The organism is Kordiimonas lipolytica, assembly GCF_001550065.1.
Map to the genome: position 1 here is coordinate 1 of NZ_LRUB01000029.1, position 57,671 is coordinate 57,671.

Genomic DNA, 57,671 nt, shown 5'->3' on the forward strand with positions numbered 1-57,671 from the left:
GTGGCAACACAGACGCGCGCGCGCCCATCCCGCATCGCCTGCAGGGCGTGGCTGCGTTCGTTCTGACTCAGTTCACCCGACAAGGCCACAACCGAAAAGCCACGGTTATTGAGGCGGCTCGTCATATGGTTCACTTCAGCACGCGTGCTGCAAAAGATGATGGTGTTCGGCGCTTCGAAATAACGGATCACATTGATGATGCCGTTTTCTTTGTCATTGGGTGCCAGCATCAGGGCGCGATATTCGATGTCCTGGTGCTGCTTCGTATCGCTTTTGGTTTCAATGCGGATGGCATCGCGCTGATAGCGTTTGGCAAGCCCCATAATCGATTTCGGCACGGTCGCAGAGAACAAAAGCGTCCGGCGGTGATCCGGCGCTGTATCCAGCATATATTCCAGATCATCCCGAAAACCGAGATCAAGCATTTCGTCAGCTTCATCAAGAACAACAGCACGCAGCGCTGTCATATCAAGCGAGCCCCGTTCAATATGGTCGCGCAACCGGCCGGGTGTGCCAACCACAATGTGCGCGCCCCGGTCCAGACTGCGGCGCTCCGTGCGCATATCCATCCCGCCAACACAGGTGGCAATGGTTGCCCCAGCCAGTTCATAGAGCCATTCAAGCTCGCGCTTCACTTGAAGGGCAAGCTCACGCGTGGGCGCGATCACGAGCGCCAGTGGCGCGTGTGCCTGGGTGAGCTTTTCAGCCCCCTCAAGAATATCGGGCGCAAGGGCAAGGCCGAAAGCAACTGTTTTGCCAGACCCCGTTTGTGCAGAAACGAGAGCGTCAGCGCCAACAAGGCCCGGGGCCAGCATTTCTTTCTGCACGGGTGTGAGAGAAGTATAGCCGCGTTTTGTTAACGCCTGGCCAAGCGCCGGAACGACACCATCAAATTCTGTCATTGTTTTCTTTCGGAAACGGGTTTTAAGCGCAAAACTGCCAGCTAACCGCCTTAACCAGCTCATCGCATTAGGAAGACCGCAGGGATACTGCCAAGCGTGCGCCAAAACAAGCTCAATTTTGCCTGCCTATTGTAGACCGAGTTCAGGCGAAGCACCATGAAAAGCTGCGCCCTATGACTAAGATGTTTCATTACCTATGAAATTTTTCGATTGATGTAGAATAAAGGCACGAAACCGCAAGGGTGGAAAAGCAGCCAGTCCATGACAACGGGTTGAATGTCGGCTATCGGCCAGAAGCGGACGTGAGGAAGCCACATTATCTTGTCGTAAGAATAGTCACTTTCTGACCCAAAGAAGACGTGTGATGTCGGCTTTTCGCTATAAACCGAGTACCAACAAAACTAATCATTGCGCTCAAAAACCTTGCTTCCATCGATATAGACCTGCAGCGTAGTGGTTTCATGGATGCGGTTGCTCTGCACTTTATAGGGGTTCTGGCCCACCAGGATCATGTCGGCCTTCATCCCAAGGTCGAGGATGCCAACCTCATCGGCATCACCCATCGCCCGAGCGCCATTTTGGGTCATGATCTTCATGGCCTCTTCGATGCTAATGGCCTGCCCTGTGTTCAGCGGTTCTCCTGTGCCCGGTGTGCGCCTGGTCACCATCGTCTCAATCGCCAGCCAAGGGTTAACGGACGGCACCACGGACCAGTCCGATCCAGCGATCACGTTGGCGCCGCTCATCAGCGCGTCGCGAATGGGAACAAAGCGATCCATCCGGCCCCAGCCAACCGCCTTGGCGACATCAGCTGTGATGGGTGTCGGGTACCAGATGTAGGGAGAAAACTCCCACGTCACGCCCGCCTGTTTGGCTTTTGCGAAATCTTCTGGTGCCACGAAACTGGCGTGCGCCACCGTATGGGCGGGACCGCCATCGCCATTTTCCTGTCGAGCGTGCGCCACCACCTCTATGGCGGCCCGCACGGCTGCGTCCCCCGTTGCATGGAATTTGACATGCAGTCCCTCCCGGTCAAAGCGAGTTACAACATCCCGGAGCATGTCTGACGGCACAAAAAGGATGCCTTTTGTTGCCGCTTCGTCGTGGCTTGCGCGCACATAGGGCTCCAGCATCGCGCCTGTGTGGCTTTCCGTTGGCACACCGTCGAGGAACATTTTCACGCAGTCCAGCTTCAACCGGCCTTTGGCATAGTGGAAGCGGTCACGGATCAAGGCTTCGGTTGCCGTGCGGGAAAATTCGGGCGCAGGGTTCCAGACGATACAGCCGCGCACGCGCTGCTTGATGGCGCCCGATGCTGCAAGGTCAGACAGGGCCTGGATATCGCCGTAGCGTGTGGACGCGTTGGTGAAAGACGTGATGCCGTACGAAAGCATGGTCTGGCTTGCGTATTCAATAGCCTGCCGCTTGGCTTCAAGACTTGGCGGCGGCATATGGCGGATCACCAGGTCAACCGCAGTTTCACGAAATACACCTGTCGGCTCGCCGTTTTCATCGCGTTCGATCACACCGCCCGAAACTTCCGGCGTATCGCGGCCAATACCTGCCTGTTTCAGGGCGGCCGAGTTGACCCAGATGCTGTGGTGCGCCTCGTCATTCAGGACAACCGGATTGTCAGGCGACACGTCATCAAGATATTTGCGGTGCATCTCGCCCTGCGCAAAAGCGCCCGCGACCCAGTTTCCGCCTTCGATCCAGTCGCCAGCATTTGACCGCGCCACACAGTTCCGCACAATTTCCGTCACGGCCCCAAGGCCCGCCGAAGATGGCAACGAACAGGAAAACAGTTTCTCCATGCCGGCGAACTGGGCGTGCACATGCATGTCGTAAAGGCCGGGCAGCATCGTTTTGCCCGCAAGGTCGATCACTTGCGTATCCGGCCCGGTGAAGGCATCCACATCCTGACCCAGAGCGACAATAACGCCTTCCCGAACGGCGAGCGCCGACGTCCAGCCGGTTGCTGTCTTGATCTCGCCATTCAGGAACACCGTATCGGCCTTCACCGCCTGGCGGGCTTCATACATGTCAGGATCCACGACCGCAGACTGTGCCCAACCTAGCTGACTGGCCGCCAGAGGTGCCAGTGCCAGGGCAAGGCCGAAAAAGGTCTTAAGATAGCGTCTAGGTCTGATATCCGTGGTCATAACCAGCCTTCCTTTGCCCGTAGCGGTGCACCTGTGGTCTAGAATTTATATACTTTCAGAAGAACGGTCAAAAGCCCGCGTATTTTTGACCCTCCGGCCAGGTCGGTGGCAAGACGGTCCAATGTGTCATAGAAACCCAGGGCGGGTAACGCCTCATTGACCCGCGCAACCTGCGCAGGCTTGAGGCCATGCCTGACCTTGCCCTTGGTGGCATCCACCCAGTCCGCCTTCCTGACGGCATTCACCACGTCAGCATTCGGCCCCTTGTAGGCGGATATCTTGTGGTGCCAATGGATGATGGCCCGCAAAAGCCCCTCATCAAGACCCCAGCCGTGTTCTGCATTGGCTGCCAGCGCCGCCTGTTCTGAAGGCTCAAGATACGCCAGCGCATTGTCAGTCCAGAGGCCAATATCATGATACACAAGGGTAACCTCAACGGCCTTCTTGTGGGTTTCATCCCCTTGCAGAAAATGGAGGCTATAGGTCAGCACGCGGTAGATATGATTTCGGTAACCCGGAAGGTCGTCGCCGATTACAGGAGCAAGCTCCTGCAGCAGCGCCTCCACCACTTCAGACTCCGTGATAATCTGCAATTCTCCGGTCATGCCAGCCCCTGTATCTTGAGAATGTCTTCGCCGCAGACTAGCTGCACCAGCCATCTGATGACTTTGCAGACGCGGCCAAACTGGTACGATCAACGCCCTAAGGCGAAAATTGACCGGAAATGCCATGATCTCCGGGCCAGTATCGACGACGTTTGGAAACGTAAAACAACCGGAGCCCGCGAATGTCCCTTTTTCGAGCCAGATCGGATTTCGATCCTGATCGCACATCGTCTATTACAGCTGCGGTCCTCCTCAGCATATCCGCCAACATCTCCTTCATTATCCAGCCGGGGCTGGTTGGCGGTTTCGTTGAAGTGCTTGGCCTGAGCGAAGAGGCTGCGGGACAACTGGCGGCCATGGAAATGTTTGGTGTTGCGAGCGCCACCATTGTACTCGCGATTGCCAGCCTTCGGGTGAACTGGCGTACGAGCCTCGCGCTTTTTGCCCTGATCGCTGTAGTGGGGAACTATTTTTCCGCCAATGCGGACGGGATGGAACAGCTGTCACAAGCGCGGTTCGTCGCTGGGTTCGGGCACGGAGGGCTGATTTCGCTCAGTTTCTCTGCCATTGGCCTGACGACAAGAACAGACAGGAACCTGGGCATCTATCTGACCGTGCTTTTGTCCTATGGTGCACTAGGCCTCTTGTTCATGCCGTACCTATTGGACAGTATCGGCATCAACGGCTTGTTCATCGCGTTCGGCGTTGCAGCCCTGATGGCCCTGTTCGCCCTGCCCTTCATGCCGTCAGGCCCCAAGAAGGCAGAGGAAATTGAAGTACCAAGCGGGCCCATGCGCTGGAAGCTTTTGCTTCCCACGCTATTGGGTTTTCTGGCCTACAATATCAGCCAGGGTATCGCCTGGGCCTATCTGTTCCTGATCGGGCTTTCTGGCGGCCTTGAAGAACAGGCCGTGGCCAATGCCATGTTCATCTCGCAGGTATTTGGCGTAGTGGGTGCCATCCTCGCCGTTGTTATTTCCGCCAAGGTGTTTGGCCGCTTTGGGCCGATCACCCTGGGCGTGCTGGGTGGGGCGGCCTTTATCGCGCTCCTGATGCCTGGCGTTACCTTCGTGACTTACCTGGTGGCCGTCTGCGGCTTTAACCTGGCCTGGAACAAGGTGCTTCCCTTCATTCTGGCCGCCATTGCTGATTTCGACGTGCGCGGACGCGTGATGAGTTTTGCGCTGGCGATCCAGATGGGCGGGCTTGCCATCGGCCCCTATATCGCATCGCGTGTAGTCGGCGATGGCAACTTTTTCGCAGTCGAGCTTGCGAGCGTGCTGTTCTTTATTGTCGGGTATGTGCTTCTGATCATCCCCATCATGGCGCACCAGAAAGTTCTGCGCGTCCATCACACATCAGCAGAAGCGTAGGAAAATGGGATCGGTGCCAGCCTATGCGCTGGCACCGTAAACGGATTTGAGTTCCAGGAATTCTTCAAGGCCGTATCGGCCCCATTCCCGCCCATTGCCGGACATCTTGTAGCCACCGAACGGTGCGGCGCTATCAAGCCCTGCACCATTGATGTGGACCATACCGGACCTCAGTTCATTCGCGACAGCGACAGCCTCTTCCCGGTTTTCCGCCCATACGGCACCAGAGAGGCCATAATCTGAATCGTTGGCAATCTCGATCGCCTCTTCCTTACTGTCGTAGCCCATCAAGGCAGCAACAGGCCCGAAGATTTCTTCGCGGAAGATTGTCATATCCCGGCGCACATCACCAAACAGGGTTGGAGCTACGAAATAGCCCCGGTCAAGCCCTGCCGGGCGGTCAGGGCCGCCCGTGAGGCATGTAGCCCCTTCCCTGATGCCCGCTTCGATCATGCTGACAACCCGGCCATACTGGGTTTTGTTGGCGACGGGTCCAAGGTCGACATCCTCATCGGGGTTGCCCACCTTCAGCGCCTCTGCAGCTTTCACCGCAATCGTCACCGCTTCTTCATATCGGTCATTGGGAACGAGAATGCGGGTTCTGGCGTTGCAGGACTGGCCGCTGTTGTCCATCACGCCCTGAACGCATTTGGTAACGGCCGTTTCAAGGTCTGCGCTGGGCAAGATGATGGCCGCGGACTTGCCGCCCAGTTCCAGCGACACCCGCTTGATGGAAGGTGCTGCTGCCTGGGAAATGGCGACGCCCGCGCGGGTAGAGCCCGTGAAGGAAACCATATCCACGTCCCGGTGGCTGGTGAGCGGGGCACCAACCCCGACACCATCCCCATGCACCAGGTTGAACACGCCCTTCGGCACACCAACTTCATGCATGACTTCGGCAAGGATCACCGCGTCAAACGGCGCGAGCTCGCTAGGTTTCAGCACCATGGTGCAGCCGGCGGCCAACGCCGGTGCCACCTTGGTCGCGATCTGGTTAAGCGGCCAGTTCCAAGGCGTGATCAGGGCACAAACCCCAATAGGCTCATGCCTGACCGTCGTGGTACCAAGCTTTTCTGAAAAAGCGAAGCTATCCAGCTCCCTGATGACCTGACCGAAATGCTGGGGCCCGGAAGGCGCCTGCGCGCCCTTGGCCAAGGCCATCGGCGCACCCATCGCCTGCGATATGCCGTAAGCGATCTCATCATTGCGCTCGATCAGCTTGGCGTTGATGGCCTCAAGCAGCTCCCGGCGTTCTGCCACACTTGTGCGCGCGAAAGCCGGGAACGCGGCTTTGGCGGCCGCGACTGCCCGGTCCACATCCGCTGCTGTGCCGAATGCAATCTCCGCCACCGATTCCTCGGTGGCGGGGTTGATCACCGCGTGGGTTTCACACCCCCCGGGCTGGTACCAGGCACCATCAACATAGAAGCGGGTGGCGTCAGGCAGCTGCATTGGGTCAATCCTCCAGCTTGGATTTGTAGAATTTGGCGCCCTGGCCACCAGCTGCGCGCTTGCCGCGGTGCTCCCAGTCGCCACCCATGGCTGTGGAAATCACCTCTTCCGATTCCGTTGGCTGGGCGCCAACATCATCGCGGATTGGCGCCGGGCCTTCAACAATGCGGTTCGTCAGCTTGCCAAGGCCTTCGACTTCCACTTCAACCACATCACCGGGCTGGACCGGGCGGCTGTTCGCGGGCGTGCCGGACAAGAGGACATCGCCCGGTTCCAGCGTAATGGTACGCGCGATATCGGCCACCAGATAGTGCATGTCCCATTCCATGTTGTCGGTATTGTCTTCCTGAACCACCTTGCCGTTCACGATGGTACGGATCACCTTGTTCTTGAAATCCCACCCTTCCACAAGGCCGGGGCCCAAGGGGCAAAGCGTGTCAGAGCCTTTGACCCGCAGCATGGAGCCGGCATCCGTATCGCGGAAGTCATGAAGGCCATAGTCGTTCGCGACGGTATAGCCCGCGATATAGTCACCGGCTTCATCGGGCGAGATATTCTTGCAGTGCTTGCCAATGACAATAGCGATCTCACCTTCATAGTTCAGGTATTTGCAACGCTTCGGCCGCACGATGTCGCCCTTGTGGGTATTGAGGGCCGTCAGCGGCTTGTGGAAATAGGTTGGCGAGCTGCCAAGCTTGGTCATGAACTCATCTACCCGGCTATGGTAATTCAGGTGCACACAGATAATCTTGCTGGGGGCAACAGGCGGCAGATGAACGGCCTCGTCCACATGCACTTTCCTGCCATCCTTGGCCACCAGCCAGTCGCCGTCACGCGTTGTCAGAATCGGGTAACCGTCCAGCAGAATTTTGCGATACTCAGTTGTCATTTTCTTCACCTTGGTCGGGACAGAGATAAAAATTCAAGCTTACCTTAAGTCGATCCTGTTCCCACTTTCTTGGCTAATGAGGACAAAAACAGTCCCCCCAGTAGCCAGCCCCCGGAAGTTCAGGGATAGTTGCAGTCGAAGTTTCAGTTCCAAATACAAGGGAATGCACATGACTGGTTTTTACTATCCCCGGACACAGTCCGGCAAATCGGCGATCCTGCCCCCGGTGCCATGGCACTATTCCGGTGAGTTGATCACCCTGGAATATCGCACACACCCGGAAGCTGTTGCAGCCCTTCTGCCGGAAGGGTTCGAGCTAGCCGACGACGATCCGGGCGCTGTTGCTGCCATCTGGGCAGACTGGCAAAGTTGCTCAGACGATTTCAATGAAATCCTTGACCCCGTGCGGTGCCAATACAAGGAAATGTTCATCGTGATCCGGTGCAAGTACAAGGGCAAGCATTATTCCCGCTGCGCCTTTATCTGGGTTGATAAGGACTTTGCCATCCTGCGCGGCCAGCACCAGGGCTACCCCAAGAAGCTGGGCTCCATTCACATGAGCCGCCCGGTTACCCTTGGCAAAGCAGGCCCGCGCCTTGAAGCTGGTGGCAAATTCGGCGTAACGCTGGCGGCTTATGACCGGCGGCTGGCGGAAGGTGTCTTCACCATTACGGAAGAAGCCGAAAAGCCAGGCTTCGTCAATGGCCTGCCGATGGCGCACAATCGCTGGTATCCGGCGATTGAGACCAATGGCACCGACAGCCTTTCCGAAGTGGTGACCATGTCCGGCTTTGACGGCGAGATGGGGCGTTGCTTCATGGGCGATTTCGACTTGACGTATTTCCCGTCACCGGTCGAGGAACTGGTTGACCTGCCAATAGTTGAGAAGATCGCCGGCTATTGGCACGAAGTGGGCGTTTCCTGGAAGGCCGGCACCACTCTTTCCCGCAAGACACTGCCTGACTTTCGGTGATAACTAACCCCAGCATCTGTCATGCCCATGTCTATTTTGATGTGGGCATGACGCACGTTGCCACAAACGTTTGCCGCAGGGCAGCCGAAAAGTTTTCGCTTCAGATGGGGCGGGTTCATCAAAAGCCAGTCGGCCCGCATTCAAAGCCCAGCTGCCAACTGATCATTCCCCTCCCCAAACTTGAAACAGTCCTTCCCTGGCTGGACCATCACCGGCAGGGTCTGTCCGTCCTCATCCATTCGGTAACCGGCGATGACCTGGCCGACCATACGGACGGCTGTTTCTGGCTGGGCACGCCGCACCCTCTAAAGCTCAACATCTTCCAGTGAAAAAGCAAATGGGCGGAGAGCCATGTTTGGCGCTCCGCCCAATCATTTCGGGCCGCTAGGAAGGGGAGGAAGTGAAAGCCCGAAACTAGCTTGTAGACCCTTCCAGGATCTGCAGCGTCTTGAGATCCGAATGGAATTCAAGCGCATAATGCCCGCCTTCGCGCCCAAGGCCGCTCTGGCCAATGCCGCCGAAGGGCGCCGTCAGATCACGCACCAGGAAGGTGTTCACCCACACGGTACCGCCCCGGACCGCACGGCCAACGCGCTCGGCACGCTCGCGCGAGCCGGTGTAGATAATGCCTGAAAGGCCGTAGACGGTGGAGTTCGCCAGCGCCACGCCCTCTTCTTCGGTTTTGAACGTCTGGAACGTGAGGACGGGACCAAAGATCTCGCTTTGAACGACCTCAGACTGGTTGCTTTTCGGCTTGATCAACGTGGGCTCGACCCACAGGCCGCCTTCCTTGTAGAGCTTGCCGCCACGGACGATATCATCGCCATTGGCGCGTGCGCGGTCGATAAAGCCCAGCACACGGTCCACATGCACAGGGTGGATCATCGCCGACATTGTGGTGTCCGCATCGCGGCTGTCGCCCATCACGTGCTGGTCGGCATATTTGTGGAACAGGGCTTCGAACTCCGCCGCCACGCTTTCTTCCACGATGATGCGCGTGCCCGCCATGCAGACCTGCCCGCTATCGTCAAACTGGCCCGCTGCTCTCTTCGCCGCTGCATCGATATCCGCATCCGCGAACACCAGAAGGCAGGATTTCCCGCCAAGCTCAGCAGTAAAGGGCACGATGTTTTCCGCCGCTGCCCTACCAATCACACGGGCGGTCGGCACCGAACCGGTGAAGGAAATCCGCTTCACTCGAGGGTCGTTGACCAGATGGTTGCCCAGTTCGCTCCCCAATCCCTGAACGATGTTGAACACGCCGGGCGGGAACCCGGCCTTATCGATCAGGTCAGCGAGAACGCTGGCCGACAGGGGCGACCATTCGGCAGGCTTCAGGATCACCGTGTTACCGGCTGCAAGCGCTGGCGCACACTTCCAGGTCGACAGCATGAAAGGCGCATTCCACGGCGTGATGATCACGGCCGGTCCTGCAGGCATCCGGATCACCCTGTTGTGGGTTCCCTTGCTATCCCAAACACGTTCTTCGTGCTCAACCGCCAGGTCTGCATAGTTTCGGAAATTCAAGGCGCCACGCGGAACGAGCCGCAGTTCAAGGCTTTCCTGCAGCATGGCCATATCAAGGCATTCGACCGTCGCGATGTCTTTCTTATGCTCGTCAATCAGGTCCGCCAGCCGGTGCATATAGGCGGCGCGTTCCTTGGGCGAAAGTGCTGCCCAGGCAGGGAATGCCGCCTCGGCCGCCGCCACGGCCTGCTCAGCGGTGTCCGCGTCCCCGCGTGAGATGTTGCCAAGCAGCATCGACCAGTCCATCGGGCTTCGCGTCTCAAAGGTCGTGGGCGACGACACGCGTTCCCCGCCGATATAATGATCGGGCGATACGGATACATGGCCAACGGTAAATCTGTCTCTCATCGTATGGTTCCTCGTCGCCTAGATATAGTGGCCGTAATAATCGAACTGGCCCGCGGCATCCTTGCCGTCCAGTTCCTTCACTTCCGCTTCCTTGATCGCAATATAGTTGTCGATCATCAGCTGGCTGATAGCAGCTGTGAGGGTCGTATCATTCTTGAGCGCATCAAGGGCGTCGGTCAGGTTTGTCGGCACATGGCGCTCCGTGTTGACGCTCTCAAGCCCATCACCGGTTTCGGCAGGCGGCAGGTCATACCCTTTTTCAACCCCGAGAAGAGCTGCGTTCAGGACCGCCGCCACCGCAAAATACGGGCTTGCCGCACAGTCGCCCACCCGGTGTTCGATGCGAGCGGCCTTGCCCGTTTCGGCTGACACACGCACCGCGACACCCCTGTGGTCATAGCCCCAGTTCGCCCAATAGCCGCTCAAGCTTGCGGGGGTCAGGCGCTCATAGGAATTCACAATCGGCGCCAGAATACCACACATGCTCTCATGATGGTGTATGAGGCCGGCAATACAGCCCTTCACCAGATCAGACAAGTTGTCCTTGTCTGTGCCGCCCGCGAAAGCATTTTCGCCCTTCTCATTGAGGAAGCTGATGTTGACATGCAGGCCGCTGCCCGCAAGGCCTGGTATCGGCTTGGGCAGGAAACTCAAGAGGTAGCCCTTCTTGTACATCAGCTCCCGCGCCATGGTTCGGAACAGGAAGAAGTTGTCGCACGCCGCAAGCGCATCGGTGTACCCGAGCGTCATCTCGAACTGCGGGCTGTCATATTCGGCATTGAAGGATTCCACATTCAGGCCGATGGACTGTGCCACCGCCCAGACCTCATCCGTCAAACCGGCCGGGTCTGTGAAGGGGCCGGTGCCATAAACAAAGGCGCCCGGCGTGTCATACGGAACCCAGCCACCGTCTTCACCGCGCTGGAAGATAAAGGCTTCACCTTCAAGGCCGATCATGGGCGTCAAGCCACGCGCCTGCCACTTGGCAATGACATTCTTGAGCGCGGTGCGACCACAAAGCCCGCTCGGGCCGTTTGCGTCACGGATGTCCGCCAAGGCAATCTTCGTGTTGGGCTCCCACCCATCGCGCAGCGACTTCGGATCAAAGACGCCTTCAATATCCGGCAGCCCCCCTTCAACGCCTGCCCCAGGTGCTGCGATCAGATCACGCGAATAAGTCACGGCATAGGCACCAGCGCAGAAGCGGGCATGCCCGCCTTCAGCAAAAGCACTTGGCAAATATTTACCGCGCGCCAGGTTCAGTTGGTCTGAAAACAGAACCCTTACACGGCTCATGGCATCAGGCGTATTCATGTTGAACCCCTTTTTGATTTAGACGGCAGTCATGCGAACAGGCAGGCGCTTCAGGCCCAGAATAAAGTTTGACCGCAGATAGTCGTGGTTCTTGGTTTGCTCGATGGTCGCAACCCGGCGCGCCAGTTCCTCAAGAACGATCCGCACCTCAAGCTTCGCCAGCCACATACCAAGGCACACGTGCGGGCCGCCCTGCCCGAACGACACAAAGCGGTTCGGCTTGCGCTCAAGATTAAGCGTGAAGGGTTCATCAAAAGCCTCTGGGTCGCGGTTGCCAGACGCAAACCAAAGGACGATCTTGTCGCCTTCCTTGATCTGCTTGCCTTCATATTCGAAATCCTTGGTGGCCGTCCGGCGGAAGTGCGTGGTCGGCGACGCCCAGCGGATCATCTCATCGGCTGCGGAAATCATGAACTCTTCATTGTCGAGGTTGTCCTTGATCTGCTGGAAAAGATGCGGCTGGTTCGCCAGGGCGTGGATGGAGGCCGCGATACTGTAGCGCGTTGTGTCATTTCCCGCCGCCACCAGAAGACAGAAGAAATTGCGGAATTCATCATGAGTCATCTTGGTGCCGCCCTTGGTTTCACCAAGTACGAGGTTCAGCACACCGAAGCTCTCGCCCGCTTCCATGCGGTTCAGAAGATCATTGGCATAATCAAACAGCTCAACAGCCGCGGGCGACCGGAACGGCAACAGCCGGTATTCTTCAGTATCGACCTTGTCGACGACGAAATCGGTATAATCAGGGTCGGAGTTTGAGATCAGGGCATCGCCCTTTTCCACGAGCCACCCAAGGTCTTCCTCCGGCACGCCGATAATCTGCCCCAACATACGCATGGGCAACTGGCGAGCGATCATTTCAGTGGCATCGAACTCACCTTTTTCAAGCGCTTTATCGATAAGGCTGCCCGTGATTTCCCGGATCTGGTCTTCAAACTGGGCCACCGAATTGCGGGAGAAGGCTTTGTTCACCAGCATCCGGAAGTAGGTGTGCTGCGGGGCATCCGTTTCCTGGAAGGTTTTGCGTGCTTCATACTCTTCCTCGGACTGGTCCTCGATCCGGATACCCTTTGCGGAGCTGAGGAGATCAGGCTGGCGGTTCAGTTTCATGATATGCTCATGGCTGGTGACCGACCAGAAACCGCGCCCGCCGGTCTCTTCAGTCCAGGTTACACCGCCTTCGCCGCGCATGCGCTCGAAGGTTTTGTAGGGTGCGCCCTGATTGAAGGCATCAAGTGATGATAGATCGACGTTTGAATCTTCGGATTGCGAAAACGGATATTGCCAAGCGTTGCTCATTGCCCATTCCTTGTCTTTATGGGGATAGGTCACCGACCATTCCAATTTCCATCAGACTATCTGCTGGCAGGCGGAGCATCTTGGCAGATGTGGACATTGTAAGCCCCCCTGGTACCGAAGTCCCGGGAAATGAGTATTGTTAGAGAGAAGAATTTAATCATTTAGGAGGTCGCCATGGGCGAAATCGTGGGTGCAGGGCTCGTCTCGCATGTACCAACCATCATGACACCGGACGAAGATCGTCTGGAAATCTATGATGGCAAAGACACCACCCTTATCAAGGGGCTGGAGCGGATCAGGAAAGAGGTGCTGGACGTATTGAAGCCAGACGCTGTGATCGTCTTTGACACGCACTGGGCAACGCTGATCGAATTTATTGTTACCTCCCATGAACGCCGCACCGGCAAGTTCACATCGGAGGAACTGCCGAGGGGCATGAGCCAGGTTCCTTACGACCTGAAGGGCGACCCTGAGCTTGCCCTGCTGATTGAACGGGAAGTAAACGGCGTCGGCACCCGCTGCACCGCAATCGACGACCCTTACCTGCCCATCAACTATGGTACCGTCAATGTGGCCCATCACCTGAAGAAGGATGAAGCGTGGCTCAGTGTCGGCGTGTGCATGTCTGCGGACGCCAATGACTATCTGTCGGTTGGCGAAGGCATCCGCTGCGCCATCGAAAAATCGGACCGCAGGGTCGTCCTTTTGGCCAGCGGTTCCATGAGTCATACGTTCCGCCCCTTCCGGGACATCAGCATCGGCAAATATGAAGCCGCAAACCCTGAGTTTGTCTTCTCCGCAGAAGCCCGCGAGGCAGACTATGAACGCCTGGCCTGGTTCAAGGAAGGCAACCACGCCGCAGTCATCGACACCATGGGGGACTATTACAGGCACAGACCTGAAGGCGGCTTTGGCCATTACCTGATGATGGTGGGCGCACTGGGCGCGCGCAACTGTCGGGCAAAAGGGCGTCAATTCAGCGAATATGAAAACTCTGTCGGCACCAGCCAGGTACACGTATGGTTCGACCGCCCGGAAGACGGCTGGAACGGACTGGACAACAACGAGTCCTAAATCTTCAGCCATTCCAAAAAGAAAATGAAAAGCCGCGGAGGAATACCCTTCACGGCTTTTTTCTTTGCTGGTAACCTGTCGCCGAACAACACATCAGCGCAGGCAGTGGGTCACCCAATTGATGATCTCAGCCCGCCGGATGTGGGGGTCAAGAATATCTTCGTCGATCCCCAGCTGCCAGGCGATGGCCTTGTTGGATGGATTTTCAATCAGCGCATCAATCTGGGCGCGGTAGCCATCCGCAGCAACTTCCGTGTGGAAGAAATCCTGCTCCAGCAGGTCCTGCTTATACAGCCGGAAAAGCATGGACAATTGTTCCAGATCGAACTCCGGGTGATACTGGACCGCCCAGACCTCGGACCGCCCAACAGGTATCACCGCACCCTGGATTTCGCTGTGGCGGTTGGTACATAGAAGCGTCGCGTTCGCGGGAAGCTTTGTCACCTCGTCATAATGGATGCAGGGCGCGTCGAACGTGTGCCGCTTGCCGCGGAAATAAGGGTGTTCCCTGCCCGCATCAGTCAGCAGGATTTTCCGCGCGAAACCGATCTCGCGGCCGTTCGGGCTGGCCTCCACCGTGCCGCCGGCGGCAATGGCGGCAATCTGAAGCCCCCAGCAACTGCCAAGCACGGGCTTGCCCGTTTCGCCAAACTTTTTCAGGATCTCGATCTGGTTTCTGACCGCGAATGTATCGTCGAACGCGCGCAGGCTGGAGCCGCTGATCACCATGCCGTCAAAATCGTCGAAGCTGGCGCCTTCCGGCAAGGCGGCGTCCTTGTCAGCACCATTCAGGACCGTCATTTCAATGTCAGGGAAATGGGCGCTAATGGCTTCCGCATACACCTGGCTTGCGGCACGCACGCCGATACTGTCTGCGCGCACGCGGACTTTCCTGGGGTTTCCCTCCAGCAGCAATAGATGGGGCATTTCCGCCTCTTTCAAAAAAATCCGGGGTGCAGATATAGCAAAGCCCGCTTGCGCGGGCTTTGCCATTGAGGACATTTTGGGAGGACATTCTAGTTTTTACGAAGCCAGTTGCCTGAACTGCTGTGGCGCCATGCCGGCCCAGCGCATGAACGCGCGAGAGAAGGTGCTGTGTTCCGAATATCCGAGCTTGAGCGCCATTTCGGACAACGACTGCGTCTTGCAGATCTTGAACTCAAGCGACGCCGCGCGCATCCGGCACTCATCGAGGATCGACTGAAAGGATTCGCCCTCGCCCGCAAGTTTGCGCCGCAGGGTCCGGCGGGACATGCCAAGTTCAAGGGCAATATGATCCTGGTTGACCTTGCCTTTACTCAGCCCCTCGAAAATCTTCTGCCGGGTCCGGTCGCTTGCAGGCATACGGCGCTTCTGCTCTGACAGAAGCCGCGACAATCTTTTCATATGATCACCATCCACCGCCGGCAAAAGATCAAGTTCCCTGTTCAGAAGGCTGGTCGGGAAGCGGAAACCATTGCTTTCAGCTTTGTATTCGACGTTGGTTTTCACAATGTCGCTGACATCCCGTTTGATGGTCTCGGCGTCACATTCAACAAACATCTCAACCGAATGCCAGGCATCTGGCGCGGCCGACTTGATGAAAGTTGCGAAAATGCCCAGCGAATAAAGCGCATCTTCGGTCCGCGGCCAGATATCCGGGTCCAGAATACGGTAGCTGAGTGTGGACCATTGTTCGCCCACATCGAAGGTTACTTGGGTATCATCCTGGATCAGCGGGTAATATTGCGCCAAACGGCTGAAAGCCGTTCCCAGGTTCTTTGCCCCAAGGACAGCGCGCCCAGCATAGCCCCGTTTGGAATAGTTGGAGGCATGCCCTACGGCCCACGACAGGCCCGCACTGTCTTTTACCTGCCCGACCTGCTCAAGAAAGGAGACAAACTCTTTCAGGTCCACAACCAGAGAGCCGCCGTCCTCGCTGTGGTCAGACGCTTTCAAAGACAGGTTACCAAAGTTTCCTGCGTCCAGCCCGCGTGAGGCCAGAACGCCTTGCCAGTCGGCCACGGCCGAGGCGTTTACAAAGGAGTTTTTCATTTCGCTTCCCCGTTTCATCTCTGGATCAGACGATGATGGGAAAGCCGATCTTGCGCTTGTCAATTTCTATCAATATTATGATAATCTCTATCACGCGAAAGAATTGGACCCTTGCCAGATGTTGGAAGCAGCAAAATTACAAAAAATTAAGCAAGAACCACATATCTGGTCATCTGTTATCCGAAGCCTGCGCGCCCCCCTGAAGGAAAACGACATCGACGCTGATCAACTGATGGCAGAGGTTGGCATCTCCAAACATGACGTCGATCTGACCAATGGGGAAATCCCCCTAAAGGGTTGGATGAATTTTATGGAAAAAGCGGCAGTCAATGCCGGAAATCCATTGCTAGGGGTGGACCTGGCCCGCACGGCCGGGCCTGAAACATTGGGTGCCGTCGGCTTCCTGTTTCTGTCGTCACCCACCATTCACGAAGCCTTCTTGAATATGTGCCACTATATGAATTTGCTACAGGGCGTGACCAACGCCCATCTGGTTATAGACGACTATGAGACCGCTTGGGTTTACCAGATCATGCATGTGGATGAGCTGAAGTGCATCCAGGACGTGGAGTTTTCACTGACCCTCACGAAACGCATGATCAAGATTTTCGCCGAAGACAAGATCGATGTCCTTAGCGTCAACTTCCGTCATTCCCCACAAATGGATCGCCGCGAATATGAAAAGCGCATCAAGGTGCCGGTTCACTTCAACCAGGAGGTAAACAGCGTGGTCATCCCTACGCAGCATTTGAACATGACAGGCAAAATCCTGGATTCGAGCCTGGCGCCTATCCTGAAAGCATACCTGGACGAAGAACAGGCAAGCTTCAACAAGATCAAGACACTGTCAGACCAGGTCCGATACGTCCTGTACGGCCAGCGCATTCCCCTTCCCATCACGGCAAAGAAGGTGGCTCGCCATGTTGGCCTCTCTGAAGCCAGCCTGTATCGGAAATTGAAGAGCGAAGGCGTGCGTTTTTCCGATCTGCTGGAAGAAAGGAATTTCGGCCTTGCGAAGGAATATCTCTCGACATCGGATATGACTGTCACTCAGGTTGCCCACATTATCGGCTTTGCCGATTCCTCAAGTTTCTGCCGCGCTTTCACGCGCTGGTCGGGTGGCATCACACCGTCTGAATTTCCGAAAAGCGAGAATTCCGGCCTCTAGACACAGCCCATCTCTTTGGCCGGATTTGCACGGCAGGGCCTGCGACAATCCCTTATCACCCTTGGGGAAGATAAGGAGACCGTCTTATGTCGCTTGCATCCAAAGACCGGATCGTCATTGTGGGGGCTGGGCAGGCTGCGATCCAGCTGGCCCAAACCCTGCGCATGAAGGGCCACGCCGGCCCCATCACATTGCTTGGCGAGGAGTCTGCGCCTCCCTACCAGCGGCCACCGCTTTCCAAAGCCTTTATGAAAGGCGACCTGGCCGAGGAAAAGCTATTCCTCAAGCCGCTCTCATTTTACGAGAACAAGGATGTCGGCCTTTGCCTGAACACGCGCGTAACCGGCATAGACCGTGCGAATAAAACCGTCACCTGCGCGGACGGCACAAGCCATGACTATGACCGGCTGGTCCTGGCCACCGGTTCACGTCCGCGTATGCTCGATAGCATCGCACACCTTGAGAATGTTCAGGTACTTCGGGGCCTTGAGGACGCAAAAGCACTGAAGGCACGCCTTTCTGATCTCAAGCATGTCACCGTGCTGGGGGGCGGCTATATCGGGCTTGAGGCCGCGGCCGTGCTGCGCGGCATGGGGATTGACGTGGTTGTCCTTGAACGGATGCCGCGCCTGCTGGCACGTGTAACCGGCGAGACAATATCAGACTATTTCCTGCGCCTGCACAGGCATCACGGCGTGAATATCCTGTGCGATGTGGAAGTGACCGAGTATGTATCGTCCGATGACCGACTAACTGCGGTCAAGCTTGCCGATGGCCGTGACATTGCAACGGACCTTCTTCTTGTGGGCATTGGCGTACTTCCGAACCAGGAGCTGGCAGAAGAGGCCGGGCTTGAGTGCGGCAACGGCATCATCGTCGATGAAGACAGCCGGACAAGCGACGAACGCATTTACGCTATTGGCGACTGCAGCATGCGTCCCCTTCAGGGCCAGCCGCAGAAACTGCGCCTGGAGAGCGTGCCCAACGCCATCGACCAGGCAGATATTGTGGCGGCCCATATTCTTGGGGCCGAACGCCCCGGCTATAACCCGCCCTGGTTCTGGTCAGACCAGTATGACATCAAAATCCAGACAGCAGGCCTGTTCACAGGCCACACCCACACGGTCGTGCGCGGCGATATCGAAGTCGGTCGCTTTGCCGTCTTTTATTTTGAAAGCGACCGCTTCATCGCGGTCGACGCTATCAACGACCCACAGTCTTTCATGGCTGGCAAACAAGTCCTGAAATTATCAATCCCGCTCAAGCGGCATCACCTGGAAGAAACGGATGAGCCGATGATGAGCATCGTCAAGAAACTGCAGCAGAAGTGAGAAGACCATGACGAAAATTACCTTTGTAAGCCCTGACGGCGAAGAACGGATCATTGACGCAGAGGACGGCGATACCGTCATGGATGCGGCGATCAACAATGATGTGCCCGGCATCCTGGCCGAGTGCGGCGGTGCCTGTGCCTGCGCCACATGCCATGTTTATGTGGATGACGCTTTCATGGACAAGGTGGGCACCCCGAGCGAAATGGAAGAATCCATGCTGGAATTTAACGAACACCGGCAGGAAAACTCGCGCCTGTCATGCCAGATCAAAGTATCCCCGGACCTTGAAGGTCTGCGAGTGACAGCGCCTGAAAGCCAATATTGAATGCTGAACAAGGGCTAGGATCATTTTTGACCGGTATTGCCAATCGCGGCTGAGTGATCCTAGCTAATATATCCCTTTCAACGTAGGCGATAGATGACCTTCGCCGTGGAGACCGTTGTTAGGGGAAGCACATATGAAACGTCTTAGTAAAGCAAGCCTGCTTGCTTCATGTTCAATAGTCTACGCCGTAGCCGGCGGACAAATGGCGCAAGCGCAGGTATTTGAAGAAATCGTGGTCACCGCCCAGAAGCGGGACCAGTCGCTGTCGGATGTGGGGGTATCTGTTACAGCATTTTCCGGCGAGTCACTCAGGAATTTTGGCTTCACGAACAGTGTCGATGTTGCGGCCCAAGTGCCCGGACTGAACATCGGCACTCCAGTAGGTGAAGGCAACAACCCTTCCTTCACGCTGCGCGGTGTGGGGCTGAATGACTTCAACGACAACAACGAAGCCCCGATCGCAATCTATCAAGACGGCGTCTATATGGCTGCCCTACCTGGCCTGACCTTCCAGCTTTTTGACACGGAGCGCGTCGAAGTGCTGCGCGGGCCCCAGGGTACGCTCTATGGCCGGAACGCAACCGGCGGCCTGATCCATTTCATTGCCAAGAAACCAACTGATGAGTTTGAGGCCTTTGGCCAACTCACCTATGGCAGCCACAACGAGCTGTCGTTTGAAGGCGCCGTCAGTGGCCCGCTTTCTGACAGCATCCGCGGCCGCCTCTCTGTGGCGCGGAAAAGCTATGACGGTTATGTTGAAAACCGGATTGGCAAGGATGCAAACGAGGCAGACAGCTACGCCCTTCGCGGCCAGCTTGATTTCGACCTCAGCGATACAGGGTCGCTGCTTCTCAAGGGCAACTATGCGTCCTCAAACACGGTAGCACCGCAGTATCAGCATGAAGCATCTGACGGCGTCGCCGACATTTATGGCTATGCCGACACTGACGGCGATAATTTCGCAGGCGATTATAGCCGCGAAGGTGTTCTGGACATCGAATCCTGGGGCGGCTCGGCAACCTATACCGACACATTCGGCAATGTGGATGTGACCAACATCCTCTCCTATAGCAAGACTGAAAAGCTGCACAAAGAGGACACCGATGTCGGCCCGAATGCCGGTATCGAGCCAACCTTTGCCTCAAACATCAAAGTCTTTACCGAGGAACTCACGCTCAGTGGCGGCGACAACGACTTCAACTGGACAGTTGGTGCCTATTTCTTTGATTCCAAGGTTGAAGGCGACCTTGAACTGGCAGTGAACTGGTTTGCCGGCTTCGCCCAGTTCCTGGACAGCGACCCAACGGTCTTTGACGGCCTCCTCGGTGCAGGCACTCCGTCACTCGCGACAGCCGACCCGGATGCTCTGCTCCCAGCCATCCTTTATGACGTGAACTATGAGCAGAACACCCAGTCCATCTCTGGCTACGGCCAGGTCGAATATGCCCTGAGCGATACCGTCAAACTGACAGGCGGCCTGCGCTACAGCAGCGAAGACAAGGACATGGAATATCTGAACGATATGCCCTCCGGCTATCTGCTGAACGATGCGTTCGGCGGCATTCTCGGTATGCAAAGTTGGATGGACTTCCGCACAGGTGGCAACAACAACGCAACCGGCATCCCTGACCTGGATGCGGGCGCAGTCGGCGACCTGAACAACATTGATGCCAGCAACCTTTCCGGCAAGATCGGTATCGATTTCACGCCAAACGACAACACGCTTTTCTATGCAAGCGTAAGCCGGGGCTTCAAGAGCGGCGGCTTCAATGCCGGCTTCTCTGACGCCACAGACGGCATCAAGACCAGCCAGATTCCGTATGACGAGGAAATCCTGACGTCCTATGAAGCCGGTGTAAAATGGTCAAGCGAAGGCGGGAAAGTATCGGTCAACGCCGCAGCCTTCTACTATGACTATAAAGACTTCCAGGCACTGACGTTCCAGGGTCTGTCGCAGGTGATCACCAACTCAGATGCCACCTACAAGGGCGCTGAAATCGAGATTGGTGCCCGTCCGACAGACGGCCTGAGCATGCAACTGGCAGCGAGCTTCCTGGATGCCAACGTTGACGGAGTATCCGTTAACGGTGAATTCCTGCCTGACCGCCGCCCTGTGCTTGCACCCAAGTTCACGGCCAGCGGCTTCATCCAGTATGAAAAACCGGTTGAGTCCCTCAAAGGCTATCTATCTGGGAACGTAAGCTTCAACCACCAGGGCGCCCACTATTTCGATATCACCAACAGCCCACAGTCGCGTGAAGAAGCCTACACACTCGTTGATGCCCGCATCGCCTACCGAAATGACGATGACACCATCGAGGTGGCCGGCTTCGTGAAGAACCTCTTCAACACCGACTACCGGGTCTATACATTCGATTTTGGTGCCATTGCGGGCTTCAACCAGCAGTTCTTCGGCAAGCCACGCTGGTTCGGAATCCAGCTCACCCTGAGGAACTAAGCCTCTTCCCGCACATGTGCGGGGAGCCCCTAATGACAATCAAGACGGCCGCTGATCCCACAAGGAACAGCGGCCGCTTCTGGCGAAGGGCGGATATCCAGCCGCGTCTGAATGTTCATCGCTCAAACGTCCGCTTTGGGTCGAAAACTACCAGCCTACTATGCGGCCTTCACCCTCTTGCCGCCCCTTCGCTTCCACCGCAGCGCCATCAGGCCCAGATAAATCGCGCCGTAGATAAGCGGCTCAAGCTGGAAGCCCTTGCGCATCATGAAGAAATGGATCACGGCCAAAGGGGCGATGACATACACAAGCTTATGAAGCCGCTGCCACCTTTTCGCGCCCAGGCGTTTGATCATGCCCTTGGTGCTTGTGATCGCCATGGGGGTAAGCATGAGGAAAGCGGCCATTCCCACGGTGATATAAACCCGCTTGATGATATCCGCCCACAAGCCTGCCCAGTCCCACAACAGGTCCAGCCACAGGTAGCTTAGGATATGGGTGCAAACGTAAAAGTAGGCGAACAGCCCCAGCATGCGCCGGAACAGGATCGGCTTTGGCGACTTAAGCACGCGCGAGAGCGGCGTTACCGCGAGTGAAATCAACAGAAACCGAAGCGCCCAGTCGCCCGAAAAGCGGTTGGATGTCTCATTTGGGTTGAACCCCAGGTCGTGCGGCGCGCCCGCAAACGCCTGCCACCAGTTGAAGGCCAGCCAGGCGAACGGGATAAGGCAGGCGGCAAACACCAGTGGTTTGCCAAAGCGCCTGAGGTTTGGGACACTAAAAATCTGCATCAAGACATCCGGCCTTTTCGACAATTCATATTTCTGGTCATATTTCTGGCCATGCCCACCCCAATCGTCACTCGCCGACCCGATCGGCGAGTCCACGCCACGCTCTTACCGCATGGATTCGCCGGTCAAGCCGGCGAATGACGACAACACTATTCAATAATATTTCGCCAAATCCATGCCGTCATACATATGCGCCACCTGATCCGCGTAGCCATTGAACATGAGCGTCTTCCTTTTGCCGAACTCGCCAATGCGGCGCTCGGACGCCTGGCTCCAGCGCGGGTGGCTCACGCGCGGGTTCACGTTCGAATAGAAACCATATTCCGATGGCGCGGACATGTTCCAGCTGGTCTTTGGTTCCTTGTCAGTGAAATGGATGCGCACGATGGATTTGATGGATTTGAAGCCGTATTTCCACGGCACCACAAGGCGGATGGGTGCGCCGTTCTGGTTCGGCAGTTCCTTGCCGTAAAGCCCCACGGCCAGGAAGGTCAGCTCATTCATCGCTTCGTCCATCCGAAGCCCCTCGCGGTAAGGCCAATCGAGCACGTTAAAGAAGCTTTTCACGCCCGGCATCTGGCCCTTGTCCGCCAGCGTTTCAAACGCAACATATTTGGCGCCCGACTGTGGAGCGACCTTCTTGAGGACACCCGAAAGCGGCACGCCAAGCCATGGGATCACCATCGACCAGGCCTCCACGCAGCGAAGCCGGTAGATGCGTTCTTCGAGTGCCGAATAGTCGATCAGGTCTTCAAGCGCATAATCGCCCGGCTTGTCGGTCATGCCGTCCACTTTCACCGACCATGGCGCAACCTTCAGCCGCCAGGCGTTCTCCGACGGGTCACCCTTACCGGTACCGAATTCATAATAATTATTATAGTTGGTCACCGCGTCATATGGCGTCAGCGTCTCGCCGGGGTCAAAGGCAGTTTTGGTGTGCGCCAGTGTCTTGAGCTGCCGCTCTGTCGCCGCCTGCAGTGCTCCTGTGCCCGCAAGTGCTGCCGCACCCGCAAGCGCGCCCGCGCCCGTCATGAAGCGCCGCCGGTCCAGATAGACCGCCTCGGGGGTGACTTCACTTTCGCTCAAGTGCCAGCTTTTTGTCCGCTTGATAAACATGCCATACTCCGGTTTCTGCTTAGCTTAAATCTAGCAAAGGTCTTGATCCGGTCCAGTCACGCTTTGGTGCACGCGGCGTGAGCGAGCCGGGAAATCCTTTGTATTTGCGCAACACAAAACCAAAACACCCCTGGCTTTACGCGCAGCGGGGGCCAACGGATGCACCAAGGCAACGCAAAATAAGGGCGAAACATGTGTTCTTTTGGTTGAAAAGGCTTGCAAATACCCCCTCATTCGCTAACTATCTGGTCACTTGTCGAGGGGTCGACATCGTGGAAAAATGCGGGGATGGGCCGTATTCAATCACGTTTTGGCCTGTACCGCGCCAAGAAGGCTTGCGGCACGCCCTGCACTGGGCACTTGACGGAATTGTGACTTTCGCCAATGGATTTGGCCTCAAGTTTAGGGTTTAAAGGCCAGTAACTGGATGACTGACGCGCTCGAAAAGCTGCAACATTCGAAGGCAACGCAACAGCTTGTTCAATTCTGGCTGAATTTGCCCCGCCCTGAAGGACAGGTTTGCCCCCGGCGATCCGACTTTTCTTCCGCCCAGATTAACGGGTCAATTTCCGAAGTATTCCTGAGCGAATGGGAAGACAGCGAAGTCCTGCGGGTCGTACAGGCTGGTACCGTGCTGGACCGCCATATCGGCATTGACATGACGGGGACAAATATTTTCGACATGACGCCAGAGGAACTGGTTGAAGACGAACGCACCTACTATAAAGCGCTCCGCGACCAGCCTTGCGCCGGCATGATCACGCGCAGCATGATCAATTTCGCCGATGTGCCGTTCGTCTATCGTACCATCCAGCTACCGCTCCTCGACCCGTTCGGCAAGGTCGTCTATTTTGTCGGCACAGGGGTGGTAATCGAAGGCGATGACCTGGTGGCGCAATTCGGCCGCAGAAGTTTCCGGCGCACCCGTCTGGTGGAACGGCATTTCTTCGACATTGGCGCCGGTACGCCGCCGCCGGAAAAAGCAGGCCAACTGAGCCTGGGCGGTCCGCTGCATCCGCCAGCGCCGCGCGGCTAAACTCACCGACCATCCGCCAACAGCAAAACGGGCACAACCAGTGTGCCCGCCGTGTGCCTTTTTTTTACTGAGCTGTGCCCTTTTCCAAGGCGCGCTTAACGCTGGAAATCATAGACGCTGCCAAGCTTCAGGATCTGCGTCAGCTCGTCCAGTGCGCTGAAGCTTTCCTCCATCAGCTGCGGGTCCGCCAGATCGTCAACCGCAAGGCGGTCACGGTAATGCTTGTTCGCCCAGGCTTTCAGCGTTTCCGTGAGCGCGTCATCAAGGATGCTGTTCGATCCCATGGCATTGATATCATCGTCAGACATGGCCACGCGAAGGCGCAGACACGCCGGGCCACCGCCGTTACGCATGCTTTGGCGCACATCCAGATAGTCCGCGTGGGCAATCGGCCCGCCAGAGCTAACCAGCTGATCCACATAGGCTTTTGTGGATGGCGTTTCCGCAACTTCCGTCGGTAGGATCAGTGTCATACCTTCTCGTTTCGGTGCCGAAATAAGCTGGCTGTTGAACAGATAGCTCTTGACCGCGTCCGCAATTGGCACTGCGCTGGCGGGTACGCGCACGAACTGCATCTCCACATCGCCCATCGCCGCCTGGATATCGCGGTCCAGCTGGTCCGGGTTCTCAAACGCCTGCTCGTGGTAGAAATGCACATTCTTGTTCGACACCGCCACCACATCATTATGGAAGGCGCCGGCGTTGATCGCCGCCGGATTCTGCCGCACGAACAAGGTCTTATCGCCGCGTGTCGCATGCATGCGCGCGATGGCGCGGCTTGCTTCCTCGGTTTGGCGCCCCGGGTATGTGAGGTCTGCTGCCGTCTCGAACGCGCCCCGACCATAGACATAAAGCGCCACACCGGCCTCGCCGTAATCAGCGCAGAAGCGGCTGTGGTTGGCCGCGCCCTCGTCGCCCATGTGGGTGCCGCCGACAAGCGGGTCATGGTGCTTGAACCGCTCACCTTCCGGGAACATCACCTTCAATATCCGCCCCGTCACCCGTGCCTCGATGGACCGGTGGTACATGGCCGCCAGGTTTGCAGGCGTAAAATGCGTGCGGCCGTCCGCCGTGTCGGGCGCCGGCGAAATGGTCGCCGCGTTCGCCGTCCACATGGTTGCTGACGAACATATATTGGCTACTAGCGCCGGGCTTGCCTTCCAGGCAGCCGCCAGCATTTCGGCGTCAGAGCCGGTGAAGCCGTGGTCTCGAAGCGTCTTCAGGTGCGGCCGGTCATGGGGTGGCAGGACGCCCTGTGTCATACCCAGGGACTGCAAATGGTTTGCCTTTTCAAGACCTTGCAGCACGCCTTCGCGCGGGTTCGCCACCATGCCCTTGTGCTTCGCCGACGCCACGTTGCCGTAGGAAAGCCCCGCATAATTGTGGGTGGGGCCAACGATGCCGTCGAAATTTACTTCACGCCAAGCCATCAGCCTTCTCCTTCATTGAAATTGAGCCCTGTTGGCAGCGCGCCCACAGCAACCTTGCCCTCTGCCTGCTCCATCGTGGCCACGCCGTAGGAGCAATAGTCCGCCGCATAATAGGCGCTTGGCCGGTGGTTGCCTGAAAGGCCAATGCCGCCGAACGGCGCGGTAGAGGCCGCGCCCGTCAGCTGCTGGTTCCAGTTAACGATCCCGGCTTTGGCACGCGGGTAGAAGGCGTCATAGTTGTTACGGTTGTCTGAAATCAGGCCAGAGGCCAGCCCGAACCGGGTGTTGTTAGCCTCACGGATGGCGCTCTCGAAATCCGGCACGCGAATGAGCTGCAGGAACGGCCCGAAGACTTCCTCATCCGGGCGGTCAGCTACATCTGTCACATCCATCAGGCCTGGCGTGAGGTATGCGTCGCCGCGCGCAAGCTTCTCAACCCGGCGGATCACCTTGCCGCCCGCAGCTTCCAGCGCTTCCTGCGCTTTCAGAACATTATTCGCAGCATGGCCGCTGACCACCGGCCCCATGTAGGGCTGCGGGTCATCGTTCCAGGCACCAACGGTGATGCCGTCGATCGCGCGGGTGAGCGTGTCGATAAAAGCATCACCTTCTGCACCAACCGGCACAATCAAACGCCTCGCGCATGTACAGCGCTGGCCACTTGAGATAAAGGCGCTCTGCACCGTCATCACTGCCGCTGCGGCATGGTCTTCCACTTCATGGACGATCAGCGGGTTGTTGCCTCCAAGTTCCAGCGCCTGAATGACATTCGGTCGGTCCACCAGTTCGCGTGCGATGATCTGCCCGGTACGGGCGCTGCCAGTAAACAGAAGGCCGTCGATATGCTTGTTGGCGATAAGCGCCGCGCCCGTGTCGCGGCCGCCCTGCACCAGATTGAGCACGCCTTTCGGTAGTCCTGCATCATCCCAGCATTTCACCATCAGCTCTGCCACGGCTGGCGTCAGCTCGCTGGGCTTGAACACGATGGTGTTGCCCGCGATCAGCGCCGGTACAATATGGCCGTTTGGCAAGTGACCGGGGAAATTATAAGGGCCAAAGACCGCCATCACGCCGTGTGGCCGGTGCGCCAGCTTCGACCGGATCGCGCCGTTCACCGCTTCCTTGAAGCCTGTGCGCTCGTCATAGGCCTTGAGGCTGATCTCAATCTTGTTGGCCATGGCTGTGGCTTCGCCGGTGGCGTCCCACAGGGTCTTGCCTGCGTCCTTCGCCACCAGTTCAGCCAGCTCCGCCTTGCGCTCAACCAGAATTTCGGCATAGCGACGAGCGATCGAGACACGGTCTTCGAACGGCGTCATAGCCCAGGTGTCAGCCATGCGCGCCGCGGCGCTTACTGCCGCGTCGACTTGGTCGGCCGTCGCTTCACGGCCGGTCCAGATGACCTCGCCGTCTGCAGGGTTCACGGAACGAAATTCTTCACCGGCACCCTCAAGCCAGGCACCGTCAATAAAATGTGTCATGACAAACTCCCTACTCTGCCAGTTGCGGTGGCACGCGGCGACCGATAGGCGCATACATGATTGGGTCCCCAGCCTTGAGGTGCAGGGCCGCGGCTGCTTCTTCCGGAATCCAAAGGCCACTAGAGCCTTCAACCACGTTCGTGAGCACCACGCGGAAGTCATCCAGGGACGGATTACAGGCCATGTGCATCGGGTCATGCCCGCCGCCTTCAACGGTACCGCCAAGCTCGCCAGACACGCTTTTGCGCAAGGTCCAGATGCCGCGCTTGTGCACTTCCATCGCCGGGCCACCATCGAAGATGTCTACCGAGCGGGAGAAGCGGAAACCTTCTTTCTCAAGGAGCTTGATCGCCGGGCGCGCGCTGTCGTGTGGCTTGCCGATCACGGCTTTGGCTTCTTCAGGCAGCAGCGCCGTATAGATCGGGAACTTTGGCATCAGGTCAGAAATGAACTGGCTGTTGCCAAGGCCGTTGATCCGGTCTGCGGTCTTGAAATCCATGCCGAAGAAGTGACGACCCAAAGCTTCCCAGAACGGTGAGTTGCCGTTTTCGTCCACCCAGCCGCGGATTTCGGAAATCACCTGATCCGAGAAACGGTCCGGGTGCGCAGCCATAAGGAGATAACGCGCCTTTGACATCAGCTTGCCGACATTCTCTTTGCGGTAATCTTCATCCACAAAAAGCGTCGCAACTTCAGTAGCACCCACGAAATCGTTCGATAGCTGCAACAGTTCAGTATCCACCCGCATTTCGGGCTCGTGGCTCACCTGCGTCTGGTGCAGGATGCGGTAGCTATAGAAAGGCTTATCCAGGCCCACACCTACGAGGAGCGCGCTTGTGCCGACAATCTTGCCCTCCTTCGGGTCTTCCATGACCAGGAGATAGCTGGTCTTCTTGTTCATGTCCGGCGGGTTTGAGAAGGCCTCCATGGATTCCCTGACTTTTGCCTCAAGCGCCTTCTTGTCCACCGGCAGGGTTGTCAGCCCCGTGCCTGTTTTTTTGGCGAGCGCCTGCAGGCCATCAAGATCTTTCAATCGTGCTGGTCGCACCACATACATGTGCCATATCCCTTATTCTGTGTCCGGGCAGCATATCAGGGCCCCGGTTGCCTAAGTGGCCTTTTGGCCAAGTCTTCAAACCTCAGTGATGCGCGAAATCCCCTTCTGTGCGCATCATGCGGTTTTGGCTTTCACCACGTCGTCGAGCTGACCGCTCGCGAAAGCCAGAAGAATAAGAGCGGAAAGTTTAGCCCTTTCCGCAAAACTGTCCACGCAAACGAACTCGTCCGCGCTATGGATGTTCGCGCCGCGCACACCCAGTGTATCCACGTTTGGCAGGCCCGCAGCCGCCAGGTTATTGCCCTCGCAGCAGCCGCCAGTGGGCACGTAATCGATTTCAATCCCAAGGTCCGCGCCGCATGCCTTGATGGCGTCCATCAGCTTCTGGTTGGCGTCACTGAGTGCCTTGGGCGGGCGGTTGATGCCGCCATGAAGCGACACATCAAAGCCGTCCTCGGCCCCAAAGCGCGCGACAATCTTGTCCAGCTCAGCCTGGAACCATGTGGCGTCTTCCGGCTCCTTCAGGCGCACGTTGAAGCGGCACCATGCCATATCAGGCACAACATTCGGCGCCACCCCGCCACTGATCACCGCCGGGTTCACCGTCAGTTCCGGCCGACCGTCCGTAAGCGCCGCCAGGTCAGCAATGATCTTTGACAGGTGCACCACGGCATTACGACCCGCATGGAATTCGCGCCCCGCATGGGCGGCCTTGCCGCGCACCACGATGGTGAAATTGCCGCTGCCCTTCCGGGCGCCCGCCAGCGTGCCGTCCGCGAGCGCAGGCTCATAAGTCAGGCCGATATCCGCCGCCTTGGCGCGCTCTGCGAGCAATGGGGCCGTAGCCAGCGAGCCGGTCTCTTCGTCCGGCGACAGCAAAATTTCCCAGCCCACGCTTGAAGCAAGCGGCGTTTCCTCAAACGCCATCAGCGCATTGAGGATAACGATGATGCCGCCCTTCATGTCAGCCACACCCGGGCCATTGAGCGTGCCCGCGTCAAGCCACACAGGTTCCTGAAACGGGTGATCCTTGGCGAACACCGTATCTGTATGGCCTGTCATCAACACCTTGCGGTTGGCATGCGGGCGCTTGAAGATACGGATGGTTCGGCCATTCTTTACCGTGACCACCTCGCCCTTCTCATTGACCGCCTCGCCGTCCGCAAGGTCGATCAGCTCCACCTCAGCACCAAGGGGCTCAAACGCCTCAAGGATCAGCGCTTCCATTTCAGCCAGCCCCTCAAGGTTCCGACTGCCGCTGTTCACGCGCGACCAAGCAATCACCGTGTCGACCATATCTTGCTGGCGCGCGTCGATGCGGTCCAGGGCAGTCCTGGCTTCATCATAAGACGGCAGATTCTTCAGCAGGCTGGTCATACAGGCTCCGTTTTCACTGGTTGATGCGTGTTTCGGTATCCCTCATGGGTACGGGGAATCCCCCACCATCGTCAAGGGACCGGCGGGGCCGAAAGCCCAGTATCCTAGATTATACGGTCGCAGCTTGCCTAAACCGCAGAAATGGCGGTTCGGCTCATCGCATCCCGCGCTCAATTCATCGCATCATCCCAAAGTTCCATCACTTTTTGCGTAAAGTGAAAGTACAAAAAAACATGAGAGATATGAGGTTCACTTATATTTCACTTGTCCTAAAAGAACCGCAAAGGGTGTGGGGCAAGAAAAAAAGCGAGGATGTGTTATGAAAGCTCTGATTGTTGATGGGGAAGAACTTCTCCGTCTCTCCCTTAGGGAAGTGATTCTGGTATCCGGTAATTTCCAGGAAATTATGGAAGCCAGCAGTGAACATGAATTTCTGGCGAAAACCGCCAATCATGATGACCTTTCCCTGATTATTGTTCACCCCGGATCTTTGGGCAACGACGGCATCGACTGCATGAAGCTGGTGCGCCGCCTGTATCCTGACGCCGCAGTTGTGACGATACTGGACCGCGAGGGCCAACGCACCAATGACTGCGCCGGTGCCGTGAGCGTGGAACGCGGCGCCAGCGTGGCAGAGATGGTCACCGCCATCCGTCGGGCGCTCAAACTGCCGCTTGATGGTTTCGGCGCTGTTGCAAGCAGCCCTGCTGCCCCGAACGTGCGCGGTGCGCTTGAAAGCGGCATGGGCCGTGCGCCCGCACCCCGCCACACGGTTGCGGAGTCGGTGGACCTGAGCCGCCTTTCCTATCGCCAGAAGCAAATCCTGGCCATGGCCGCAGACGGCCTGCCAAACAAAGAAATCGCCGCGCGGCTTGATATCGCGGAAGGCACTGTGAAGGCGCATATGCATGCCATCTTCAAGGTGCTGGGTGTGTCGAACCGCACGCAGGCGGTGATCCGCTATGGTGCTGTTGGCCGCGGGCCAGCGCAGTCGAGCGGAACCTCCCAAAACTCCCCCAGCTGGGCCTATGCGGCCGCAAGCTGATAACAATACGCACTAGCTGCCAAGAAGAAGGCCCGAGCAGACATGCCCGGGCCTTTTTCTACTTAGCGGCGGAACAAACCCGCCCAACGGCTTTGGATTCCCTTATCATCCAGATGCTCCAGAACGTCCTCATGCCTAACTCCTTCGAAGCGCTTTAAGACTGAAGCCAACGCAACCTTGAAGTCTTCGGCAACCGCCACAGAGGCATGCCCTTCGTAGCACTCCAAACAAATCGACTCCTCTTTGCCATCGAAAAATGTGACAATGTTTGCAGAGTCCACATAGAGTTCAATTCTGACTAACTTGTCTGCTGTCAAAAAACCGCAATATGGCTCATCGTCTACCGCTGGAAGATGTTCAAACTCTGCAGCAAACCCGATTCCCCGTTCTGCCAGCATTGTAGCCGTGAAAGTGGAAAGGTCTCGTTGAAAGAAGGTTCTTCGCGGGAGCAAGTCCATTTCAAACTAGCCTTTCTACAAGCAAAGACTTCTATAACTTACCAGCCAGATGCTTGATCACGGCGGAGAAGTCTTTGCCGCCGAAGCCCGCGTCGTCCATCGCTTTGTAAATCTCGCGGGAAAGCGCACCAAGGGGCGTGTTCGCACCGGTGTCGCCCGCCGCATCCATGGCGATGCCGAGGTCCTTGAGCATCAGGTTGGTGGCGAAGCCGGGGTTATAGTCGTTGTTCGATGGGGCCGTGGGCACAGGGCCCGGCGCCGGGCAATAGGTGGTCAGGGACCAGCACTGGCCGCTTGCGTTCGATGCCACGTCAAAAAACGTCTGGTCATCCAAACCGAGCGCACGACCCAGGTTGAAGGCTTCGGATACCCCGATCATGGAGATGGCCAGCAGCATGTTGTTGCAGGCCTTGGACGCCTGGCCGTTGCCTGCATCGCCGCAATGCACGATCTTGCCCGCCATGGGCTCCAGCACAGGTTTGGCGCGCTCAAACGCCTCCGCGCTACCACCGACCATGAAGGCGAGTGTGCCTGCGGCCGCACCGCCCACACCGCCGGAAACCGGCGCGTCAACCATTTCAAAACCGGCGTGATGGGCGCGGTCAGCGACCTTGCGGGCTGTTGCCACATCGATAGTGGAGCTGTCGACAAACAGCGCGCCGTCCTTGGCCGCCTTGGTGACATCTGCATACACACTTTCAACGATCTTGGCGTTCGGCAGCATGGTGATCACCACATCCGCGCCGTCGACCGCGTCATGAACGCTGTCGAACGCCTGGCCACCAGCTTCAACGAGGCCCGCTTTGGCATCAGCCGACAGGTCAAACCCGCGTACGGTCATGCCGCCGGAGACCAGATTTTTCGCCATTGGCAGGCCCATGTTTCCAAGGCCGATGAATGCAACTGTTGTCATCTGTTCTCTCCCTACTCGGCAATATCAAGTTCCAGATCGTCCAGCGACCTGAAATAGGTTTCAATCTCTTCGTCCGACACGCGGTCCAGCGTGTTCGGGTTCCACTGCGGGTTATTGTCCTTGTCCAGAAGGATGGCGCGCACGCCCTCGGAAAAATCATTCCCGGCCATCACCCGGTTCACCATGCGGTATTCCATGCGCATGTTGTCGCGGAACGTCTCCAGCACCTCACCGCGGCGCAGTTGCGCGAACGTCAGCTTCAGGCTGGTGGGTGACTTGGTCATCAAAATCTTGAACTGCTTCTGCGCCCACTCGCTTTCGTCGATTTCAAGCGCGTGCAGGACTTCCTCCACGCGAACGCCCGCGAACGCGCCGTCGATTTCATCGAACACTTCGGCCATTGGCGCGGGCTCTGGGTCCTTGTGGAATTCATCCAGCACCACCTGCACGCAGTCCTCGCATTTGATCTCTTTCTGGCTCAGCTTGTAGACGATGGCGTCGATGTCATTGCTTGAAACCACATGGCTGGCGATCCCGAGAGCATACAGGTCAGGCGCCTTGATACGCGCGCCAGTAAGCGCCAGATACATGCCGGTTTCGCCCGGAAGGCGCGGTAGGAACCAGCCACCGCCCACATCAGGGAACAGGCCAAGGCCGGTTTCCGGCATGGCGAACAACGTTTTTTCTGTCGCGACCCAGAAATCACCGGGGATCGAAACGCCAACGCCGCCGCCCATGGTGATGCCGTCCACCAGCGCCACATAGGGCTTGGGGAACTCATCGATGGCGATGTTCATCAGATATTCGTCGTGGAAGAAATCACGCCACTCGGTGGTGCCGTCTTTGTAAGACTGCGTTACCTTCACCACGTCGCCGCCGGCGCAGAAGGCCTTGTCGCCGGCGCCCACAACCACAACCGCCTGCACAGACGGCATGATCGCCCATTCCTTAAGCTGGCGGGTGATCTCCACCGCCATATTGTGCGTCAGGCTATTCAGCGCCTTGGGGCGGTTGAGCGTGATCAGGCCGATGGTGCCGCGATGCTCGAACAGTACTTCAGCGTCCGTCATGGTCTAGTCCTTCAAAAGCGAGCGGGAGATGACAACCCGCATGATCTCGTTGGTGCCCTCGAGAATCTGGTGCACGCGCAGGTCACGGAGGATACGCTCAATCGGGTAATCCTGCAGATAACCATAGCCGCCATGCAGCTGCAGTGACGCGTTCACCACATCAAAGCCCGTGTCGGTGGCCAGGCGCTTGGCCATGGCAGCAGCGGCTGCCGCATCTGGCGCCTTGTTGGTGACCTTCTGGGCGGCGGCGTACAGAAGAAGCCGCGCGGCCTCAAGCTCGGTCGCCATATCCGCCAGCTTGAACTGGGTGGCCTGGAAGTCGGCAATGGACTTGCCGAACTGCTTGCGGTCCTTGGTGTAGGTGACGGCTTCATCAAGCGCGCGCTGCGCCCCGCCGATGGAGCAGGCACCGATGTTAAGGCGGCCGCCATCAAGGCCCTGCATGGCGATTTTAAAGCCCAGGCCTTCCGCGCCCACAAGGTTCGCAGCCGGAATGCGGCAATCATCGAACATCACAGCAGCGGTTGGTTGGCTGTGCCAGCCCAGTTTCTTTTCCTGCGCGCCGAACGACAGGCCCGGTGTGTCTTTTTCAACGATGAAGCAGCTGATGCCCTTTGCGCCGTCGTCTGATGTGCGCGCCATCACGACATAGACGTCGCTGGTGCCACCGCCCGAGATAAACGCCTTTGAGCCATTGAGGACATATTCGTCGCCGTCGCGCACCGCCTTTGTCTTGAGGCTTGCTGCGTCAGACCCGGCGCCGGGTTCGGTCAGGCAATAGCTTGCCATCTTTTCAAGCGTTGAAAGCTCGCCTACAAAGCGTGCGCGCTGGTCGTCATTGCCGAAGCAATCGATCATCCAGGTCGCCATATTGTGGATTGAGATCATCGCCGCGGTCGATGGGCAGCCCATGGAAAGCTGTTCGAAAATCAGCACGCTTTCCACCCGGCTGAGGCCACAGCCCCCGCCTTCCTCGGACACATAGATGCTGCCGAAGCCAAGCTCGCCAGCGGCCTTCGCCACATCTGCGGGCCACACCTTGTCTTCGTCCCACTTGTGGGCTTCCGGTGTGATCATGTCGGCGGTGAAACTGCGTGCCATATCCTGGATGGCGCGTTGATCTTCATTAAGTGAAAAGTCCAAGACTACCCCCTTGGGTTTATCTCATTGGAGGCACGCCCCGTGCCCCATACGCCAGCCCGACTGTTGCCGGGGATACTAAATATGCCGTCCCGAATTTGCCCAAGCGGGATGGCCGGTTGGTGCGGGCGGCGCCGAAGCGCAACCCGCAATACTCTATGTCGGTTTACTCGACCTTGTTGCCGTCTGCGTCCCAAACCTCGACATTGCCGAGATCCAGTTCACTGATGCCTTCCTTGATCGCTGACCAGTCACCCACGATCAGCCAGGTCAGCTTCTCTGGGTGGATATTGGCCTGCGCCGCGGCCTTGATTTTTTCGATATCAAGCGCCTTATATTTGGCGGTCAGGCTTGGCACATAGTCGTTCGAGCGACCAAAGCGGTCATTCGACAGCAGGCTGCCCAGCACAGAACCAGACGTTTCAAACTGGCCCGGCAGGCTGTTCACGGCGTCAGCAACGAACACTTCAAGCTCTTCAGCTGTCGCAGGCTTGTTGCCCAGGTACGCTGCGAACTCTTTTTCCAGTTCCTGCAGGGACTCTTTCGTCTTGTCCGTTTGTACCGGTGCATAAACAAGCCACATGCGCTGGCCGCGGGCATCGGTCGTGAAGGTGTAGGCGCCGTAAGCCCAGCCCTTGTCCTCGCGCAGGTTCATGTTAACCCGGCTAGTGAAATCACCACCCAGGATGCTGCTTGCCATTTCCTGCGTCATGTAGGCTTCGTCGCCCGTCGACGGGAACAAGTGACCTGCAAGGATCAGCGACTGCGGTGAGCCCGGCTTGTCCATAACAATCACGCGGCCTTCGCTTGGCAACGCCACTTCAGCGACATTCTTGGACGGAACAGGTGTTGACGGTGCCCGCCAGTTGCCGAATGCCTTTTCAAGCGCTGCTGTGGCTTCATCCAAAGTGATGTCACCCACCATGAAGATCTTGGCATTGTCCGGGCGGATCCAGTCCGTATGGAACTGCACCAGGTCGCTACGCTCCATGCCTTCAATCGCGGCTTCTGTGCCGGAACCGGTATATGGCACGCTGTAGCTATGGCCTGTGCCGTATAGAAGCGGTGGCAGCGTGCGAAGCGCAAGCTGAACCGGCTGTGCCTTTTCCTGAGCAATGCCCTGAATCCAGCGTGGCTTCAGGCGATCGATTTCCTCTTGCGGGAAGGCCGGGTTGCGCACCAGGTCAGACGCCAGTGCAAGCGACGATTCCATATTCGCCTTCAGCATGGACATGCTGACATTGCTCATATCCAGGTTGGAGCCTGTCGAGAGCGTCGCACCCAGGCTTTCAAGCTCAGCCGCCACTTCAAGTGACGTGCGCGTTGGCGTGCCTTCGTCCAGCATCGCGAGCGCGAAGCTTGCGGTGCCGAGCGGTCGACCGGCATCAGCCGCATAGCCCGCGTCAAACTGCAGGGCCATATTCACAACCGGCACGGTTGGGCGGTTTGCAACAACAACCTTCATGCCGTTCGACAGTATCGCTTCCTGAATTTCAGGGAACGTCAGGTCTGGCATTGCACCAACCTCAGGCAGGCCCTTGGACCGGTCAACCTGGCTTTCGGCTGTCTGGTATTTCGGATAGGGGCGTACTGTCAGCTGATAGTAGCCCTGGCCCAGCCACTTGTTGGCCGCTTCCTTCACTTCACCCATGCCCGCATTGTTCAGATGATCCAGGAGGTTCGAATAGAAGCCAGGATCACCGGCATACAGTTCTGAGCGCGCAAGCGCTGTTGCCTTGCCGCCAAAGCCGCCAATCTGCTCAAGCCCGCGAATTCGGCCAGCCAGAATGCTGGTTTTCGCGCGCTTCAGTTCTTCAGCCGTTGGACCTTCCGCAAGGAACTTGTCCATCTCGGCGTCGATCAGGCGCTGTACTTCAGCTTCGTCCACGCCTGGCTTCAAGGTCGCCTGAATTTCAAACATAGAAGCAAGCTCAAACGGCTGCGCGCTCACATTCACGCTGACCGCAAGCTGGTTCTTGTATACAAGCGCCTGATAGAGGCGCGAGTTCTTGCCGCCGCCAAGCACGTCGGCTGCCAACACCAGTTCGGCATAGTCCATGTCCGTGCGTGGTGCCACGGCCCAGTTGCGGTAAACCCGAACCTGCGGGGCTTTCTGGTCCACCATTTCTTCAATGGTGTTGTTTTCGCGCGTCGGCACCCAGGCCTTGTGTTGCTTCAGCGGCGGGCCTGCCGGGATATCGCCAAAGAATTTGTTCATCTTCTCTTTGGCGGTCTCGACATCAATGTCACCCGCCAGAACAATCACCGTGTTGGCGGCGCCATAATATTCCTTGAACCAACCCTTCACGTCATCGAGCGACGCGGCGGAAAGGTCTTCCATCGAGCCGATGGTGGAATGACGGTATGGGTGGCCAACAGGGAACAGACCTTCAAGCTGGCGGTATTCCACCAGGCCATATGGTGCATTGTCGCCCTGGCGTTTTTCGTTCTGTACAACGCCAATCTGGTTATCCAGCTTTTCCTGCGTCACAGCCCCCAGAAGGTGGCCCATGCGGTCCGATTCCATCCACAGCGCCATATCAAGCGCCGGCGTTGGAACGTTCTGGAAATAGTTCGTGCGGTCAAACCAGGTGGTGCCGTTCATCGCAGTTGCGCCAACGGCCTTGAAAGGCTTGAAGAATTCGTCGTCATAGTTTTCCGACCCGTTGAACATAAGGTGTTCAAACAGGTGGGCAAAACCGGTCTTGCCTTCAGGCTCGTCTTTCGAACCCACATGATACCAAACGCTGACAGCCACAATCGGCGCCTTGCGGTCTTCGTGTACGATGACCCGGAGGCCATTATCGAGCGTAAATTTTTCAAATGGAATATCGACCTTCAGGTCCACACTGGTGTCGACTTCTGCTGCAACAGGCTGAGACTTTGTGTTGCCTTCTTCTGGCTGGCAGGCTGCCAGAGCCGTAAGCGCCACAGCGCCAAGTAGTAGTGATTTGAAATTCATGAGAATCATCTCCCCGCGTTCTCGTGTTTGGTGGGGCTATGCCCCGCTCCCTCGTTGCTTCGAAGGTATTGATTTACTTGGAACTTTTCTGTCTCACCCCCAAAACAGACGGGCCCGGAAACACATCATGCTCCGGGCCCTAGTAATTTAGCTGTTCAGCGTTGGAATTACAAACTCTGCGCCGGACCGGATACCCGTTGGCCAACGGGAGGTCACAGTTTTGGTTTTGGTGTAGAAACGAACACCTTCCATGCCGTGCTGGTTGATGTCACCAAAGGCGGAGTTTTTCCAGCCGCCGAAGGTGTGGAACGCCAGCGGCACAGGGATCGGCACATTGACGCCAACCATGCCCACTTCAACGCGGTTCACATATTCGCGCGCAGTGTCGCCGTCGCGGGTGTAGATCGAAGTGCCGTTGCCATATTCATGGATGGACGGCAGGCTTGCGGCTTCGTCGAAGCTTTCAGTGCGCATGATCTGCAGCGTCGGACCGAATATCTCTTCCTTGTAGGTACGCATCTCCGGCTTGACGTTGTCGAACAGGGAACCACCAAGATAGTAGCCGTTCTCAAAGCCCTGCATCTTATATTCGAAGTTCCGGCCATCAACGACCACGGAAGCGCCTTCCTGCTCAGCCAGGTCAAGATAACCGCGTACTTTCGCCAGATGGTCAGCTGTCACCAGCGGGCCCATTTCGGCTTCCATGTCCATGGAGTGGCCGATCTTCAGCGCTTCAACACGTGGCTTCAGCATCTCAACCAGCTTGTCAGCAGTTGCCTTGCCCACAGGAACAGCCACGGAAATCGCCATGCAGCGCTCGCCTGCAGAACCATAGGCCGCTCCGATCAGCGCATCGCTTACCTGCTCAAGGTCAGCATCCGGCATGATCAGCATGTGGTTCTTCGCGCCACCCATTGCCTGGCAGCGTTTGCCATGCGCGGTTGCGGTTGCGTAAACATACTGTGCGATCGGCGTGGAGCCCACAAAGGACACGGCCTTCACGCGTGGGTCGGTACAAACTGTATCAACAGCTTCTTTGTCGCCGTTCACTACGTTGAACACACCATCCGGCAGGCCAGCTTCGGCCCAGCATTTGGCCAGCATCAGCGGCACAGTCGGGTCTTTTTCCGATGGCTTCAGAACGTATGTGTTGCCGCAAGCAATCGCCACACAGCTCATCCACAGCGGGATCATGGCCGGGAAGTTGAACGGCGTGATGCCCGCAACAACGCCCAGCGGCTTGCGCATGCTATACATGTCGATACCGGTAGAAACATTATCGGAAAATTCGCCCTTGATCAGGTGCGGGATGCCTTGTGCGAACTCGGCAACCTCAAGGCCGCGCTGCACATCGCCCTGCGCGTCAGAGAACACCTTGCCGTGCTCAGACGCCAGCGCTTCAGCAAGCGCGTCCTTTTCGCGGTACAGAATGTGCACCAGGTTCTGCAGAACGCGCGCGCGCTTTACAACAGACGTTGCGGCCCATGCCGGAAATGCTGCATCCGCTGCCGCGATCGCGTCTTCAACCTGCGCCTTGCTGGCCAGCGATACCTTACCTGCCTGCTCGCCCGTGGATGGGTTGAAAATCGGACCAAACCGGCCGGACGTGCCTTCTACGTCCTTGCCGCCAATATAGTGATGACGCTCATACATGCGTTAAGTCTCCAAAATGATACACGCGGCCGCCGTCCGGGAAATCGGACATTCAAAGGTCGTGGGCCGCGACTCCGCCCCAAAATCCGGCACACCCTATAACATGCAATATTGCACGTCACTGAGAAGTTTTGCATTATAGTTTGTGCAATTATGCACAAACTATAATGGTGCCTCAAAATGTTCGATTGGAACGACATGCGCTATTTCCTGGAGCTGGCGCGGCGCGGCAAGCTGGCTGCGGCAGCGCTCAGGCTGGGCGTTGATCACACAACGGTTTCGCGCCGCATTACAGCGCTTGAAAAGGAACTGGGCATTGAGCTGTTCGACCGGGAAAATCGGGCCTACAAGCTGAACGCCGACGGGCGCCGCATGCTTGCCTATGCCGAAAGGATGGAGGCCAGTTCACTTGCGCTGATGGACGAGGTGGCACCTGTGGCCTCAGGCCCCCAGGGTACGGTGCGACTTTCCACGCCCGAAGCCTTCGGCAGCCAGTTTCTGGTTCGCCACTGCATGGGCTTCCGCCAAAGGAACCCGGGCATCACGCTCGAGCTGGTCGCAGAGACCCGGTCACTGAACCTGAGCAGGCGGGAAGCAGACGCCGCCATCACGCTGGCACGGCCAAGCCACGGCCGGATCGTCAGCGAAAAGGCGGGGGTTTACCGCCTGCGCCTTTATGCGGCGCCAAGCTATCTGCAGCAACACCCACCCATCGTCAGCCTGTCTGACCTGAAGCATCACCATTTCATCTGGTATGTGGATGACCTGCTGCCGCTGCCGGAACTGCAGATGCTGGATAAGGCCATCAGTGACCCGCATGTGATTTTTCGCACCACCAGCGTAACCGGGCAGGCAAACGCCGCCGAGGCGGGCCTTGGGATCGCACTTCTGCCCTGCTATTTGGCAGACCGCATCAAGGGCATTACGCCAGTCCTGCCAAGCGAAATTTCTGTGCTCCGCGACCTATGGCTGGTGGTTCATGACGACCTCAGACCAGAAGCCCATATGGACCAGGTCTGTACTTTCCTGACCACGCTGATTGCTTCGGAACGGCGCACGCTTTTGGGGGCTCTGTAAAGTAACAGCTATTCAGCCGCTTTCGTAATCACGCGCTCTTTGGGGAACTTCAGGCAGATATTAGTGCCCACACCCTTCTGGCTTTCGATAAAGATATCGCCACCATGAAGCTGGATGAAGGTTCGCACCAGTGACAAACCAAGGCCCGTACCTTCGTGGCTCCGTGTCAGCACGCTTTCGATCTGGCCGAAGGGCTCAAGGGCGGTTGCAATTTCTTCGTCTGTCATGCCTTCACCTGTATCCTTGACGATGATGGCATAGCTGTTGTCTGGCAGCACAGTGCATCCTGCGGTAATGGTTCCGCCCGCCGGTGTGAATTTGATGGCGTTCGACAGAAGATTCAATAGCATCTGCTTGACGATGCGGCGGTCCGCCCAGACATGCAGCTCACGCGTGATCTCCGAATCAACAAGAAGCCCTTTTTCCTTGGCGTTGAACTCAACAATTGGCAGGCATTCATCCACCAACTCATCAAGGCAGAATTCTTCTTCGTCCAGTTCAAGCTTGCCGGCTTCCACCTTGGCAAGGTCAAGAATGTCGCTGATGATATCCAAGAGTAACTTGCCGCTGCGGTTGATCAGGTGGCTGTATTCCTGGTAGCGCTCTTCTCCTAGACGGCCAAAAACCTGCAGGTTCATCACTTCTGAAAAGCCAATGATGGCATTGAGCGGCGTCCTCAGTTCATGGCTCATTTTCGCCAGGAATTCGGTTTTGGCGCGATTGGCCCGCTCTGCTTCTTCAACAGCGCGCTGCAGTTCCTGCGTGCGCTGCAGAAGGTCCGCTTCCGCTTTCTTACGGCGGCGCACTTCGTCTTCCCACAGCAGCGAAATCTTGAACCAGCGCGAAAGGCCCAGCGCCATCAGGAAAATACCCGGCACATAGCCAAATGCCGCAACCATCAGGTTCCAGGTATCCTTGCCCGCCATGGCATCCATATGGGACTTCAGCGTGGTTTCTTCGAGATAGTCGACAAGGGCAGCAACGCTGAGGATCGCCGACCCGAGGAGAATCATCTTCAGGCCACGATCAAGGCCCTTGATCCGCCTGACTTTGGCAAGCAGCATCAAGGGTACCATGGTGATACCCAGGAAAATCAGAAGATCAGCGTGCACTATTCCCACTCGTGCCCCCCAATGGCAAGGAATAGCCCTCTCGGGCACTATTTCCCTCCCTATGCCGCGCAGCCAATGGCGTCCGCAAACAATCGGGAGATAATCCGCTAGACCTTTAAGGTCCTCTTTCTGTTAATAGTTCGCTCCGCCCGGTTCGGCAACTATTACCTGCAGCAGCAGCACCAAATACTAACCCATATTTCTTGTTGTTGTCACTTGAGCGTCCCCCATGCGGCAGCTTGCCGCAAGAAATGCTTTCATTTGATTACAAAGCCCCTAACCGATAAAGATAGCCTGCAGTCGGGCTTCAGGCATTCGGGGAAACACATGCGTCGCGCCTTCAAAATACATATGTGGCCTGTCTGGATTCTGGCCCTTGGGACCCAGGGCAAGTCCTTCAAGGCCAATCCGATCATCGGGTCCCCTATCCTGAACAGGCTTGGACTGCATATGATCAGGGTCCTGCTTGCGCGCGCGACAGCACACCTCCGTTGGATGATGCTTGCCCACAAAATGCCGAAAGCCCTGCGCCAGACCTTCCAGCGTGATGGCTTTTGCATGGTGCCTGACTTCCTGAACAAGGAAACGCTGGAGAATATCCGGGCGGAGGTAGCTGCATACGACGGTGAAGTGCGGCAGATGACACAGGGCAATACAGCCACGCAGCGCATCCTGCTGGATCACGCGGCGCTTGAAGGCCGCCCAGCGCTGAAGTCTGCGACTGAGAACAAGCGCTTCCTTGACCTTCTGGCCTATGGCGGCGCCACCGCCATTCGGCCGATGCTTTATATCCAGCGAATCCGCAACGGCTTCAGAAGCGGCAAGGCTGACCCCCAAAAAACGATGCATGCAGACACCTTCCACCCCACCATGAAAGCCTGGCTGTTCCTTGAGGACGTTGAGGTAGAAGACGGCCCCTTCACCTATGTTCGTGGGTCGAACCGGCTATCGTGGAAGCGCTTCAAATGGGAATACCGGCGGTCCTGCGTGGCAGCTAACATCGGGGATGGCTATTCCGAAAAAGGCTCATTCCGTGCCGGGCCCGAGGACCTGGAGGCCATGGGCCTGCCCGCACCAGAAGGCCTTACAGCCAAGGCAGGCACGCTCGTAATTGCCAACACCAACGGCTTCCACGGTCGCGGCCAGGCCAAGGACGGCGCCAACAGGATCGAGCTGTGGGCCTACAGCCGCCATAATCCGTTTTCCATCCTGCCCGGTTTCGGCCTCCGGTGGCGCATGCGGCTGGAGCACGCGATTTTGCACCGTTTCTGGCGCCACAAGGACAAGGTCGCAGCGTCGAAAAACAGCCGCGCCAGCTGGCACCTGATCAATGCGCATGACATGCTGGACTGATTACTGCCCCATTCCGATACACGAGTTTCAAAAAAAGGCCTGAATTCTGTTTAGAAATCAGGTATCTGCCGTTATGCTTCACGCAAACGGGCATCAGGGGGATGTTATTCTATGCCGCATAAAGACCTAGCTGTCGTAGTCCTGGCCGCCGGCAAGGGAACCCGCATGAAATCGGCGCTGCATAAAGTGCTGCACCCTGTTGGCGGGCGCCCCATGCTGCATCACCTGCTGGCAACCGTTGACGCGCTTCAGCCCAGCCGGAAAATCCTGGTGGTCGGTGCCGGGCGCGAACAGGTGGAAGCCGCTACAAGCGGCTGCGAGATTGTTACGCAGGCGGAACAACATGGCACAGGCCACGCCGTCATGGTTGCCCGCGATGCCCTTGAAGGCCACAGCGGAGACGTACTGGTGCTATATGGCGACGTACCTTTTGTTCCGCTGGAAGTAATGCATTCCATGATCGATGCCCGCACGCGCGACACCAATGCAGGCCTTGTTGTGTTGGGCTTCACACCGGAAGACCCGGGCCGCTACGGCCGTCTGGTACTGGATGACGGTGGCACGCTGGAGCGTATTGTCGAATATAAGGACGCCACAGAGGCCGAGCGCGCCATCACGCTTTGCAACAGCGGCATGATGCTGATTGACGGCAGCGCGCTTTTTGGCTGGCTGGACCAACTGTCGAACAACAATGCGGCGGGTGAATATTACCTGACTGACCTTGTAGCTGTTGCCCGCAAGGACGGGCGCACCATCGCCGTGACCCTGGCGGCCGAAGAAGACGTGCTTGGTGTCAACAGCCGCGCCGACCTGGCGCTGGCCGAAGCCTGCTTCCAAAGAGCCAAACGCGAAGAGGCCATGGCCGCAGGCGTGACCCTGATCGATCCCGCCACCACCTATTTCAGCTATGACACAGTAATCGGCCAGGATGTCACCATTGAGCCCGGCGTCTTCTTCGGCCCCGGCGTAACAGTGGAAAACGGCGCCACCATCAAGGCATACAGCCACCTGGAAGGCGCAACAGTGCGCAAGGGCGCAAGCGTTGGCCCGTTCGCGCGCCTCAGGACCGCCGCCGACATCGGCGAAGGTGCCAAGATCGGCAACTTCGTGGAGGTCAAGAAAGCCACACTGGACAAGGGCGTGAAAGTAAGCCACCTGAGCTATATTGGCGATGCCACCATCGGCGCTGACGCCAACATTGGCGCAGGCACCATCACCTGCAATTATGACGGCTTCCTCAAGTTCCAGACCATCATTGGTGCAGGCGCCTTTATCGGCTCGAACACCGCGCTTGTGGCACCCGTGACAGTGGGCGAAGGTGCCATGGTGGGCGCAGGCAGCGTGATCACCAAGGATGTGGATGACCACGCCCTCGCGGTTGGCCGCGGCAAACAGATGGGCAAGGCAGGCTTCGCCGCCAAGTTCCGGGAAGAACAGGCCGCCAAGAAAGCGGCTGAAAAGAACAAGAAAGGGTCCTGAGGAAATGTGCGGCATCGTTGGAATACTCGGGACATCTCCTGCCACCCCACGCATTCTTGAAAGCCTGGCCCGGCTTGAATACCGCGGGTATGACAGCGCCGGCATCGCCACCATTGAGGGGGGTAAATTGGACCGCCGCCGCGCGCCCGGCAAGCTGAGCGAGCTTAGGGCTGTGATCGAAGCCCAGCCGCTGTCTGGCAATAACGGCATTGGCCACACCCGCTGGGCAACTCACGGCGAACCCACTAAAGCCAACGCCCATCCGCATATGACCGACCAGGTCGCAATTGTGCATAACGGCATCATCGAAAATTTCCGCCCCCTGAAGGAAGAGCTGCTGGCGAAAGGCGTAACGTTTGAAGGTGAAACCGACACCGAGGTGGTGGCGCGCCTTTTGACCGCATATCTGAATGAGGGCATGGCCCCGCGCGATGCCTTCCAGAAAACCCTTGGCCGTCTTGTCGGTGCCTTTGCGCTATGCGTGCTAATAAAGGGCGAGGACGACCTGATGTTCGGTGCGCGCGAAGGCAGCCCGCTGGTGGTTGGTTTCGGCGAAGGCGAAAATTATCTGGGCTCAGACGCCATGGCGCTCGCGAGCCTCTCGAGCAAGCTGATTTACCTTGAGGAAGGCGACTGGGCTGAACTGACCCACGATAGCGTGCAAGTGTTTGACAAGGCAGGCAAAGCCGTCAAGCGCCCCACCACCATTAGTCAGGTGGCGGCCACCATGGTGGACAAAGGCAATCACCGCCACTTCATGCAGAAAGAGATTTTCGAGCAGCCGACGGTAGTGGCCCAGGCGCTTGGGCGCTATCTGGACCCAGTGGCTGGCAAGGTGCGCCTGCCCCACATGCCGTTTGAACTGGCGACGGTTCCTAAGGTGACGCTCGTAGCCTGCGGCACCAGCTATTACGCCGCCCTTGTGGCGCGCTACTGGATTGAAAAACTGGCCCGCGTGCCGGTTGAGGTGGATATCGCCAGTGAGTTCCGCTACCGCGAGCCTGTATACATGGATGGCGGCCTGGCCATCTTCATTTCCCAGTCGGGTGAAACGGCAGACACACTGGCGGCCCTGAGGCACGCAAAGGCGGCAGGCCAGCGCGTGGCAACTATCGTGAATGTGATGGGCTCTACTATGGCACGGGAAGCTGACGTGGTGCTGCCGATCCACGCGGGCGCAGAAATCGGCGTGGCCAGCACCAAGGCCTTCACCTGCCAACTGAGCGTGCTTGCGGCCCTGGCAGTAGACTTGGCCGCTGCCAAGGGGCAGATCGATGAAGCACAGGAAGCAGCCTTCGTTCAGGAGCTGGAAACCGCACCCAAGCTGATGGCGCAGGTACTGGCCAATGACGAAGCAATTGAGGAAATCGCCCGCGCGATCGCCCCTGCACGCGACGTCCTGTTCGTGGGCCGCGGCATCCATTTCCCCATCGCCATGGAAGGTGCGCTGAAGCTGAAGGAAATCAGCTATATCCACGCCGAAGGCTATGCCGCTGGTGAGCTAAAGCACGGCCCCATCGCGCTGATAGACGAAAATGTGCCCGTCATCGGCATCGCACCGAATGACGAGCTGATCGATAAGACAGTTTCAAACCTGCAGGAAATCATGGCCCGCCAGGGCAAGGTGATTCTGCTGTCGGACAATGCGGAAAGCGAGGCCGAAGGCATGTTCGCACGCCTTGAAATGCCATCCGCCGGCGAATTGGTAACACCGATCCTCTATGCAATCCCCGTCCAGCTACTGGCCTATTATGCCGCCGTTGAAAAGGGCACGGACGTGGACCAGCCGCGGAATCTGGCGAAATCAGTAACCGTGGAATGAACCCCCACATAAGATATCTGCTACTTGCAGGCCGAGAAGCCCCCAATAGGCCCGAGAGAAAGCGCGGGGCTTGGGCCTTGAGGCCGGGCCGATTTTCTGAAATGATGTGTACCTCAGTCTCGGGGGCGAGCGGCAATGGCCATGAAACAACCCGGCACAGCGCGTTGGCGTGATGCAAACGGCCGGACAACAGATGCTTTTAACTACGATAGCTTGACTGCCGCACCTGAGCGGATGACCGTCTTGAGCTTCGAAACCAGCGCCCTCGCGCAGAAAGAACAGTTCGACGGCTGGTATGATTTTCGCGGGCAGGTTGGGACGTTGACGCGCCCCGGCCCCTACGCAGCCTCATTTGAAGCGGGTATGGAGGAAGCTAAGACAAGCGTTTCCTCCCTGTCGCGCTGCTGGGTCAACAGCGAAGCCACTATCAACCGCAATGGCAAATTCATTGATCAACCCGGTTGCGATATCATGGCATTCCAGTTTCAGGTGCATGGCGGTGACGCGACGACCGAATATGCCCACGGCAAACTGATCCGGCCCGGCCAGATCCGCATCGTCGACCTTGCCCAACCGATGCATATCTCCAGCCAGGGGTTTGAGAACCTGACGCTTGCGATGCCCAAGTCGGTCATGCTTGAGCGCATGCCCATGCTGGCTGACATGCACGGCGATATATTAGAGGAAACACCGATGGTGTTCCTGGCATGGCGGTTCATGCGCATGGCGATGGACTCCTTGCACCAGCTAACTGTTGCGGAAGCCGAGGCGGTTAGCCACAGCGCGCTCGACCTTATGGAAACAGCGCTACTTGGCTACAGCGATTCCCGGCGGCTTGAGTCGGCAACCACAGACGCAGCCGTGTACAGTGCGGTCGAGCGATATATCAGCGAAAACCTTCATAACCCTGCCCTGTCGCCCGACATGATCGCCCATCATGTCGCAGTCTCCCGGCGTAAGCTTTACCGGGCTTGCAAACCTTACGGCACCCCCATGGAGTTGGTTAAGCGGGCGCGGCTGAATTGGGCGCTTGAACAGATTAAGCTTGGGCGCGTCCGGAATGTCACGCAACTGGCGTTTGACGCCGGCTTTGAAAGCCGCGAAACCTTCAGCCGCCAGTTCAAGCGCGCCTTCGGCTATTCCGCGCGGGAGTTTATGATGTCTGCCCAGACTGGTAGCACATAAGCCAGCTCAGGCCAAAGCGCGACTAGCTACAATCTGCTCACTCAACTCCTGCACTCAAGCCTGCCGCCAAATAGGCACGCAGCCTCATCTTTTCAGGCAGCGGCCACCGCCGTGAACAGTGGCGTCCTGATCGACCCCCGTGGGGCAGGCAGGCTGTTCCTTGAAGGGCTCAATACTGCCGACCTCACAGGCATGACCATCCTGCTTTAGGTGGCTGTTGACCCACATCGAAGCAGACGAACTGCAAACACCACCCGAATACAATACTTTATTGTCCAGCTACTTCATCCCAGGGTGACGGACGCCAAATCATCCAGTTGCAGGCCAATGATGAAGATGCTTTCGCCTTCGCCGAGGGTAATCAGCACGCCGTCCTGGCCATCAACTGACTGTTCCGCTGACGCGGCTTGCAGACCTGCCAGGTCGGTAATACCCGCAAAGCTCACCAACAACACATCGTCGCCCAGATCAAAATCGGTGATAGTGTCGTTGCCGGAAACAGCACCGAAGATGAAAACGTCAGCGCCACTGCCGCCTGTCAGCACATCATCGCCCGCACCGCCCCAAAGGGTATCCGCCCCGGAACCACCATCAAGCGTGTCGTTGCCTTCGCCGCCGTAGATCAGGTCTGCACCGCGGCCGCCCTCAATGCTATCGGCCTCTGTGCCACCGCCCAGCGTATCATTGCCCAACCCGCCATAAACAACATCGTCACCAGCACCCGCCCAAACAATGTTGCCGCTGACATCGCCATTTTCATTGGCTATGTTGGTGGCATAGATGCGGTCATCGCCCGCCCCACCAAGGATAAGGTCAGCGCCGTCGCCGCCCTCGATGGTGTCATTGCCAGCACCGCCGCTGACCGTGTCATCGCCCTGGCCGCCATCCACATAGTCATCGCCGCTGCCTGCCGCGACCGTGTCGTCATCCACGCCGAATTCAAGAGTGTCATTGCCGTCTGTAGCGGTCGTCGTATCCAGGCTTGAAGTCGGCTGTTCAGAGTGGTCCGGCGTGCTCGGCAATGAAAAAGAAAACGCCCGTGCTGCGATGCCTGAGCTGTCACCGTCAACCGCAGGATCGCTACTGACCCATGTAAACGCCACATCATCGCCACTTAGATAGGTAACTGCAGAATGGTTCTGGGCACTTGCGACACGCTCGTTGATCGTCGTCTCATCACCTACCTTATTGCCGTTCGCATCAAACAGCTGCGCGGCTATGCTGGTGCCATCACCGTCACCGCCTGCAGCATTCTGCGTCCAGGAGATAACGAACCCACCTTTTGAGACGGCAGTAACAGATGGCTGCGTCTGAACGCTGGACGTCAAGGTGTTGACTATAAACTCATCCCCCTTGGGGGTGCCTGAGGCGTCAAAAATACGGGCAGAAACAGCATTAAGGTCACCATCCGCATCTGTAGCGCCATTTCGCCATGTAATCACGAAGCCACCGTTCGTAAGCCCGGCAATATCCGGCTCATCCTGAGCGCCCTGGCTTACCGTATTGACGGTAAATTCGCCCCCCACCGGGTTACCTGAGGCGTCAAATATCTGGGCAGCAATACCCGAGCTGTCCCCATCCACATCAGGATCACCGCTTTCCCAGGCGATAACGAAACCACCACCGCTCAAGCCTGCAACGACGGCTTTCTCCTGCGTCCCTTCCGCTTCGGTATTGACAACGAATTCGCTGCCTACCTTGTTACCAGCGGCATCGAATATCTGGCCGGCTATACCGTAACCATCCCCATCCACATCAGGATCAGTGCTTTCCCAGGTAACGACAAAACCGCCACCTGCGAGACTGGTAACATCGGGCGTTAACTGAAAGCCCTCAACCTCGGTATTGACAGCAAATTCACCGCCTACCTTGTTGCCCGAAGCGTCAAATATCTGCCCAGAAACAGCGGCATTGTCCCCGTCCACATCCAGATCATTGGAGCCCCAGGTTACAATAAAGCCGCCCCCCGGCAGGCCCGTAACGGCTACATTGTCTTGATTGTCCTCAAACTCAGTGTTTACGGTAAACTCAGCGCCCACCGGGTTGCCATCGCTATCAAAAACTTGTCCTGCCAGGCCGTAACCATCACCGTCGTATGCTGCACTGAAGTTTGTCCAGACCACAACATAACCGCCGCCTTCAAGGCTGGCTATTTCCGGTCGAACCTGACCCACACTAGTATAAGTATTTGCGGTAAATTCGTTACCGTTTGCGGTTAAACCGGGCATGAATATTCGCTCCCCAATCTGTTAAATAGAAAGAAACTTAGCGCAAAACTGCGGGCCGTATGTGACGCTGAGTGCCAATCATGTGAGGCTGTGTGCTTATTTGCCATCCGCTGCTCACAGCGGTGGCCGCGCCACCTTCCAGGCGGGCGGTTACCGGATAGTCCTGAAAATGTGCCGCGGAAGTGTAGATGGTATATTCATCACCGTTTGCGGTTAAATTTGGCATGATCACTCGCCCCCTGACTGAATGGCGAATGCTCTTTTATCGCAAAAGCCAACAAAGTAAAACCGTCGCGGTACAATTTAATGAATGATCGGACATTTAATCTACAAAATGCTGCTATAGGCGGCATTAAGCCCTTTAGCCATCCGGCATGCCCGTAACAAGAAAGGCGGCCCCGGAGCTTCTTCCTGGCACCGCCTTTCATCAATTTTCTGTAGGGGTATTAGTTCCGCGGTGTGACCGTAATTGTAAGGTCCGTCGCGCGACCGCGCTCGATCTGGATCACAGCAACCCGCGTGGGCTTCTGGAATGTCAGCAGGATATCATCGTCCTGGATTTCACTGATCAGTCCCCATCCTTGGGTTGGCATGTTTTCCTTGTAAAACTGCATCACTTTGATCTGCTTGGCTTTTACCTGGGCAATGATCTTGCCAAAGGCGTTTGCCCCGTTCCCCAGAATAATGGAATCCTTGGCGTCCATCGCCGAACCCGCAGGCATCACGATATCGCCGATCATCTCGCCGCTCGGCAGTGTCATATCTTCAGCGACCTTGGGCACGCCATCGTCCATTGCGTTCGTTGCGGTGCCGCATGCACCAACACCGAGAATAAGAAAGGCCCCCAAGATGCCTGCCTTCAACTGTGCCATTTACGCCCTCCCTGGATATCTTATGCCCGGCCTGTGACCCGCCGGCGCGCTATACATACCTACTTGTAGTAAAGACTGCCGCCCAGACACAATGCTAAAATGAAAAGCCTGACCTGAATTTGCTGTGATATAAAGGAGGCGATTAAACGAATGGGGGATAAACATGGCAAGGGAAGGCATCGAGAAACCAACCGCAACGCCGGAATTCGGCAAAACCGCATCAGCCTATGCCGTGCACCGGTTGGGATTTCCTGTTTCCATGTATGACCGCTGGGCCTTACTCGGCCTACTGCCGGCCGGGAGCGGCAAGGCGCTCGACATGGGAACTGGGACCGGCACAATCGCACGCACCTTGGCCAGCATGGGCCATAAGGTAACCGCGACAGATATTGATGCGGAAATGCTGGAAACAGCCCGGAGCCTCGCAAGCAAACAGCAGTTGGAAATTAACTTTCTCCAGCGTCCGTCAGAGAATACGGGCCTTGATGGAAAGCAGTTCGATTTCATCACCGCCGGTCAGTGCTGGCATTGGTTTGACCGCAGGGCCGCCGCTCTTGAAGCGCACCGCCTTTTAAAGCCTAGTGGAATGATGATGATCTGCCATTTTGATTGGCTTCCACTTCCCGGAAACATTGTTGAAGGCACCGAAAAACTGATCCTGAATTATAACCCGGACTGGAAAGCCAGTGGCGGCACAGGTATTTACCCAGCTTGGTTCGGCGACCTCGCTGGCGGTGAATTCACGAACATCCAGTCGTTCAGCTATGACGAAGGCGCACCTTACAGTCAGGAAGCCTGGGTTGGCAGGATTGAGGCCAGCGCTGGGATCGCCATGTTGCCAGCGGAAAAGCGCGCCGCCTTCAAATTGGAACTGGCAGCCTACCTTAAGCAGACGTATGGTGGTGCCGCACTCATGGTCCCCCACCGGGTTTTCTGTGTTTGGGGGCACAAGAACCAAGCTGCGATTTAGGGAAAACAGGTTTGAATTATGAAACGCGCCATCATTGACCTGCATTTGGACCCGCGCGTCTACACCATTGCCGACTTTGTCAGTGATGCTGAATGTTCGCACCTGATTGCCCGCGCCAAAACCAAGACGATGGAGCGTGCCAAGGTCTCCGGCGGCACGGAGGGCGTACTCTCCAAAGGGCGGACCAACGATGTCTGTTGGGTGGACCATACGGCGGATATCGCCTGCAAACGGATTGCAGAAAGGGTCGCTGGACTTGTTGGCATGCCGCTTAATCATGCCGAACATTTCCAGATTATCCGCTACGGCGTGGGCGAGGAATATCGCCCCCACTTTGACGCGTTTGATCCGGAAACCGAGGCCGGGAAGCGAAACTGGGAAGGCGGCGGCCAACGGATCATCACCGTTCTTGGCTACCTTACCAATGTGAAGAAGGGCGGCCAGACCGAGTTCCCCAAACTGAAAATCAGCGTGCCGCCCGAGAAGGGCAAGCTGCTGGTCTTTCACAACTGCAATGCTGGCACCACCGTGCGCCATCCCTTGTCCCTTCATGCCGGCTGTCCGGTGGAGGAAGGCGAGAAATGGGCCTTCAATTTGTGGTTCCGCGCGGAGAAACGGCGAGACTGATAAGAAGAACTTCCGCCATGAAAACGAAATAATTGCGGCTATAATGCCGCGAAAGCCATTGCAATAATTGGCAGCGCTGTCATTTTAAGATCCAATTGGAAACAGCAGGTTGAAAAATATGTTCAGTTATTCTTTTGGAAGTGAAAGCCTCGCCAGTCAGCTTGAGGCTCTCGGCATTTCAGCATCATTTCAAAAAAACCTCGATAAAGCCGTGCGTTATGCGACAAAACTCAGCGCCGATGGCCTGCTGCCTTTTGCCCGCCAAGCGCATGACGGCCCGGATGCTGGCCCGATTGAGGCTGCTGCTGCACGCATCAAGGCAACTTGCGATGACCTGATTGTGCTCGGTACTGGCGGTTCCAGCCTTGGCGCACAGGCGGCCATCGCTATCGCGCGCTTCCATAAAGGCCCAGTGCGCATCCACACGCCCGACAGCCTCTGCCCGTTCGAGATGGATCTTTTGTTCAAGGAGCTGGACACAGCCCGCACCCACGTGCTGGCGATTTCAAAGTCAGGCACCACCGCTGAAACGCTGGCGCAACTTCTGGCCTGCCGCGCGTGGCTTGAAGCCGGGGACCACAGCGACAACCTTGGCGACCATTTCACCTTCATCACCGAACCGGGCGAACGCCCGTTGCGCACGTACGGCGAAAAGCTTGGGTCCCCGATCCTGGCCCATCCAACCGATGTGGGCGGCCGCTTCAGCGTACTCACCAACGTTGGTATGCTGCCCGTGGCGGTCTCCGGCCTGTCGGTCGAGGCCTTCCGCAAGGGTGCCGAAGCAGTGTGCGACCAGTTCAAGGCAGATCCGGCTTCCGCCACAGCCGTTGTGGGCGCCGCGCTCACGCACACGCTGGAGCAGGAAAAAGGCGTTACCCAGGTGCTGGTGATGCCCTATGCGGAAAGCTTGCGCGCCTTCACCCGCTGGCACGGCCAATTGTGGGCCGAAAGCCTGGGTAAGGACGGCCTTGGCACCACCCCAATTCGCGCCATCGGGCCGGTGGACCAGCACAGCCAGCTGCAACTGTTCCTTGATGGCCCAAATGACAAATTCTGTACTTTCATCACAGTGCCAAGCTATGGCAAAGGCCCACGCATCGATGCCGCAGAGGCGAAAGCTTACGGCCTCGACTATATGGCAAACCGCACCATCGGTGACACGGTAACGTGCCAAAGTCGTGCAACACAGGAAACGCTCAGGAAGAAAGACCGCACAGTCAGGGAAATCGTGATCGATTCCCTGTCAGAAGAAAATTTGGGTGGCCTTTTCGTTTCCTTCATGCTTGAAACGGTGGTGACGGCGCACCTGATGGGCGTAAATGCCTTTGATCAGCCAGCCGTTGAAGAAGGCAAGATTTTGACCAGGCAATATCTGTCGGAATTGCCTGAATAACGGGGGAAATTCATGAACAGGCCGATCAAGAAGATCGTTCTTCCAGTAGCGGGGCTAGGCACCCGTTTCCTGCCAGCGACCAAAGCAATTCCAAAGGAAATGCTGCCGGTGCTTGATAAGCCGCTGATCCAGTATGCGGTTGAAGAGGCCGTTGAAGCCGGGATCGAGGAGATCATCCTGGTCACGGGCCGCAACAAGCAGGTGATGGAAGACCATTTTGATCACGCCTATGAGCTTGAAAACATCCTGCAGGAAAAAGGCAAAGGCGCAGCTTTCGATGTTGCGCGCTCCATGCTTCAGGAAGAAGGCCGCATCGTATACGTGCGCCAGATGCGCCCGCTGGGGCTTGGACACGCCATCTGGTGCGCCCGCCACCTGGTGAACGGTCACCCGTTTGCCGTTGCCTTGCCGGATGATCTGATCAAAGGTAAACCCGGTGCGCTCAAGCAAATGGTCAACTCATACAATGAGCTTGGCGGCAACATGGTTGCTACCATGGATGTCGCGCGCGAAGACACGTCCAAATATGGTGTAATCACTCCGGGCTCCAGAGACGGCAAGCGCATCGAGGTCAAAGGCCTTGTGGAAAAGCCGCACCCGGCTGACGCCCCTTCCACGTCTGCTGTGGTGGGCCGCTATATCCTGCAGCCTGAGGTAATGGATATCCTCAGCGACACCAAAGCTGGGGCAGGCGGCGAGATCCAGCTCACGGACGCCATGGCGAAACTGATCGGCAAACAGCCGTTCCACGCATTGGAATTCGAAGGTCGCCGCTTTGATTGCGGCAGCAAGCTTGGCTGGCTTCAGGCGAACTTGGCGATGGCGGCGGAAGACCCGCACATGGCCGCAGGCGTCAAGGCTATGATCAGCTCGTTCAAATAAGCACTATAAACAGTGGAGCCGACCAATTAGGTCGGCTCCTTTCATTCTATTTCTCACCTTCTCGGTGGAAGTCGTCCTCCAGTCGGACTATGTCATCTTCGCCCAGATAAGAGCCCGACTGCACCTCAATAAGCCTGAGGGGGATCTTGCCTGGGTTCTCCAGCCGGTGCACGGCGCCAAGCGGCAGATAGATCGACTGGTTCTCACTCATCTGATGGGTTTCATCATCGCGGGTTACAATCGCTGTCCCCTCCACGATCACCCAATGTTCTGCCCTGTGATGGTGTTTCTGCAGGCTCAGGCGTTTGCCGGGGTAAACCTCAATCTCCTTGACCTGATACCGGTCCCCCATAGCGAGGGTCCTATAGTTCCCCCAGGGGCGATAGACGATCGAATGGAAATGCGCTTCCTCGCGCCCTTCAGCGTTCAACCGATCAACAATCTTTTTGACATCCTGGTCGCGGCTCTTGTCCGCCACCAGCACGGCGTCATCTGACGTGACAACAATCAAATCCTTCACCCCAAGGGTGGCCACAAGCATGCCATCGCCCTGGTGAATGAAGCTATTTGATGTATCTTCCATCATCACGTCGCCGTGCGCCACATTGCCGGAAGCATCCTTTTCTTGCACATCCGCGAGGGCCGTGAAGCTGCCCACATCCGACCAACCGAATTCCGCTGGCACAACGGCAGCCTTATCGGTGGGTTCCATAATGGCATAATCGATTGATTCTGCGGGCACGGCGGCAAAGTCCGCTTCTTCCATGCGCAGGAAATTCAGGTCTTTTCGGGCACCCAAAAGGGCCTTTTCGGTTGCGGTAAGCATGTCCGCCTGGTGACGCCGGAACTCTTCCAAAATCACATCCGCGCGAAATAGGAACATGCCGCTGTTCCAGCTGTAAGTCCCGGCTTCAAGGTACCCCTGGGCCGTAGCCGCGTCAGGCTTTTCCTTGAAGGCGTCAATATGAAACGCACCGTCGCAGCCCTCAAGCGCTTCGCCTGCAGCGATATAGCCGTAGCCGGTTTCCGGCCGTGTGGGCGTCATGCCGAAGCAGCACAACTGCCCAGCTACCGCAGCCTCCGCCGCCTTTTTGACAGCCTTGTGGAAACCCGGTGTATCCATAATCACATGGTCAGACGGCAGGAACAGAAGAAGCGCCTCAGGATCATCCTTCGCGGCCAGCAGCGCGGCGGCGGCGATCGCGGGCGCAGTGTTGCGCCCCAGTGGCTCCAGCAAAACCTGGGGCTCGCTGACACCCACTTTTTCGGCCTGTTCGTTCACAATGAAGCGGTGATGCTCGTTCGCGACCACGAGCGGTGCGTCGAAGCCATAATCCGCCCCTATCCGCTCAAGGGTTTGGGCAAACAGGCTCTTGCTCCCCAGAAGCGGTAAAAACTGCTTCGGATATTTTGACCGCGACAAGGGCCAAAGTCTGGACCCGGAACCACCGGAAAGAATGACGGGCTTGATCTTTTTCACGAAACCACCAATATTTTATCTTTTAAATTCATATACTTAATCAATTGCCTATGGCGCAATGCAGGATTGTACGACCTGACCGCCTGGCGTTTCAAGGAAACTCGCGCCGGTGTCAAAAACAAGCCAGTCCCCAAGCCCTTGGGGCGCTGCCCGGAATGCTTCCCAATCCAGTTCCACCGTCAATTCTGGCGTCTGGCGCTTCACCATCACGGCGACCAGAAGGCGACCAAGCTGTTGATATCCTTGCGGAATTTTGATCCCACCACTGCCACCAACACGCAAGTCCCGCACCAGGCAGCGGGCTTCACGCCGAAGCGCTTTCCCAAGAGGTAGACTTGCAAGATTGGCTCTCAGGTGCGAACGGTCATAAAGGTACACATTCTGCCCCAAGGGCACTCCAGGGGCACAGTCATTGGGCCCAAAAGCCAGGATGCGTTCAGCATCATCGAGAGACTGCAGGCTTCTGGCGAACCGGGGATCGTGACTGAGGAAACAGATGCGCGCGAGAAGCGCACGGGCACGGGTGCGGTCCTGCACGCCAACCAAATCCTCCAGCAGGTGATGCATGGCGGACAGATCCCTGGACGCGACGACCTCATCGAACAAGTCAAGGCCTGGACGCATGGGGGCGCGCCCCAGCTTCAGCCGTCCATCAAGGGCCACCTGCTGGCCCCGCACTGCGCGCGAAAAGGACACTTCCGCGAACATGGCGCGCTTGGGGGGATCAAGCCACAGGCGCTGCACGCCCGCTTGGTCTGCCGGGTCTGCGAACAGGCGGTGTACGACCGGCTGCCTGAGAGCCACGCCCCGCATACCGCGGTAGCGGATTGTAACATCCACAGCGCCGCGCGCCATTTCCTGCTGGTCAGTAACAAAACTGATATCCAGATAACGCGGCCCGTTCTGCGGCAAAGCAAACAGGCGACGCACCGGCCGTTTCTTCAGCTTGATCTTCTGGTGCCCAAGCATGCCGAAGGCGGCAAGACGCGATGCGGCAAAATCCCGCCGGCCCAGCTCTCGATATCCCTGAAGCGCCGTCATGGCAAATCCTGCAAACGAGGCAAAAGCGCCTTAAAGAAACGATCAGAGATTTCTTCCGGACTATTAGCCGCCGCCCAGTTACTCAGCGTAACTGCTGTGTGACCTTCTGCTGCTTTCTCAAGCGCCTGCAGGCAGGCCTGATGGCAGCTATCCATATCGCCAGGCTCGAACGCCTGCACGCAATCTTCCGTACCCGGCAGCGACCGTGCCATCACATCCGGCACCACGGAAGGCCTGCCGAAGGTAGCTGCCGTTGCCATCACGCCGGAATTCAGCCCAATGGGATATGGACAAACAACAACATCCGCCGCCTTGAAAAATGTCTGAACAGACTGGTCGTCCACATGCGCCCTCAGGAGCCGCATGTCTGCGCGGCCTGACGTCAGCGCCAGTATTTCATCCATGAAGTCCGGCGCCCCTGGCGATCCTGCAACCAGCACCCTGCCCTTGCCTTCAAGCTTTTCCTGAAGCCTGTCAAAAGCCGCCAGGAACTGGCGCGTGCCCTTGTGTGGCCCCAGCGACCCAAACAGCAGGAACACCTTGTCATCCGGGTTCAGGTCCAGATCGAAACGGGCCTGGCGGGCGCAAATATAGTCGCCGTAAACGCCCTGGTACGAAGGGTGCGGCACGGAAACCAGCCTGGCGTCATCAAGGGTGTATTGCGGTGCGCATAAGTCTCGCGTCTGTGGGTTCATTACGTGAATCACATCGGCAATATCCGCCATGCCGGCGCGAAGTGCCTTTTCCTCATCCGGAAAGCGCGCGGCATGGGACAGGATATTATGGACGGTCCAAAGCAGGGTATGCCCGTCGTCCTTCTGGCGCTTCAACCTGTCCAGGAAATGATCCGTCGCCTTTTTTGCCTGACGGATGGTATCGCATTTGTCGAACACCCGGTGCAGCCAGTGGTAATGCATCACCAGCTTCAGATCATCCGGCAGGCCTTCTACCTCACCAAGGTCAGCCAGGGGAAAGCAGGCGAATCCATGGTTAAAGCCGCGCGCATATAGCATGCGCTGATAGGGATTTCGGCTGACGGGCGGAAAGAACGCGAGCAGCCTGGCTGCCTCACCACTGAAGCCAGCCGCCGCGAGCGCATCCATGCCGTCCGTGCATTCCTCGTAAAGAGACCGCCCCAATCCATGCTGCCTGATACCGCGCATATATGCCGCATTTCCCGATTATCGAAACTCTGCCTTTGCAAGGCCTTATCCTTTTAATATAAAGGCGACCATATTGATACCACATCTATTTTTGCCATTAGTGATTTGGCAAGGGGGCCAGATGAAAGTTGAAGAATTCCCGATCAAGGGGCTGTATGCCTTCACGCCGAAACAATTTGGCGACGGGCGCGGCTTCTTTTCCGAGACCTTCAATGCACGGGCTT

48 protein-coding genes (1 of these 48 running past the window's edge) are annotated in these 57,671 nt (G+C 57.4%); 20 read left to right on the forward strand and 28 right to left on the reverse strand.

The genetic code is table 11. The features are described 5' to 3' along the window. From KORM41_RS14445 to KORM41_RS14455, 3 genes are all read right to left on the reverse strand, one after another. On the reverse strand, positions 1-902 hold a 902-nt coding region (locus KORM41_RS14445), incomplete at its 3' end, for a DEAD/DEAH box helicase (protein WP_156431899.1). A gap of 401 nt (positions 903-1,303) precedes the next feature. Next, the gene (locus KORM41_RS14450; protein ID WP_156431993.1) at positions 1,304-3,064 is read right to left on the reverse strand and encodes an amidohydrolase; all 1,761 of its coding nucleotides are present in this window, start codon (positions 3,062-3,064) and stop codon (positions 1,304-1,306) included. 38 nt (positions 3,065-3,102) lie between these two features. Then, on the reverse strand, positions 3,103-3,669 hold the full coding sequence (locus KORM41_RS14455; RefSeq protein ID WP_068149560.1) for a phosphohydrolase: 567 nt from the start codon (positions 3,667-3,669) through the stop codon (positions 3,103-3,105). A gap of 182 nt (positions 3,670-3,851) precedes the next feature. Between KORM41_RS14455 and KORM41_RS14460 the strand changes: the two genes are divergently transcribed. Beyond that, complete coding sequence (locus tag KORM41_RS14460; RefSeq protein ID WP_068149563.1) at positions 3,852-5,042, forward strand: MFS transporter; 1,191 nt, start codon at positions 3,852-3,854, stop codon at positions 5,040-5,042. Between the two features lie 21 nt (positions 5,043-5,063). Here KORM41_RS14460 and KORM41_RS14465 read toward each other — a convergent pair whose 3' ends face one another. After that, complete coding sequence (locus tag KORM41_RS14465) at positions 5,064-6,488, reverse strand: aldehyde dehydrogenase family protein (protein ID WP_380084311.1); 1,425 nt, start codon at positions 6,486-6,488, stop codon at positions 5,064-5,066. A 10-nt stretch (positions 6,489-6,498) separates the two neighbouring features. Further along, the gene (locus KORM41_RS14470) at positions 6,499-7,383 is read right to left on the reverse strand and encodes a fumarylacetoacetate hydrolase family protein (RefSeq protein ID WP_068149569.1); all 885 of its coding nucleotides are present in this window, start codon (positions 7,381-7,383) and stop codon (positions 6,499-6,501) included. Between the two features lie 169 nt (positions 7,384-7,552). Here KORM41_RS14470 and KORM41_RS14475 point away from each other — a divergent pair, with 169 nt between their 5' ends. Both KORM41_RS14475 and KORM41_RS14480 read left to right on the forward strand, forming a co-directional pair. Further along, positions 7,553-8,356 (forward strand): acetoacetate decarboxylase family protein, encoded by an 804-nt coding sequence (locus KORM41_RS14475; RefSeq protein ID WP_068149572.1) that lies wholly within the window; start codon positions 7,553-7,555, stop codon positions 8,354-8,356. Then, positions 8,353-8,685 (forward strand): DOPA 4,5-dioxygenase family protein, encoded by a 333-nt coding sequence (locus tag KORM41_RS14480; protein ID WP_068149574.1) that lies wholly within the window; start codon positions 8,353-8,355, stop codon positions 8,683-8,685. Before KORM41_RS14475 ends, KORM41_RS14480 begins: the two co-directional genes overlap by 4 nt. Positions 8,686-8,770: 85 nt before the next feature. Here the strand turns inward: KORM41_RS14480 and KORM41_RS14485 are convergent, their stop codons facing one another. From KORM41_RS14485 to KORM41_RS14495, 3 genes are read right to left on the reverse strand one after another with little or no spacing between them, the layout of a single operon-like run. Next, positions 8,771-10,231 carry an aldehyde dehydrogenase gene (locus KORM41_RS14485; RefSeq protein ID WP_068149578.1) on the reverse strand — a complete coding sequence of 487 codons (1,461 nt, stop codon included), beginning with the start codon at positions 10,229-10,231 and terminating at the stop codon, positions 8,771-8,773. An 18-nt stretch (positions 10,232-10,249) separates the two neighbouring features. Beyond that, on the reverse strand, positions 10,250-11,545 hold the full coding sequence (locus KORM41_RS14490; protein WP_068149581.1) for a type I glutamate--ammonia ligase: 1,296 nt from the start codon (positions 11,543-11,545) through the stop codon (positions 10,250-10,252). 18 nt (positions 11,546-11,563) lie between these two features. After that, entirely contained in the window at positions 11,564-12,844 is a 1,281-nt protein-coding gene (locus tag KORM41_RS14495; RefSeq protein WP_068149584.1) for a cytochrome P450, read from the reverse strand. Positions 12,845-13,018: 174 nt separating this feature from the next. Between KORM41_RS14495 and KORM41_RS14500 the strand changes: the two genes are divergently transcribed. Continuing rightward, positions 13,019-13,918 carry a DODA-type extradiol aromatic ring-opening family dioxygenase gene (locus tag KORM41_RS14500; RefSeq protein WP_068149588.1) on the forward strand — a complete coding sequence of 300 codons (900 nt, stop codon included), beginning with the start codon at positions 13,019-13,021 and terminating at the stop codon, positions 13,916-13,918. A gap of 93 nt (positions 13,919-14,011) precedes the next feature. Here KORM41_RS14500 and KORM41_RS14505 read toward each other — a convergent pair whose 3' ends face one another. Then, positions 14,012-14,845, reverse strand: a complete 834-nt coding sequence (locus KORM41_RS14505; protein WP_068149901.1) for a type 1 glutamine amidotransferase — start codon at positions 14,843-14,845, stop codon at positions 14,012-14,014. A gap of 96 nt (positions 14,846-14,941) precedes the next feature. Further along, the gene (qhpR, locus tag KORM41_RS14510) at positions 14,942-15,952 is read right to left on the reverse strand and encodes an AraC-like transcriptional regulator QhpR (protein ID WP_068149590.1); all 1,011 of its coding nucleotides are present in this window, start codon (positions 15,950-15,952) and stop codon (positions 14,942-14,944) included. Between the two features lie 118 nt (positions 15,953-16,070). On the opposite strand from qhpR, the gene KORM41_RS14515 reads away from it, so the two are divergent. From KORM41_RS14515 to KORM41_RS14530, 4 genes are all read left to right on the forward strand, one after another. Beyond that, positions 16,071-17,120, forward strand: coding sequence for an AraC family transcriptional regulator (locus tag KORM41_RS14515; RefSeq protein ID WP_068149593.1), 1,050 nt, complete (start codon positions 16,071-16,073; stop codon positions 17,118-17,120). An 86-nt stretch (positions 17,121-17,206) separates the two neighbouring features. Beyond that, positions 17,207-18,451: an NAD(P)/FAD-dependent oxidoreductase gene (locus KORM41_RS14520; protein WP_068149597.1), complete on the forward strand. Its 1,245-nt coding sequence runs from the start codon at positions 17,207-17,209 to the stop codon at positions 18,449-18,451. Between the two features lie 7 nt (positions 18,452-18,458). Next, positions 18,459-18,779: a 2Fe-2S iron-sulfur cluster-binding protein gene (locus KORM41_RS14525; protein ID WP_068149599.1), complete on the forward strand. Its 321-nt coding sequence runs from the start codon at positions 18,459-18,461 to the stop codon at positions 18,777-18,779. A 133-nt stretch (positions 18,780-18,912) separates the two neighbouring features. Further along, the gene (locus KORM41_RS14530; protein ID WP_082719956.1) at positions 18,913-21,237 is read left to right on the forward strand and encodes a TonB-dependent receptor; all 2,325 of its coding nucleotides are present in this window, start codon (positions 18,913-18,915) and stop codon (positions 21,235-21,237) included. Positions 21,238-21,395: 158 nt separating this feature from the next. On the opposite strand, the gene KORM41_RS14535 is transcribed toward KORM41_RS14530, so the two are convergent. Continuing rightward, the gene (locus tag KORM41_RS14535; RefSeq protein ID WP_068149906.1) at positions 21,396-22,028 is read right to left on the reverse strand and encodes a protein-methionine-sulfoxide reductase heme-binding subunit MsrQ; all 633 of its coding nucleotides are present in this window, start codon (positions 22,026-22,028) and stop codon (positions 21,396-21,398) included. 153 nt (positions 22,029-22,181) lie between these two features. Beyond that, positions 22,182-23,144, reverse strand: coding sequence for a protein-methionine-sulfoxide reductase catalytic subunit MsrP (gene msrP, locus KORM41_RS14540; RefSeq protein WP_068149605.1), 963 nt, complete (start codon positions 23,142-23,144; stop codon positions 22,182-22,184). A gap of 427 nt (positions 23,145-23,571) precedes the next feature. Here msrP and KORM41_RS14545 point away from each other — a divergent pair, with 427 nt between their 5' ends. Continuing rightward, positions 23,572-24,180: a PAS domain-containing protein gene (locus KORM41_RS14545; protein WP_068149611.1), complete on the forward strand. Its 609-nt coding sequence runs from the start codon at positions 23,572-23,574 to the stop codon at positions 24,178-24,180. Positions 24,181-24,275: 95 nt separating this feature from the next. Here the strand turns inward: KORM41_RS14545 and astB are convergent, their stop codons facing one another. The 4 genes from astB to KORM41_RS14565 form a co-directional block, all read right to left on the reverse strand. After that, complete coding sequence (gene astB / locus KORM41_RS14550; RefSeq protein WP_068149613.1) at positions 24,276-25,610, reverse strand: N-succinylarginine dihydrolase; 1,335 nt, start codon at positions 25,608-25,610, stop codon at positions 24,276-24,278. Next, a complete protein-coding gene (gene astD / locus KORM41_RS14555; RefSeq protein ID WP_068149617.1) occupies positions 25,610-27,088 on the reverse strand; it encodes a succinylglutamate-semialdehyde dehydrogenase in 1,479 nt (492 codons plus the stop codon). Before astD ends, astB begins: the two co-directional genes overlap by 1 nt. 10 nt (positions 27,089-27,098) lie before the next feature. Continuing rightward, the gene (locus tag KORM41_RS14560) at positions 27,099-28,145 is read right to left on the reverse strand and encodes an arginine N-succinyltransferase (protein ID WP_068149620.1); all 1,047 of its coding nucleotides are present in this window, start codon (positions 28,143-28,145) and stop codon (positions 27,099-27,101) included. Between the two features lie 114 nt (positions 28,146-28,259). Then, entirely contained in the window at positions 28,260-29,522 is a 1,263-nt protein-coding gene (locus KORM41_RS14565; RefSeq protein WP_068149623.1) for a hydrolase, read from the reverse strand. 319 nt (positions 29,523-29,841) lie between these two features. Here KORM41_RS14565 and KORM41_RS14570 point away from each other — a divergent pair, with 319 nt between their 5' ends. After that, positions 29,842-30,567 carry a response regulator transcription factor gene (locus tag KORM41_RS14570; protein WP_068149626.1) on the forward strand — a complete coding sequence of 242 codons (726 nt, stop codon included), beginning with the start codon at positions 29,842-29,844 and terminating at the stop codon, positions 30,565-30,567. Between the two features lie 62 nt (positions 30,568-30,629). On the opposite strand, the gene KORM41_RS14575 is transcribed toward KORM41_RS14570, so the two are convergent. From KORM41_RS14575 to KORM41_RS14600, 6 genes are all read right to left on the reverse strand, one after another. Next, positions 30,630-30,965, reverse strand: a complete 336-nt coding sequence (locus KORM41_RS14575) for a hypothetical protein (RefSeq protein ID WP_197421181.1) — start codon at positions 30,963-30,965, stop codon at positions 30,630-30,632. A gap of 91 nt (positions 30,966-31,056) precedes the next feature. After that, complete coding sequence (gene mmsB, locus KORM41_RS14580) at positions 31,057-31,938, reverse strand: 3-hydroxyisobutyrate dehydrogenase (protein WP_068149630.1); 882 nt, start codon at positions 31,936-31,938, stop codon at positions 31,057-31,059. Positions 31,939-31,949: 11 nt separating this feature from the next. After that, positions 31,950-33,008 (reverse strand): enoyl-CoA hydratase/isomerase family protein, encoded by a 1,059-nt coding sequence (locus KORM41_RS14585; RefSeq protein WP_068149633.1) that lies wholly within the window; start codon positions 33,006-33,008, stop codon positions 31,950-31,952. Between the two features lie 3 nt (positions 33,009-33,011). Beyond that, positions 33,012-34,151: an acyl-CoA dehydrogenase family protein gene (locus KORM41_RS14590; RefSeq protein WP_082719957.1), complete on the reverse strand. Its 1,140-nt coding sequence runs from the start codon at positions 34,149-34,151 to the stop codon at positions 33,012-33,014. 163 nt (positions 34,152-34,314) lie between these two features. Continuing rightward, a complete protein-coding gene (locus KORM41_RS14595; protein WP_068149636.1) occupies positions 34,315-37,119 on the reverse strand; it encodes a M16 family metallopeptidase in 2,805 nt (934 codons plus the stop codon). A 138-nt stretch (positions 37,120-37,257) separates the two neighbouring features. Then, positions 37,258-38,763 carry a CoA-acylating methylmalonate-semialdehyde dehydrogenase gene (locus tag KORM41_RS14600; protein ID WP_068149639.1) on the reverse strand — a complete coding sequence of 502 codons (1,506 nt, stop codon included), beginning with the start codon at positions 38,761-38,763 and terminating at the stop codon, positions 37,258-37,260. A gap of 180 nt (positions 38,764-38,943) precedes the next feature. On the opposite strand from KORM41_RS14600, the gene KORM41_RS14605 reads away from it, so the two are divergent. After that, positions 38,944-39,840 carry a LysR family transcriptional regulator gene (locus KORM41_RS14605; protein ID WP_082719958.1) on the forward strand — a complete coding sequence of 299 codons (897 nt, stop codon included), beginning with the start codon at positions 38,944-38,946 and terminating at the stop codon, positions 39,838-39,840. A gap of 8 nt (positions 39,841-39,848) precedes the next feature. Here KORM41_RS14605 and KORM41_RS14610 read toward each other — a convergent pair whose 3' ends face one another. Continuing rightward, a complete protein-coding gene (locus tag KORM41_RS14610) occupies positions 39,849-40,961 on the reverse strand; it encodes a sensor histidine kinase (RefSeq protein ID WP_156431994.1) in 1,113 nt (370 codons plus the stop codon). Positions 40,962-41,279: 318 nt separating this feature from the next. On the opposite strand from KORM41_RS14610, the gene KORM41_RS14615 reads away from it, so the two are divergent. From KORM41_RS14615 to KORM41_RS14630, 4 genes are all read left to right on the forward strand, one after another. Then, a complete protein-coding gene (locus KORM41_RS14615; protein ID WP_068149646.1) occupies positions 41,280-42,305 on the forward strand; it encodes a phytanoyl-CoA dioxygenase family protein in 1,026 nt (341 codons plus the stop codon). Positions 42,306-42,416: 111 nt separating this feature from the next. Then, entirely contained in the window at positions 42,417-43,784 is a 1,368-nt protein-coding gene (gene glmU / locus KORM41_RS14620; RefSeq protein ID WP_068149650.1) for a bifunctional UDP-N-acetylglucosamine diphosphorylase/glucosamine-1-phosphate N-acetyltransferase GlmU, read from the forward strand. Between the two features lie 4 nt (positions 43,785-43,788). Then, positions 43,789-45,606 (forward strand): glutamine--fructose-6-phosphate transaminase (isomerizing), encoded by a 1,818-nt coding sequence (glmS, locus tag KORM41_RS14625; protein ID WP_068149653.1) that lies wholly within the window; start codon positions 43,789-43,791, stop codon positions 45,604-45,606. Between the two features lie 135 nt (positions 45,607-45,741). After that, positions 45,742-46,791 carry a helix-turn-helix domain-containing protein gene (locus KORM41_RS14630; RefSeq protein WP_068149657.1) on the forward strand — a complete coding sequence of 350 codons (1,050 nt, stop codon included), beginning with the start codon at positions 45,742-45,744 and terminating at the stop codon, positions 46,789-46,791. A gap of 284 nt (positions 46,792-47,075) precedes the next feature. On the opposite strand, the gene KORM41_RS14635 is transcribed toward KORM41_RS14630, so the two are convergent. Both KORM41_RS14635 and KORM41_RS14645 read right to left on the reverse strand, forming a co-directional pair. Continuing rightward, positions 47,076-49,019, reverse strand: coding sequence for a calcium-binding protein (locus KORM41_RS14635; RefSeq protein ID WP_068149663.1), 1,944 nt, complete (start codon positions 49,017-49,019; stop codon positions 47,076-47,078). Positions 49,020-49,465: 446 nt separating this feature from the next. Continuing rightward, positions 49,466-49,891 carry a hypothetical protein gene (locus KORM41_RS14645; protein WP_068149670.1) on the reverse strand — a complete coding sequence of 142 codons (426 nt, stop codon included), beginning with the start codon at positions 49,889-49,891 and terminating at the stop codon, positions 49,466-49,468. Positions 49,892-50,054: 163 nt separating this feature from the next. Here KORM41_RS14645 and KORM41_RS14650 point away from each other — a divergent pair, with 163 nt between their 5' ends. The 4 genes from KORM41_RS14650 to galU all read left to right on the forward strand — a co-directional run bounded on the left by KORM41_RS14650 (position 50,055) and on the right by galU (position 53,763). Beyond that, positions 50,055-50,861 carry a class I SAM-dependent methyltransferase gene (locus tag KORM41_RS14650; protein WP_068149673.1) on the forward strand — a complete coding sequence of 269 codons (807 nt, stop codon included), beginning with the start codon at positions 50,055-50,057 and terminating at the stop codon, positions 50,859-50,861. A gap of 18 nt (positions 50,862-50,879) precedes the next feature. After that, positions 50,880-51,488: a 2OG-Fe(II) oxygenase gene (locus KORM41_RS14655; protein ID WP_068149675.1), complete on the forward strand. Its 609-nt coding sequence runs from the start codon at positions 50,880-50,882 to the stop codon at positions 51,486-51,488. A gap of 211 nt (positions 51,489-51,699) precedes the next feature. Then, entirely contained in the window at positions 51,700-52,881 is a 1,182-nt protein-coding gene (locus tag KORM41_RS14660; protein ID WP_231727283.1) for a hypothetical protein, read from the forward strand. Between the two features lie 12 nt (positions 52,882-52,893). Beyond that, positions 52,894-53,763, forward strand: coding sequence for a UTP--glucose-1-phosphate uridylyltransferase GalU (galU, locus tag KORM41_RS14665; protein ID WP_068149680.1), 870 nt, complete (start codon positions 52,894-52,896; stop codon positions 53,761-53,763). Between the two features lie 46 nt (positions 53,764-53,809). On the opposite strand, the gene KORM41_RS14670 is transcribed toward galU, so the two are convergent. The 3 genes from KORM41_RS14670 to KORM41_RS14680 are packed head-to-tail and all read right to left on the reverse strand — an operon-like array spanning position 53,810 to position 57,447. Beyond that, positions 53,810-55,243: a mannose-1-phosphate guanylyltransferase/mannose-6-phosphate isomerase gene (locus KORM41_RS14670; protein ID WP_231727284.1), complete on the reverse strand. Its 1,434-nt coding sequence runs from the start codon at positions 55,241-55,243 to the stop codon at positions 53,810-53,812. Between the two features lie 48 nt (positions 55,244-55,291). Beyond that, positions 55,292-56,284, reverse strand: coding sequence for a hypothetical protein (locus KORM41_RS14675; RefSeq protein WP_068149683.1), 993 nt, complete (start codon positions 56,282-56,284; stop codon positions 55,292-55,294). After that, on the reverse strand, positions 56,281-57,447 hold the full coding sequence (locus tag KORM41_RS14680; protein WP_082719959.1) for a glycosyltransferase: 1,167 nt from the start codon (positions 57,445-57,447) through the stop codon (positions 56,281-56,283). Before KORM41_RS14680 ends, KORM41_RS14675 begins: the two co-directional genes overlap by 4 nt. A gap of 121 nt (positions 57,448-57,568) precedes the next feature. Between KORM41_RS14680 and rfbC the strand changes: the two genes are divergently transcribed. Beyond that, positions 57,569-57,671, forward strand: the start of a protein-coding gene (gene rfbC, locus KORM41_RS14685) for a dTDP-4-dehydrorhamnose 3,5-epimerase (RefSeq protein WP_068149689.1). It continues 467 nt past the right edge of the window; the window shows 103 of its 570 coding nt (coding positions 1-103); its start codon is at positions 57,569-57,571; its stop codon lies beyond the right edge, outside the window.

Excerpts from the sequence above, each read along its gene's own strand:
- KORM41_RS14450 (WP_156431993.1), bottom strand. The coding sequence starts at position 3,064 with ATGACCACGGATATCAGACCTAGACGCTATCTTAAGACCTTTTTCGGC.
- KORM41_RS14455 (WP_068149560.1), bottom strand. The coding sequence starts at position 3,669 with ATGACCGGAGAATTGCAGATTATCACGGAGTCTGAAGTGGTGGAGGCG.
- KORM41_RS14460 (WP_068149563.1), top strand. The coding sequence starts at position 3,852 with ATGTCCCTTTTTCGAGCCAGATCGGATTTCGATCCTGATCGCACATCG.
- KORM41_RS14470 (WP_068149569.1), bottom strand. The coding sequence starts at position 7,383 with ATGACAACTGAGTATCGCAAAATTCTGCTGGACGGTTACCCGATTCTG.
- KORM41_RS14475 (WP_068149572.1), top strand. The coding sequence starts at position 7,553 with ATGACTGGTTTTTACTATCCCCGGACACAGTCCGGCAAATCGGCGATC.
- KORM41_RS14485 (WP_068149578.1), bottom strand. The coding sequence starts at position 10,231 with ATGAGAGACAGATTTACCGTTGGCCATGTATCCGTATCGCCCGATCAT.
- KORM41_RS14490 (WP_068149581.1), bottom strand. The coding sequence starts at position 11,545 with ATGAATACGCCTGATGCCATGAGCCGTGTAAGGGTTCTGTTTTCAGAC.
- KORM41_RS14495 (WP_068149584.1), bottom strand. The coding sequence starts at position 12,844 with ATGAGCAACGCTTGGCAATATCCGTTTTCGCAATCCGAAGATTCAAAC.
- KORM41_RS14500 (WP_068149588.1), top strand. The coding sequence starts at position 13,019 with ATGGGCGAAATCGTGGGTGCAGGGCTCGTCTCGCATGTACCAACCATC.
- KORM41_RS14505 (WP_068149901.1), bottom strand. The coding sequence starts at position 14,845 with ATGCCCCATCTATTGCTGCTGGAGGGAAACCCCAGGAAAGTCCGCGTG.
- qhpR (WP_068149590.1), bottom strand. The coding sequence starts at position 15,952 with ATGAAAAACTCCTTTGTAAACGCCTCGGCCGTGGCCGACTGGCAAGGC.
- KORM41_RS14515 (WP_068149593.1), top strand. The coding sequence starts at position 16,071 with ATGTTGGAAGCAGCAAAATTACAAAAAATTAAGCAAGAACCACATATC.
- KORM41_RS14520 (WP_068149597.1), top strand. The coding sequence starts at position 17,207 with ATGTCGCTTGCATCCAAAGACCGGATCGTCATTGTGGGGGCTGGGCAG.
- KORM41_RS14525 (WP_068149599.1), top strand. The coding sequence starts at position 18,459 with ATGACGAAAATTACCTTTGTAAGCCCTGACGGCGAAGAACGGATCATT.
- KORM41_RS14530 (WP_082719956.1), top strand. The coding sequence starts at position 18,913 with ATGAAACGTCTTAGTAAAGCAAGCCTGCTTGCTTCATGTTCAATAGTC.
- KORM41_RS14535 (WP_068149906.1), bottom strand. The coding sequence starts at position 22,028 with ATGCAGATTTTTAGTGTCCCAAACCTCAGGCGCTTTGGCAAACCACTG.
- msrP (WP_068149605.1), bottom strand. The coding sequence starts at position 23,144 with ATGTTTATCAAGCGGACAAAAAGCTGGCACTTGAGCGAAAGTGAAGTC.
- KORM41_RS14545 (WP_068149611.1), top strand. The coding sequence starts at position 23,572 with ATGACTGACGCGCTCGAAAAGCTGCAACATTCGAAGGCAACGCAACAG.
- astB (WP_068149613.1), bottom strand. The coding sequence starts at position 25,610 with ATGGCTTGGCGTGAAGTAAATTTCGACGGCATCGTTGGCCCCACCCAC.
- astD (WP_068149617.1), bottom strand. The coding sequence starts at position 27,088 with ATGACACATTTTATTGACGGTGCCTGGCTTGAGGGTGCCGGTGAAGAA.
- KORM41_RS14560 (WP_068149620.1), bottom strand. The coding sequence starts at position 28,145 with ATGTATGTGGTGCGACCAGCACGATTGAAAGATCTTGATGGCCTGCAG.
- KORM41_RS14565 (WP_068149623.1), bottom strand. The coding sequence starts at position 29,522 with ATGACCAGCCTGCTGAAGAATCTGCCGTCTTATGATGAAGCCAGGACT.
- KORM41_RS14570 (WP_068149626.1), top strand. The coding sequence starts at position 29,842 with ATGAAAGCTCTGATTGTTGATGGGGAAGAACTTCTCCGTCTCTCCCTT.
- KORM41_RS14575 (WP_197421181.1), bottom strand. The coding sequence starts at position 30,965 with ATGCTGGCAGAACGGGGAATCGGGTTTGCTGCAGAGTTTGAACATCTT.
- mmsB (WP_068149630.1), bottom strand. The coding sequence starts at position 31,938 with ATGACAACAGTTGCATTCATCGGCCTTGGAAACATGGGCCTGCCAATG.
- KORM41_RS14585 (WP_068149633.1), bottom strand. The coding sequence starts at position 33,008 with ATGACGGACGCTGAAGTACTGTTCGAGCATCGCGGCACCATCGGCCTG.
- KORM41_RS14595 (WP_068149636.1), bottom strand. The coding sequence starts at position 37,119 with ATGATTCTCATGAATTTCAAATCACTACTACTTGGCGCTGTGGCGCTT.
- KORM41_RS14600 (WP_068149639.1), bottom strand. The coding sequence starts at position 38,763 with ATGTATGAGCGTCATCACTATATTGGCGGCAAGGACGTAGAAGGCACG.
- KORM41_RS14605 (WP_082719958.1), top strand. The coding sequence starts at position 38,944 with ATGTTCGATTGGAACGACATGCGCTATTTCCTGGAGCTGGCGCGGCGC.
- KORM41_RS14615 (WP_068149646.1), top strand. The coding sequence starts at position 41,280 with ATGCGTCGCGCCTTCAAAATACATATGTGGCCTGTCTGGATTCTGGCC.
- glmU (WP_068149650.1), top strand. The coding sequence starts at position 42,417 with ATGCCGCATAAAGACCTAGCTGTCGTAGTCCTGGCCGCCGGCAAGGGA.
- glmS (WP_068149653.1), top strand. The coding sequence starts at position 43,789 with ATGTGCGGCATCGTTGGAATACTCGGGACATCTCCTGCCACCCCACGC.
- KORM41_RS14630 (WP_068149657.1), top strand. The coding sequence starts at position 45,742 with ATGGCCATGAAACAACCCGGCACAGCGCGTTGGCGTGATGCAAACGGC.
- KORM41_RS14635 (WP_068149663.1), bottom strand. The coding sequence starts at position 49,019 with ATGCCCGGTTTAACCGCAAACGGTAACGAATTTACCGCAAATACTTAT.
- KORM41_RS14645 (WP_068149670.1), bottom strand. The coding sequence starts at position 49,891 with ATGGCACAGTTGAAGGCAGGCATCTTGGGGGCCTTTCTTATTCTCGGT.
- KORM41_RS14650 (WP_068149673.1), top strand. The coding sequence starts at position 50,055 with ATGGCAAGGGAAGGCATCGAGAAACCAACCGCAACGCCGGAATTCGGC.
- KORM41_RS14655 (WP_068149675.1), top strand. The coding sequence starts at position 50,880 with ATGAAACGCGCCATCATTGACCTGCATTTGGACCCGCGCGTCTACACC.
- galU (WP_068149680.1), top strand. The coding sequence starts at position 52,894 with ATGAACAGGCCGATCAAGAAGATCGTTCTTCCAGTAGCGGGGCTAGGC.
- KORM41_RS14675 (WP_068149683.1), bottom strand. The coding sequence starts at position 56,284 with ATGACGGCGCTTCAGGGATATCGAGAGCTGGGCCGGCGGGATTTTGCC.
- KORM41_RS14680 (WP_082719959.1), bottom strand. The coding sequence starts at position 57,447 with ATGCGCGGTATCAGGCAGCATGGATTGGGGCGGTCTCTTTACGAGGAA.